At 71.6% G+C, this 56,420-nt stretch carries 55 protein-coding genes (2 of these 55 cut by a window edge); 29 read left to right on the top strand and 26 right to left on the bottom strand.

From position 1 onward, the window contains the following. Positions 1-2,036, bottom strand: partial view of a SpvB/TcaC N-terminal domain-containing protein gene (locus tag VA596_RS06330; RefSeq protein ID WP_323324375.1) — the 5' portion only. The gene continues 1,144 nt to the left of window position 1, outside the view; only the first 2,036 of its 3,180 coding nucleotides appear in the window; it begins with the start codon at positions 2,034-2,036; the stop codon falls past the left edge of the window. Between the two features lie 214 nt (positions 2,037-2,250). Between VA596_RS06330 and VA596_RS06325 the strand changes: the two genes are divergently transcribed. The 6 genes from VA596_RS06325 (at position 2,251) to VA596_RS06300 (ending at position 9,369) form a co-directional block, all read left to right on the top strand. Next, a complete protein-coding gene (locus VA596_RS06325) occupies positions 2,251-3,885 on the top strand; it encodes a S8 family serine peptidase (RefSeq protein ID WP_323324374.1) in 1,635 nt (544 codons plus the stop codon). Next, complete coding sequence (locus tag VA596_RS06320; protein WP_400550325.1) at positions 3,882-4,457, top strand: RNA polymerase sigma factor; 576 nt, start codon at positions 3,882-3,884, stop codon at positions 4,455-4,457. Before VA596_RS06325 ends, VA596_RS06320 begins: the two co-directional genes overlap by 4 nt. Further along, complete coding sequence (locus tag VA596_RS06315; RefSeq protein WP_323324372.1) at positions 4,454-4,939, top strand: hypothetical protein; 486 nt, start codon at positions 4,454-4,456, stop codon at positions 4,937-4,939. The genes VA596_RS06320 and VA596_RS06315 overlap by 4 nt, the downstream gene beginning before the upstream one ends. A 616-nt stretch (positions 4,940-5,555) precedes the next feature. Next, positions 5,556-8,111 carry a CHAT domain-containing protein gene (locus VA596_RS06310; RefSeq protein WP_323324371.1) on the top strand — a complete coding sequence of 852 codons (2,556 nt, stop codon included), beginning with the start codon at positions 5,556-5,558 and terminating at the stop codon, positions 8,109-8,111. Between the two features lie 137 nt (positions 8,112-8,248). Continuing rightward, positions 8,249-8,743 (top strand): DUF4232 domain-containing protein, encoded by a 495-nt coding sequence (locus VA596_RS06305; protein ID WP_323324370.1) that lies wholly within the window; start codon positions 8,249-8,251, stop codon positions 8,741-8,743. Positions 8,744-8,778: 35 nt separating this feature from the next. Further along, entirely contained in the window at positions 8,779-9,369 is a 591-nt protein-coding gene (locus tag VA596_RS06300; RefSeq protein WP_323324369.1) for a DUF4232 domain-containing protein, read from the top strand. A 393-nt stretch (positions 9,370-9,762) separates the two neighbouring features. Here the strand turns inward: VA596_RS06300 and VA596_RS06295 are convergent, their stop codons facing one another. Both VA596_RS06295 and VA596_RS06290 read right to left on the bottom strand, forming a co-directional pair. Then, a complete protein-coding gene (locus tag VA596_RS06295; protein WP_323324368.1) occupies positions 9,763-10,344 on the bottom strand; it encodes a dihydrofolate reductase family protein in 582 nt (193 codons plus the stop codon). Between the two features lie 25 nt (positions 10,345-10,369). Next, positions 10,370-11,353: a small ribosomal subunit Rsm22 family protein gene (locus tag VA596_RS06290; RefSeq protein WP_323324367.1), complete on the bottom strand. Its 984-nt coding sequence runs from the start codon at positions 11,351-11,353 to the stop codon at positions 10,370-10,372. A gap of 146 nt (positions 11,354-11,499) precedes the next feature. Here VA596_RS06290 and VA596_RS06285 point away from each other — a divergent pair, with 146 nt between their 5' ends. Genes VA596_RS06285 through VA596_RS06275 form a run of 3 tightly spaced genes read left to right on the top strand, consistent with a single transcriptional unit; the run spans position 11,500 to position 13,575 of the window. Then, entirely contained in the window at positions 11,500-11,922 is a 423-nt protein-coding gene (locus VA596_RS06285; RefSeq protein WP_323324366.1) for a YciI family protein, read from the top strand. 3 nt (positions 11,923-11,925) lie between these two features. Then, the gene (locus VA596_RS06280) at positions 11,926-12,270 is read left to right on the top strand and encodes a YciI family protein (protein ID WP_323324365.1); all 345 of its coding nucleotides are present in this window, start codon (positions 11,926-11,928) and stop codon (positions 12,268-12,270) included. Between the two features lie 39 nt (positions 12,271-12,309). Next, complete coding sequence (locus tag VA596_RS06275) at positions 12,310-13,575, top strand: RNA polymerase sigma factor (RefSeq protein ID WP_323324364.1); 1,266 nt, start codon at positions 12,310-12,312, stop codon at positions 13,573-13,575. 120 nt (positions 13,576-13,695) lie between these two features. Here VA596_RS06275 and VA596_RS06270 read toward each other — a convergent pair whose 3' ends face one another. Genes VA596_RS06270 through VA596_RS06260 form a run of 3 tightly spaced genes read right to left on the bottom strand, consistent with a single transcriptional unit; the run spans position 13,696 to position 16,732 of the window. Then, positions 13,696-14,247, bottom strand: a complete 552-nt coding sequence (locus tag VA596_RS06270) for an HD domain-containing protein (protein WP_323324363.1) — start codon at positions 14,245-14,247, stop codon at positions 13,696-13,698. A gap of 9 nt (positions 14,248-14,256) precedes the next feature. Beyond that, positions 14,257-15,948: an L-lactate permease gene (locus VA596_RS06265; RefSeq protein WP_323324362.1), complete on the bottom strand. Its 1,692-nt coding sequence runs from the start codon at positions 15,946-15,948 to the stop codon at positions 14,257-14,259. 1 nt (position 15,949) lies between these two features. Further along, on the bottom strand, positions 15,950-16,732 hold the full coding sequence (locus tag VA596_RS06260; protein ID WP_323324361.1) for an IclR family transcriptional regulator: 783 nt from the start codon (positions 16,730-16,732) through the stop codon (positions 15,950-15,952). A gap of 338 nt (positions 16,733-17,070) precedes the next feature. Between VA596_RS06260 and VA596_RS06255 the strand changes: the two genes are divergently transcribed. From VA596_RS06255 to VA596_RS06230, 6 genes are all read left to right on the top strand, one after another. Continuing rightward, complete coding sequence (locus VA596_RS06255) at positions 17,071-18,300, top strand: Mur ligase family protein (protein ID WP_323324360.1); 1,230 nt, start codon at positions 17,071-17,073, stop codon at positions 18,298-18,300. Beyond that, on the top strand, positions 18,293-19,015 hold the full coding sequence (locus VA596_RS06250; protein WP_323324359.1) for a type 1 glutamine amidotransferase: 723 nt from the start codon (positions 18,293-18,295) through the stop codon (positions 19,013-19,015). The genes VA596_RS06255 and VA596_RS06250 overlap by 8 nt, the downstream gene beginning before the upstream one ends. Before the next feature lie 251 nt (positions 19,016-19,266). Beyond that, a complete protein-coding gene (locus VA596_RS06245) occupies positions 19,267-20,661 on the top strand; it encodes a sensor histidine kinase (protein ID WP_323324358.1) in 1,395 nt (464 codons plus the stop codon). Between the two features lies 1 nt (position 20,662). Further along, positions 20,663-21,337, top strand: coding sequence for a response regulator transcription factor (locus VA596_RS06240; RefSeq protein ID WP_323324357.1), 675 nt, complete (start codon positions 20,663-20,665; stop codon positions 21,335-21,337). 252 nt (positions 21,338-21,589) lie between these two features. Beyond that, entirely contained in the window at positions 21,590-22,102 is a 513-nt protein-coding gene (locus VA596_RS06235) for a GvpL/GvpF family gas vesicle protein (protein ID WP_323324356.1), read from the top strand. A gap of 80 nt (positions 22,103-22,182) precedes the next feature. Next, positions 22,183-23,253: an NHL repeat-containing protein gene (locus VA596_RS06230; RefSeq protein WP_323324355.1), complete on the top strand. Its 1,071-nt coding sequence runs from the start codon at positions 22,183-22,185 to the stop codon at positions 23,251-23,253. Here VA596_RS06230 and VA596_RS06225 read toward each other — a convergent pair. Genes VA596_RS06225 through VA596_RS06215 form a run of 3 tightly spaced genes read right to left on the bottom strand, consistent with a single transcriptional unit; the run spans position 23,250 to position 24,804 of the window. Next, positions 23,250-23,651: a CoA-binding protein gene (locus tag VA596_RS06225; RefSeq protein WP_323324354.1), complete on the bottom strand. Its 402-nt coding sequence runs from the start codon at positions 23,649-23,651 to the stop codon at positions 23,250-23,252. The genes VA596_RS06230 and VA596_RS06225 overlap by 4 nt on opposite strands. A gap of 23 nt (positions 23,652-23,674) precedes the next feature. After that, the gene (locus VA596_RS06220) at positions 23,675-24,244 is read right to left on the bottom strand and encodes a hypothetical protein (protein ID WP_323324353.1); all 570 of its coding nucleotides are present in this window, start codon (positions 24,242-24,244) and stop codon (positions 23,675-23,677) included. A gap of 56 nt (positions 24,245-24,300) precedes the next feature. Then, positions 24,301-24,804: a VOC family protein gene (locus VA596_RS06215; protein WP_323324352.1), complete on the bottom strand. Its 504-nt coding sequence runs from the start codon at positions 24,802-24,804 to the stop codon at positions 24,301-24,303. Between the two features lie 140 nt (positions 24,805-24,944). Between VA596_RS06215 and VA596_RS06210 the strand changes: the two genes are divergently transcribed. Together VA596_RS06210 and VA596_RS06205 are read left to right on the top strand one after the other, a co-directional pair. Further along, entirely contained in the window at positions 24,945-25,742 is a 798-nt protein-coding gene (locus VA596_RS06210; RefSeq protein ID WP_323324351.1) for a 2-keto-4-pentenoate hydratase, read from the top strand. Beyond that, positions 25,739-26,494, top strand: a complete 756-nt coding sequence (locus VA596_RS06205; RefSeq protein ID WP_323324350.1) for a 2-keto-4-pentenoate hydratase — start codon at positions 25,739-25,741, stop codon at positions 26,492-26,494. Before VA596_RS06210 ends, VA596_RS06205 begins: the two co-directional genes overlap by 4 nt. A gap of 329 nt (positions 26,495-26,823) precedes the next feature. Here VA596_RS06205 and VA596_RS06200 read toward each other — a convergent pair whose 3' ends face one another. The 4 genes from VA596_RS06200 to VA596_RS06185 form a co-directional block, all read right to left on the bottom strand. After that, positions 26,824-27,699 carry an alpha/beta fold hydrolase gene (locus tag VA596_RS06200; protein ID WP_323324349.1) on the bottom strand — a complete coding sequence of 292 codons (876 nt, stop codon included), beginning with the start codon at positions 27,697-27,699 and terminating at the stop codon, positions 26,824-26,826. Continuing rightward, positions 27,699-29,174 (bottom strand): WS/DGAT/MGAT family O-acyltransferase, encoded by a 1,476-nt coding sequence (locus VA596_RS06195; RefSeq protein WP_323324347.1) that lies wholly within the window; start codon positions 29,172-29,174, stop codon positions 27,699-27,701. Before VA596_RS06195 ends, VA596_RS06200 begins: the two co-directional genes overlap by 1 nt. A gap of 61 nt (positions 29,175-29,235) precedes the next feature. Then, positions 29,236-31,119, bottom strand: a complete 1,884-nt coding sequence (locus tag VA596_RS06190; protein WP_323325675.1) for an ABC transporter ATP-binding protein — start codon at positions 31,117-31,119, stop codon at positions 29,236-29,238. 329 nt (positions 31,120-31,448) lie between these two features. Further along, entirely contained in the window at positions 31,449-31,916 is a 468-nt protein-coding gene (locus VA596_RS06185) for a DUF1579 family protein (RefSeq protein WP_323324346.1), read from the bottom strand. 82 nt (positions 31,917-31,998) lie between these two features. On the opposite strand from VA596_RS06185, the gene VA596_RS06180 reads away from it, so the two are divergent. Next, entirely contained in the window at positions 31,999-32,409 is a 411-nt protein-coding gene (locus VA596_RS06180; protein ID WP_458364001.1) for a MarR family winged helix-turn-helix transcriptional regulator, read from the top strand. 224 nt (positions 32,410-32,633) lie between these two features. Here VA596_RS06180 and VA596_RS06175 read toward each other — a convergent pair whose 3' ends face one another. After that, on the bottom strand, positions 32,634-33,203 hold the full coding sequence (locus tag VA596_RS06175) for a TetR/AcrR family transcriptional regulator (protein ID WP_323324344.1): 570 nt from the start codon (positions 33,201-33,203) through the stop codon (positions 32,634-32,636). 93 nt (positions 33,204-33,296) lie between these two features. Between VA596_RS06175 and VA596_RS06170 the strand changes: the two genes are divergently transcribed. The 7 genes from VA596_RS06170 (at position 33,297) to VA596_RS06140 (ending at position 42,777) form a co-directional block, all read left to right on the top strand. Then, positions 33,297-35,723 carry a beta-glucosidase H gene (locus VA596_RS06170; protein WP_323324343.1) on the top strand — a complete coding sequence of 809 codons (2,427 nt, stop codon included), beginning with the start codon at positions 33,297-33,299 and terminating at the stop codon, positions 35,721-35,723. A 154-nt stretch (positions 35,724-35,877) separates the two neighbouring features. After that, positions 35,878-36,768 (top strand): GNAT family N-acetyltransferase, encoded by an 891-nt coding sequence (locus VA596_RS06165; RefSeq protein WP_323324342.1) that lies wholly within the window; start codon positions 35,878-35,880, stop codon positions 36,766-36,768. 88 nt (positions 36,769-36,856) lie between these two features. Beyond that, the gene (locus VA596_RS06160; protein ID WP_323324341.1) at positions 36,857-37,294 is read left to right on the top strand and encodes a hypothetical protein; all 438 of its coding nucleotides are present in this window, start codon (positions 36,857-36,859) and stop codon (positions 37,292-37,294) included. Between the two features lie 31 nt (positions 37,295-37,325). Continuing rightward, a complete protein-coding gene (gene boxC, locus VA596_RS06155; protein ID WP_323324340.1) occupies positions 37,326-38,945 on the top strand; it encodes a 2,3-epoxybenzoyl-CoA dihydrolase in 1,620 nt (539 codons plus the stop codon). A 5-nt stretch (positions 38,946-38,950) separates the two neighbouring features. Beyond that, a complete protein-coding gene (gene boxB, locus VA596_RS06150; protein ID WP_323324339.1) occupies positions 38,951-40,372 on the top strand; it encodes a benzoyl-CoA 2,3-epoxidase subunit BoxB in 1,422 nt (473 codons plus the stop codon). Between the two features lie 9 nt (positions 40,373-40,381). Beyond that, positions 40,382-41,926, top strand: a complete 1,545-nt coding sequence (locus VA596_RS06145) for a benzoate-CoA ligase family protein (RefSeq protein WP_323324338.1) — start codon at positions 40,382-40,384, stop codon at positions 41,924-41,926. Further along, entirely contained in the window at positions 41,923-42,777 is an 855-nt protein-coding gene (locus VA596_RS06140; protein ID WP_323324337.1) for an amidohydrolase family protein, read from the top strand. Before VA596_RS06145 ends, VA596_RS06140 begins: the two co-directional genes overlap by 4 nt. Before the next feature lie 73 nt (positions 42,778-42,850). Here VA596_RS06140 and VA596_RS06135 read toward each other — a convergent pair whose 3' ends face one another. The 3 genes from VA596_RS06135 to VA596_RS06125 form a co-directional block, all read right to left on the bottom strand. Beyond that, positions 42,851-43,231 carry a VOC family protein gene (locus VA596_RS06135; protein WP_323324336.1) on the bottom strand — a complete coding sequence of 127 codons (381 nt, stop codon included), beginning with the start codon at positions 43,229-43,231 and terminating at the stop codon, positions 42,851-42,853. A gap of 101 nt (positions 43,232-43,332) precedes the next feature. After that, positions 43,333-43,722, bottom strand: coding sequence for a carboxymuconolactone decarboxylase family protein (locus tag VA596_RS06130; protein WP_323324335.1), 390 nt, complete (start codon positions 43,720-43,722; stop codon positions 43,333-43,335). Continuing rightward, positions 43,722-44,468: a dienelactone hydrolase family protein gene (locus VA596_RS06125; protein ID WP_323324334.1), complete on the bottom strand. Its 747-nt coding sequence runs from the start codon at positions 44,466-44,468 to the stop codon at positions 43,722-43,724. Before VA596_RS06125 ends, VA596_RS06130 begins: the two co-directional genes overlap by 1 nt. A 152-nt stretch (positions 44,469-44,620) precedes the next feature. On the opposite strand from VA596_RS06125, the gene VA596_RS06120 reads away from it, so the two are divergent. Further along, the gene (locus VA596_RS06120) at positions 44,621-45,487 is read left to right on the top strand and encodes a helix-turn-helix transcriptional regulator (RefSeq protein WP_323324333.1); all 867 of its coding nucleotides are present in this window, start codon (positions 44,621-44,623) and stop codon (positions 45,485-45,487) included. A 51-nt stretch (positions 45,488-45,538) separates the two neighbouring features. Here the strand turns inward: VA596_RS06120 and VA596_RS06115 are convergent, their stop codons facing one another. The 9 genes from VA596_RS06115 to VA596_RS06075 are packed head-to-tail and all read right to left on the bottom strand — an operon-like array spanning position 45,539 to position 53,741. Then, positions 45,539-45,952 carry a nuclear transport factor 2 family protein gene (locus VA596_RS06115; RefSeq protein ID WP_323324332.1) on the bottom strand — a complete coding sequence of 138 codons (414 nt, stop codon included), beginning with the start codon at positions 45,950-45,952 and terminating at the stop codon, positions 45,539-45,541. 11 nt (positions 45,953-45,963) lie between these two features. Beyond that, the gene (locus VA596_RS06110; protein ID WP_323324331.1) at positions 45,964-47,520 is read right to left on the bottom strand and encodes an FAD-dependent monooxygenase; all 1,557 of its coding nucleotides are present in this window, start codon (positions 47,518-47,520) and stop codon (positions 45,964-45,966) included. Between the two features lie 17 nt (positions 47,521-47,537). After that, entirely contained in the window at positions 47,538-49,082 is a 1,545-nt protein-coding gene (locus tag VA596_RS06105) for an MFS transporter (RefSeq protein WP_323324330.1), read from the bottom strand. A 23-nt stretch (positions 49,083-49,105) separates the two neighbouring features. Beyond that, the gene (locus tag VA596_RS06100) at positions 49,106-50,047 is read right to left on the bottom strand and encodes an NADP-dependent oxidoreductase (RefSeq protein ID WP_323324329.1); all 942 of its coding nucleotides are present in this window, start codon (positions 50,045-50,047) and stop codon (positions 49,106-49,108) included. Beyond that, entirely contained in the window at positions 50,044-50,757 is a 714-nt protein-coding gene (locus VA596_RS06095) for an HAD family hydrolase (RefSeq protein WP_323324328.1), read from the bottom strand. Before VA596_RS06095 ends, VA596_RS06100 begins: the two co-directional genes overlap by 4 nt. Further along, positions 50,754-50,999, bottom strand: coding sequence for an acyl carrier protein (locus VA596_RS06090; RefSeq protein ID WP_323324327.1), 246 nt, complete (start codon positions 50,997-50,999; stop codon positions 50,754-50,756). The genes VA596_RS06095 and VA596_RS06090 overlap by 4 nt, the downstream gene beginning before the upstream one ends. 15 nt (positions 51,000-51,014) lie before the next feature. Further along, positions 51,015-52,007 (bottom strand): beta-ketoacyl-ACP synthase III, encoded by a 993-nt coding sequence (locus VA596_RS06085; RefSeq protein ID WP_323324326.1) that lies wholly within the window; start codon positions 52,005-52,007, stop codon positions 51,015-51,017. A gap of 8 nt (positions 52,008-52,015) precedes the next feature. Then, positions 52,016-52,735 (bottom strand): AAA family ATPase, encoded by a 720-nt coding sequence (locus VA596_RS06080; protein WP_323324325.1) that lies wholly within the window; start codon positions 52,733-52,735, stop codon positions 52,016-52,018. 16 nt (positions 52,736-52,751) lie between these two features. Continuing rightward, positions 52,752-53,741: an AvrD family protein gene (locus VA596_RS06075; RefSeq protein ID WP_323324324.1), complete on the bottom strand. Its 990-nt coding sequence runs from the start codon at positions 53,739-53,741 to the stop codon at positions 52,752-52,754. A 274-nt stretch (positions 53,742-54,015) separates the two neighbouring features. Between VA596_RS06075 and VA596_RS06070 the strand changes: the two genes are divergently transcribed. The 3 genes from VA596_RS06070 to VA596_RS06060 form a co-directional block, all read left to right on the top strand. Beyond that, positions 54,016-54,444, top strand: a complete 429-nt coding sequence (locus tag VA596_RS06070; RefSeq protein WP_323324323.1) for a hotdog fold thioesterase — start codon at positions 54,016-54,018, stop codon at positions 54,442-54,444. A 168-nt stretch (positions 54,445-54,612) separates the two neighbouring features. Beyond that, entirely contained in the window at positions 54,613-55,776 is a 1,164-nt protein-coding gene (locus VA596_RS06065; protein WP_323324322.1) for an MFS transporter, read from the top strand. Positions 55,777-55,985: 209 nt separating this feature from the next. Then, a protein-coding gene (locus VA596_RS06060; RefSeq protein ID WP_323324321.1) for a helix-turn-helix transcriptional regulator crosses the window boundary here: on the top strand, positions 55,986-56,420 show its start. Its footprint extends 438 nt past the window's final position; the window shows 435 of its 873 coding nt (coding positions 1-435); the start codon lies at positions 55,986-55,988; the stop codon falls past the right edge of the window.

Genomic DNA, 56,420 nt, shown 5'->3' with positions numbered 1-56,420 from the left:
ACGTCGCCGAGCAGTTCGGTGTGCCGCCGCTGCAGCAGCCGCCCGGCGCCGTCGCGCACCTCGACCGTCGTGAGCACCTCCGCCTCGCCGGACACCGCGCGCTGCTCGGTGGTGACCCGCACCGGCCCGTGGTGGTCGTAGCGGTGGCGCAGCGTCGGCAGGTCCGCCGTGTCTCCCGGCCGCACGACGGTTTCCGGGCGGCCCAGCGGATCGTGGGTCACGGTGGTCACCGCGCCCGCCGGGTCGGTCACCTCGCAGACCCGCGCCGTCCGGACGTCGTACCGCGTCGCGGTGACGTTCCCGACCGGATCGGTGGCCACCTCGGGGAAGCAGCGGTCGTCGGAGTAGCGCACCTCGTGGGTGTCGCCGCGCGAGCCGGTGGTCGTGGTGCGCAGCCCGGTGACGTTGTCGGCCCGCCGGTGGAACGTCGTGACCCACCAGCCCGCCTCCCCCGCGCGGCGGTGGTAGCCGTGGCGGACCAGGTCCGGCGGGACCGGGCCGTAGACGTCGGCGACGAGCTCGTCGGTGAGCACCAGCTCCTCCCGCGCGGTCAGCAGGCCCTGCGAGCCCGCGCTCCCGTCCGGGCCCTCGTCGTAGCGGAACAGCTTGTCCGACAGCACTTTTCCGTCGCCGTCCAGTTCGCGGACCCGCGCGGGCAGCGCGGCGAACCGGTGGTCGGGATCGGTCGCGTACGTCGTGCGCGTCTCGCGCACCGAGGTCTCGTGGCCGGGCCGCTCGGTCGTCTCCACCACCCGGACCGGGTTGCCGGCGGCGTCCAGGTCCGACTCCGTCGTGGTGACCGAGACGGGTTTCTCCTGCCGCTCGAACACCGTCGTCACCGATCGGGTCCACTGTGGACGCTTGGCGTGCTCGACCCGGCGGTACGGGCGGACGGCGTCGGGCGAGTCGTCGAGGCCGTAGGTCTCCTCCTGCCGCAGGAAGCCGTCGTCGCCGAACCAGCGCACGGTCCGCAGGGTGGGCGCGTGCTCGTCGCCGAGCTCGTCCTGCACGACCCGGCCGAACCCCGTGAAGGCGTCACCGAAGCGTCGCTCGTGGTACTCGAACTCCGTCGTGCCGGCGAGCCCGGTCGCCGACTCGCGGAGCACGACCCGGCGGACCACCGGGACCGTCTCGACGGTCGTGTACTCGATCGCGGTGCGCAGGCCGATGCCGTTGTCGATCTCGCTCAGCCGCCCCGCGCCCGGCGCGAGGGAGTAGTACGGCACCGGCTCGTCCTCGGCGTCGAGCAGCAGCACGCCGGCGTTGATGCTCGTGCGGGCCCGGGCCGGGAGCTGGACCCGTGGCGCGGCCGGTGTTTCCGAACGGGCGTAGGCGAGACGCAGCACCGGCGCGGCCGCCTCGGCCCCGCGCGCGTCGTACCCGGTCAGCGCGACCGACGTCAGCACGGACGCGCCGTCGTCGACGTCGTAACCGAGGGTCCAGCGGCGGACGAGCGGGCGCGCGGCGGCCGGCAGCCGCAGCTCGATCCGGGAGCAGCGCAACGCCGTCGTCACGCGCCCCAGCTGCAGGACGTCGGGCCGCGGCTCGTAGGCGAAGTCCACTTCGTAGGGCCCGTAGGAGATCCGCGCGAGGTAGGCCTGCCCGCTGTGGTGCGCCCAGCCGAACGCCGCGCTGTTGCCGAGGGCGTCCTCGGTCCGTTCGAGGTGCCAGGCGTGGCTGCCGGACCGGCCGCCGTCCGACGTGCCGAGGAAGTGCCGGGTGCCCGAGCGCGCGGTGAGCACGAAGCCCTCGCCCCGGCGGGCCAGCCGGCCGCTGGTCCGGCTCTGCGTCCCGCTGTCGTCCAGCCGGACGTTCGGCAGCGGCACCGCGAACCCCGCGCCGAACGGGCCGTTCGGCGCGCCGGTGACGTAGCGCAGGGCCAGCGACGGCGCGATCCCGCCCGGACCGGGCGGCAGGTCGAGCGGAACCGTGAAACTCCCGCCGCCGGTCGCGGGTTCCGGTGTGAAGGACCCGCCCAGCCCGCGGATCCGCGCGGGCCGGGCCGCCTCCTGGAGGCTCGGCCGGAGCAGAGTCATGGCGTTCTCCCCGAATGCCTGGCGACGCTGGTGCGCCACCGGTTACTTCCGGGGTCCAAGTGGGTGAGTGGAGGACGCCAGATACGTCCTCACCCGTTTGCCGTCGGAGTTATGCATTCGTGATGTCCGTGCCGTATCCCGGTTGCGGCTGCCCGGTCTTTCCCGAGTAACCACGTTGTGATCAATGGCGGGGGCAAGCGAGAGGGTGGACCCGATGGTGGTCAGGTTCGTGAGGGACGAGGGCTCCGGCACGGCGAAGGAGGACGTCGGCACGCTCAACGAGCTCCCGGCGCCGCCGAGGCAGTTGCTCGACCGGCACGGCGCGCGGGTGCTCGACCCGGCGACGTCGACCGCGGTGCCGGGCCGGCCGGCCCCGCGCACGACCGTGTACCGGCCCGGGGTGTTCCTCCTCCCGAACCGGTACTTGCGCGACCAGGAGACCCTGGCCTCGATCAACCGCGTGCTCGCCCGCATCGGCATCTACGCCGAGCCGGCCGACCGCGGCGACTACCAGGAGACGACCCGCGCCCGGGAGCTCGAAGACCTGCCGGTGCGAGCGCTGCTGAAGGTGCGCGAGGACTCCGACCCGGCGGTCGTCGACTGCTGGAAGGCCGTCCAGCTGCTGCGCGGGGCCGCGGCGGGCGAGAAGCCGGAGATCGACCCCGAGATCGTCTCGAACATCTCCGTCGAGCACCTGCTGTTCACCACGCCGGTGTTCGGCGGGGTGCCGTGGGAGACCAGCGGCCTCGGCGGCACGCCCTGGGAGACCAGCGGGTTCGGCGCGGGCAGCTCGTACGGGCGCACCCGCGGCGCCAACCGGATCCCGGTCACGCTGTCGGCGGCCCCGCCCCACCGCAGCGCCAAGCCCGCCCACCGGCGTCCGGTCATCGCCGTACTCGACACCGGCATCGGCCCGCACCCGTGGTTCGGGCTGGCCGACCGCAGCGGCCCGCCGCCCGCCGGTGCCGGGCTGCGCGTCGCGCCGGACATCCAGGCGGCAATCCTGCAGGCGGAGATCGACTCGGGCACGACCGTGCCGACGCAGCTGCTCAACGACTACTGGGACGCGCCGACGACCGGCCAGCCGCTGATCGGGGACGTCGACACCGACACCGGGCACGGCCTGTTCATCGCCGGCATCATCCGGCAGGCCTGCCCCGAAGCCGACACGCTCGCGATCCGCGTCGTGCACAGCGACGGCGTCGCGTACGAAGGCGACGTCCTGCTCGCGCTGCACCTGCTGGCCGACCGCGTGCGGACCGCGCAGGCGAACAACCGGCCCGAGGACATGGTCGACATCGTCTCGCTGTCACTGGGCTACTACGAGGAAAACCCGGTCGACGTCGCCTTCACCGGCCAGTTCGCCACGGCCATCGCCGACCTGATCGGTCTCGGCGTGCTCGTCGTGGCGGCCGCGGGCAACGACGCCACCACCCGCCGCTTCTACCCGGCCGCCTTCGCCGACCAGCCGCTCGGCCCGCAGTGCGGCCCGCAGGTGATCAGCGTCGGCGCGCTCAACCCCGACCGCACCGCCAGCAAGGCGCTGTTCTCCAACGAAGGCCCGTGGGTCCGCTGCTGGGCGACCGGCGCGGGGGTCGTCAGCACCTACCCGGACGACGTCCGCGGCACCGCCTCCGCCGACCACGAAGTGCCGGACCAGGGCCGGAACTCGTTCGACCCGGACGACTACAGCGCCGGCTTCGCGGTGTGGGACGGCACGTCGTTCGCCGCGCCGCTCGCCGCCGCGGAGATCGGGAAGGCCCTGCTCAAGACGGCCGCCGACGAGCTGGCGACGGTCGAGCGCGACACCGTCGTCAAGCGGGCTTGGACCGCGCTGGGCGCACTGTGAACGTGGCCAAGACGGACCACGGACGGGTCGCCGTCCTGTTCGGCGCCGCGCGGGACGGGGACCGCGCGGCGCTGGACGAACTCGTCGCCCTGCTCACGCCGCTGCTCTGGCAGGTGGCGCGGGACCAGGGGCTGGACGTCGACCAGGCGTCGGACGTCGTGCAGACGGCGTGGCTGCGGCTGCTCGGCTCGTTCGCGGAGATCCGCTCGCCGGTGGCGCTCACCGGCTGGCTGATCACCGTCACCAAGAGGGAAGCCTGGCGTACTGGGGAAAAACGCCAGATCGAACGGCCGCTCGCGGAGCTTCCGGAGCGGCTCGCCGAAGCGTCACCGGCACCCGAGGAGGGGGTGCTGCGCGACGACCAGCGCGCGCGGTTGTGGCGCGCGGTCGACAAACTGCCCGAACGCTGCCGCAGCCTGCTGCGGATCGTCGCGTTCGTGCACCGGCCGGACTACGCCGAAGTGGGCGCCCGGCTGGGAATGCCGAGGGGGAGTATCGGCCCGACCAGGGGACGTTGCCTCGCGCGCCTGCGCGAGCAGCTACTCGCCAACGGCGAAGGAGATTGGCTGTGACCACCGTCGAACCAGCAGGCGCCAACGAGCCCTTGGACGAGCTCGATCTCCGGCTGCTGGCCGGGGTGCGCGAACTGTGGGAAGACGCCGACCCGATGCCCCCCACGCTGGTGGACCAGATCCGGTTCGCGATCCAGCTGGAGGACGTCGACCTGGAAGTGATGCGGATCCGGGAACAGGAGGGGCTCGTCGTCGCCCGCAGCGCGGCCGAGCAGGGAAGGCTCATCACCTTCGACAGCGAAAGCCTGACGATCATGGTGAACGTGAGCCCCGAACGGGCGGGCACGATCCGCCTGGACGGCTGGCTCACCCCACCGGCCGAGCACCCGATCGAGGTCCGCACCTGCGACGGCCCGCTGACGACGACCTCCGACGCCGAAGGCCGCTTCGCGGTCAGCGGCGTACCGCACGGCATGGTGCAGGTCTTGGTGCGCACGCTCGGCCGCTCGAGGACGGTGAGCACGCCGGCCATCGAGTTGTGAGCGGGGTTTGGCCGCCCGGCGGGCTTTTCGTGTCGGCTCAGCGGTTCGGGGACGGCTGGTTCGGCATGCTCGGGTGGGCTGTGATCCGAGCGGCCGGGTGTGGGAGCCCGCCTTCGGCCGGGGGTGGCTTCGTAGGCCGGGCACCTTGTTCGTTTGGCGGGCTTTCGCGCCGAGCGGCGGTCTCAGCCTTTCGAGCGGCTGACTCGGTGTCTTCGGCAGCGATTGGGTTGTGACCCGCTTCCGGCCGGAGGCAGCCTCGTGTCGGCCGTTCCGGGCACTCCGTTCGCCTGGTCGGCTTTCGCGACGGCTCGGCCTTCGGAGCGGCCGACTCGGCGTCCGCGGAGGAAGGTGCGGGAGGGTGCGTGACCCCGCCTTTCGGCCGGGAGTGGTGTCGTGGGCCGGGCACTCCGTTCGCCCGGCGGGCTTTTCGTGCCGGCTCGGCGATTCGGGAGCGGCAGTCGGCCTTCGGAGCGGCTGGCTCGGCGTCGTCGGGGCGTCCTCGGCGCGGGGTACGATCCGAGCGGCCGGGTGCGCTCGAGGTGGGTGAGCACGGTCATCGAGTGGTGACCCGCTCTTCTCGGCCGAGGGGAACGGTTCCCGGCCGAAAGGGCTGCCTGTGCGCGCCGAGGTCGCCTCGCCGAGGGTCGAGGACCGGGTGCGCGACCTGCACAAGCGTGCGGTCGCGGCGACCAACGACGGCCAGCCGGTGGTCGGCGGGCGCCTGATTCGCGCCGCCGCGCGGCTGCTCGGGCTGCCCGCGAAGACGCCGCCGCCGGACTGGCCCGGGTGGACGGACCTCGCGACGCGCGTTCTCGGCACGTACGCGGCCGTCGAAACCGCGCTGGGCAACAGCACGCGCGGGCTCGCTCTGCTCGACGAAGCCGACGTCCTCGTGTCGGACGCCGGGCGCGGGATCCTGCGCCAGCAACGGGGTCTGGTGTTCATCCTGATCGGCCGGATGGACGAGGCCCTCGACTGCTTCGACGAGGCGATCCCGCAGCTGCGGCAGGCGGGCGAGTTCGTCGTGCTCGCCCGGACGCTGCTCAACCGCGCGATGCTGCACCAGTACGCCGGGCGCGTCCGGCTCGCGCTCGCCGACCTCGACCAGTGCGAGCAGATCGGCGCCGGGCAGGCGTCGCAAGAGGGCCTGGCCCGGATCTTCGCGAAGGCGGCGCACGGCCGCGGCCAGGCGCGCGTGCTGACCGGCGACATCCCCGGCGCGCTGCGCGACTTCGACGCGGCGAGCGGGTTCTACGCCGAGCAGAGCGTCGGGATGCTGCCGGTGCTGGCCGTCGACAAGGCGCGGGCGCTGCTCGCCGCCGGGCTGCCCAACGAGGCCGCGGCCGAGCTCGACGCCGCGCTGGAACAGTTCCCGCAGCTGCGGATGAACCAGGAGCACGCCGAGGCCGAGCTGACCCGTGCGCTGGCCGCGCTGGCGAGCGGTGAGACGTCGACCGCGCGCGGCTGGGCGGTGCGCGCGGAGCGTCGATTTCGTCGAAGGGGCAACGAAACCTGGGCGGCGGTGGCGCAGCTGACGGTGCTGCGCGCGGACTTCGCGGCCGGGCGCCGGATCGCCCGCGTCGCCGCCGACGCGACGGCACTGGCCGATCGCCTGACCGCGCTGGGCCTGCGCAACGACGCCGAGATCGCCGCGTTGCTGGGCGCCCGGGCCCGGATCGCGCTGGGTGATCTCGACGGCGCCCGGGCCGGCATCGCCTCGCGGGACCGGCGCACCGCGCCGCTGGAGAACCGCCTCTTCCGGCGGCTGGCGCTGGCCGAACTGGGCGCCGCGAGCGGCCATCGGCGCGTCACGTTCGCGAACGCGCGGGCCGGGCTCACCCAGCTGCAGCGCCACCGCAGCCGCTTCGGCAGCGTCGACCTGAAGACCGGGACGACGTCGCTGGGCAAGGAACTCGCGGACGCCGGCCTCGCCGCCGCGCTCGCCCAGCGCTCGCCGGGGGTGGTGTTCCGGTGGCTCGACCGCTCGCGAGCGCAGGCGTTCCGGTTCCGGCCGGTCCGCCCGCCCGCGCACCCGGAGACCCTCGACGCCGTCGCCGAGCTGCGGTACCTCTCGATGCAGATCCGCGCGGGCGAGCTGTCCGGGAAGCCGGACTCGCAGGCCGTGAAGCGGTGCGCCGCGCTGGAACGCGAGATCCGCGCGCGGGGCTGGCAGGCCGAGGGCACCGACGAGGACCACCCGGAGGCGAAGCTCGGCGAGGTCGGGGACGAGCTCGCGGCGACCGGCAGCGCGATGGTCTGCTTCCTCGCCGACCACGGTTCGCTGTGCGCGCAGGTGATCGCGGACCACCGGGTCGCGCTGATCGAGCTGGGCCCGGCGTCGGCGGTCGCGGAGCCGGTCGCGCGGCTGCACAGCGACCTCGACGCGTTGTGCGGCAGGCAGTTGCCGCCGCAGCTGGACCAGGTCATCCGCCGGTCGGTGCGCACCCAGGTCACCGCGCTCGACGCGATCCTGCTGAAGCCGCTGGCCGCGCGGCTGGGCGACCTCGACGTCGTCGTGGTGCCGACCGGTGCGCTGTCCGCGATCCCGTGGGGGCTGCTGCCGACGTTGCGCGGGCGCCCGGTGACGGTGACGCCGTCGTCGTCGGCCTGGCTCGATGCCGGACGCCGTCCCCGCCGCGCGTGCGGGGCGCCGCTGCTGGTCGCGGGCTCGGACCTGACCCACGCCGACGCCGAGGTGTCGCGCCTGGCGTCGCTCTACCCGGAGGCCGAGGTGCTGACCGGCCCGGACGCGACGGTCGCGGCGACGCTCAAGGCGTTCGACGGCTGCCGCCTCGCGCACTTCGCCGCGCACGGTCACCACGAGCAGGAGAACGTGCTGTTCTCCCGGCTCAACCTGGCCGACGGGCCGCTGATGGCCTACGACGTCCAGCAGCTGTCGACGGCCCCCGAGCAGGTGGTGCTGTCGTCGTGCGACGTCGGCCAGACGGTGGTCCGCGCGGGCGACGAGGTCCTCGGCTTCACGGCGGCGCTGCTCTACGGCGGCAGCCGCACGGTGGTCTCGAGCGTCGCCCGCGTCGACGACCGCACGGCGGGTGGCGTGATGCTGGCCTACCACCGGGCCCTGTCGTCGGGCACGCCCCCGGCGCGCGCCCTGGCGGACGCCGCCCAGGCCGAGCCGCTGATGCCGTTCGTGTGCTTCGGCCGCAGCTGACGCTCTGTTCCTTTCGACGTCTCACCCGGTCCGGGGTTGCTTTCGGGTGATCGACCCCATCGCGACGCATCCTCGGTGATCACTTGGGCATCTTCCTCATGAGTCCGAAAGTTGTTGCCGGAACGAGGGAGAGCACCATGAAGCGCACTGTTACCGCGATCGCCGTCGGTGGCCTGGTGGCCGGGGGCCTGGTCCTGGCGGCCGGCGCCGCGAACGCGATGCCGAGCGACACCCCGTGCGGGGCGTCCGACGTGCACGTGACCGTCGCGCCGGACCCGTCGAACGCGTCCGGGCACGAGGCCTACGTCCTCACCTACACCGCGACCTCGCCGACCACGAACTGCAAGCTCCAGGGCGCGCCGACGGCGCTGGCCTTCATCGCCGACGGGCAGCGGCTGCCGATCGCCACCACCGTGGACGGCGCCGAGCAGCTCCCGGTGAACCTGCGTGACGGCCACCCGGCCGTGTCGCGGATCGTCCAGCGCTCGGCCGAGGCACCGTCGCCGGTCACGCCGACGACCGTCACGTTCGACCTGCCGACCGGCCCGTACGGCCAGCCGGTGAGCGTCGACTGGCCCGCCGGTGCGCCGGTCAAGGGTGACTCGGTGCAGCTCACGCCGGTCAGCAGCTGAACCTTTCCGACGTTCGAGGCACAGGGAGGAATGTCATGAAGCGCATCTTGATGGGGATCGGGGCCGCGGCGGGGATGGCCGCGTTGACGGCTTGCGGCGCGGCGGGGGCCGCGACGCAGACGCCGTCCGGGGCGGGCACGGCCGGGGGAGCCGGGGCCGCGGCGCCGGCGGCAGCCGCGTCCACCGCGACGCCGCGCTGCACCACCGCGGACCTGGCCGTCTCGCTGGGCAAGCCGGTCGAGAAGACCGACGCGAAGGGCCAGTTCGACGTGCCGCTGACCTACCGCAACACCTCGGACCACACGTGCGGCCTGTACGGCGTCCCGGGCGTCGACCTGGTCGGCCCGGACGACGCGACGTTCGGCCCGGTCTACCACCTGCCGCGCGAGAACAACGGCGTGAAGTACAACGAGGTCCCGGCGGGCACCACGGCGTCGGCGACGATCACGGTCCTGACGCCGTCCGAGGGCGGCGCGTCCTGGACGCCCACGTCGCTCAAGACCATCCCGCCGGGCCAGACCCAGGCGCTGACGGCGGCCTGGCCGGCCGACCTCCCGGTCCTGCGCCAGGACGCGGCGACCCACCCCGGCACCTACGTCAACGGCATCCTGGCCGACCCGGCCTGACACTGGTCCGTACGGCCCATTCGTCACTCGATAGGGTGATGCACGGGAGCGCGCGTCATTCCTGACGCGAGGTGCCCTCTCTTAGATCGCGGCGGTAACCGGCCGGCACGCCCCCCGACTGGCCGGTTACCGCTGCGGTGTTTCCTACTCACGGTGGACCGCACATTCGCCAGACCCGCGACGGCGTCCCGGTGCCGCTGCCGGGCCTCGCGGAGCCGATGGACGCGGCCGGCGTCGACACGATCCCGGGGATGAACGCGCTCGCGCTGGCGATGCTCCCGGTGAGCGCGGACCTCGATCCCGAAAGTTCCGGTCGGCGCACACGCGGCCGACGGTCCTCGCGCCGCGGCACGGCGGCCCGCTGCCGGCGTTCCTGCGGACGGTCCGGATGCCCTAGTTCTGGTTCAGCACCCGGAACGTCAGGTGGGTCGCGTTCGGCGTCGGCGTCACCGCGGTGCGCTCCAGCCGGACGTGCTCGCCGATCGGGCCGTCGAACAGCCGCACGCCGGCGCCGAAGAGCAGCGGGACCACGTGCAGGCGCAGTTCGTCGACGAGGCCGGCCGCCAGGAACTGCCGCATCGTCGTGCCGCCGCCCATGACCAGCACGTTCTCCTCGCCCGCCGCGGCCTTCGCCTGCCGCAGGGCGGATTCCGGGCCGTCGGTGACGAACGTGAACGTCGTCGGGCCCTTCACCACCGGTTCCGACGGCCGGTGCGTGACGACGAAACACGGCTTCTTGAACGTGCCGTCCTCGCCCCAAGGGTCGACGCCGACGTCGAACATCGACCGGCCCAGCACGAACGCGCCGGTGCCGTCGAACAGCTTCGCGCCGATGGCGCCCTCTTCGTCGGTGCCGCCGAACAGCCACTCGTGCAGCAGGTCGCCGTACTTGCCGAGCCGGTGCTCGGTGCTGGTGTCCGGACCGGCCACGACACCGTCCGCCGACATGCTGATCTCCGCGATGACCCGTCCCATGGCCGGACACGATGCCACGGCGGGATCAGTTCGTCGACCAGCCGTCGCCCCACTCGGCGTCGCGCGCGGCGCGGTAGCGCGGGCCCTGCTTCTTCGAGACGGCGACGCCGCCCTTCAGGCCGTCGGTGGCCGTGCACAGGTCGAGCGCGACCCAGCCCTTGTGCTTCTTCGGGTGCCGGACGATCCGCGCGTCCGGCCGCTGCGGCGGGAACCGCCCGGCGACGACGTAGGCGAACTTCTCGTCCTCGAACCCGAGCGTGGCCGCCTTCAGCCGGCGGTGCAGGGGCGAGCGCGGGAGCCGCGCGGCGAAGTGGCACCAGTCCGCGCCCGCCACGATCGGGCACTCGGCGTCGTGCGGGCAGGGGGCGACGACGTGCAGGCCGAGCTCGATCAGCCGGGTGCGCGCGGCCCGGATCCGCTCGTAGCCGGCGGGCGTGCCGGGCTCGATCAGCGCGACGGCCCCGGCCTTCGCGGCGAGCCACCGCACGACGTCTTCGCGGCTCGCGGCGGGCAGTTCGCCGAGCACGTACGACAGTGTCACCAGGTCGGCTTCGGGCGCGGGCCCCGCCGGGTCGACGAGCCCGCGGCGCCACTCGGCGTCCCTGACGACGTCGCGCCGGGCGCCGGCCGCGAGCCGCTTCCCGAGCCCGATCGCCCCGGCGACCTGCTCGACGACGGTGCACCGGGTGAGCGACGGCCAGACGTCGGCGGCGGCCCAGACCGCGGCGCCGGTGCCCCCGCCGACGTCGACCTGAGTCCGCGGCTCGAAGCCGGGAGCGCGCGAAGCGGCTTCGGCGAGCACAGCGTGTACGGCGGCGTAGGTCGCGGGCATGCGGTAGCCCGCGTAGGCCGCGACGTCGACGTCGGAGGTGAGAATCGGCGAATCGGCCGAGTCACCCTGGCGGTAACGCGTGCTGAGCCGGTCGACGGACTGCGTGAGCCGCGGCAGGGGGTGCCTGGCCAGCTCGTCGTCGAGCGCGGAGGAGAGATCGTCGGGGAGTACCGCCACGACCGGTGATTCTCCCCTGTCCGGTTTGCCCGCCCGGATCCGGCCTGAGCTGCTAGTTTTCCGGCGCGGAAGTTTTTTGGCCGACGCTGTCGATCCGGGGCGGGGCCGTTCGACGCGTGGGCAACAGCGAACAGAGGGAGTACGCGATGCGGTTCATGGTGATCGTCAAGACGACCGGGGCGACCGAGGGCAAAGCGCCCAGCGCCGAGCTGCTGGCCGAGATGGCCCAGTTCAACGAAGAGATGGTCAAGGCGGGCATCCTGCTGGCCGGCGAGGGCCTGTCGCCCAGCTCGGAAGGCGCCCGGGTCGTCTTCGACGGCAAGGAGACCCCCCAGGTCGTCGACGGTCCGTTCGCCGAGTCGAAGGAGCTCGTCGGCGGGTTCTGGATCCTCCAGTGCCGCGACCGCGACGAGGTCATCGAGTGGATCAAGCGGATGCCGAACCCCCACGGCGAACAGGGCCAGGTCGAGATCCGGCGCATCGCGGAGTCGTCCGACTTCGAGAACATGACCCCCGAGGTCGCCGAGATCGAGGCGCAGCTGCGGGCGAAGTCCGGCGGGGAGGCGTGAGCCGTGCGGTTCCTGGTGATGGTCAAGGGTGACGACCCGGATGCGACTTCGGGTCCGAGCGCCGTCCTCCTCGAAGAGATGGCGAAGTTCAACGAGCGGCTCCTGGCCGAGGACCGGATCGTGCTGGTCGAAGGCCTCACCAGCAGCGCGGACGGCGTACGGATCCTGTTCGACGGTGACGCGGAACCGAAGCTCATCGACGGGCCCTTCGCGGAGTCGAAGGAGCTGGTCGCCGGGTTCTGGGTGCTCAACGGCGAGTCGCTCGAGGACGTCGTCGAGCTGATGAAGCAGGCACCGAACCCGGAGGAGAGCGGCGGCGTGCTGGAGATCCGCCGGATCGCCGAGTAGTGGGTTGCACCGCGCCTGAACACCCTGTCTGATGGCCGGGTGACGGTAGCGGACACCCGGAGCACGGTAGAAGCGGTTTGGCGGATCGAGTCGGCGCGGCTCATCGCGGGCCTGGCCCGGATGGCCCGCGGCGACGTGGGGCTCGCGGAGGAGCTGGCGCAGGACGCGCTCGTCGCGGCCCTGGAGCAGTGGCCGGAGTCCGGGGTGCCCCGCAACCCCGGCGCGTGGCTGATGACCATCGCGAAGCGCCGGGCCGTCGACCAGTTCCGCCGCAACGAGCGGTACGCGGAGAAGCTCGAAGAGGTCGGCCGCGACCAGCAGCTCGGCGAGGGCGTGCTGCCGGACTTCGACGCGGCCCTCGACGACCACATCGAAGACGACCTGCTGCGGCTGCTGTTCGTCGCGTGCCACCCGGTGCTGAACACCCAGGCGCGCGTGGCGCTGACGCTGCGGATGCTCAGCAGCCTGACGACCGACGAGATCGCGCGCGCCTTCCTCGTCCGCGAATCGACGATCGCGCAGCGGATCGTCCGGGCGAAGAAGGCCCTGGCGGCGGCGAAGGTCCCGTTCGAGGTCCCCGAAGGCGACGAGCGGCTCGCCCGGCTGTCGTCCGTGCTCGAGGTGATCTACCTCGTGTTCAACGAGGGTTACTCGGCCACCCGCGGCGACGACTGGATGCGCCCGGCGCTGTGCGAAGAGGCGATGCGGCTCGGCCGGGTGCTCGCCGGGCTGATGCCGGGCGAGTCCGAGATCCACGGGCTGGTCGCGTTGATGGAGCTGCAGGCGTCCCGCTCGAAGGCCCGCATCGGCCCGAACGGCGAGCCGGTGCTGCTGCTGGACCAGGACCGCGCCCGCTGGGACCGGCTGCTGATCCAGCACGGTCTCGCGGCGCTGACGCTGTCCGAGCAGATCGCGGAGGGCGCGTACGGCTCGTACTCGGCCCAGGCGGCGATCGCGGCCTGCCACGCCCGCGCGCGCACGGCCGCGGAGACGGACTGGACGCGCATCGCGGCGCTCTACGAAGGATTGGGCAAGCTCCAGCCGTCCCCGGTGATCGAGCTGAACCGCGGGGTCGCGGTGGCCATGGCGTACGGCCCGGAGGCGGGCCTGGCGATCGTCGACGCCGTCGCCGACGAGGCAGCGCTGAAGGACTACCACCTGCTGCCGAGCGTCCGAGGCGACCTGCTGCAGAAACTGGGCCGGCTGGAGGAGGCGGAGCGGGAGTTCCGCCGCGCAGCGGAGATGACGGAGAACGCCCGGGAACGCGCATTGCTGCTGGACCGCGCTACCGCGGTGGGCCGCTGACCCGCCCTGGTCGCGGGCCACCTGTGGTTCTGCGCCGGCCGGTTGCTGATCGGCGAGGTGACCGGCAGCTCGGTTCAAGCGGGTCTGTCACCGTGGCCGTGCCGCCGTGGGCGATCGCGGCTAGCGGTCCCGCCAAGAAAGCGGTGACAACGTCAAAGCCGCCTCCGCGACCTTCCTCGCCGTCTCCGTGGTGAGCCCCTTCCGCGCCGACTCGATCCACTCGTCGACCCGCTGGACCCCGACGTCCCGGTACTCCAGCGCCTGCAGCAGCATCTCCAGCTTGTCCGCGTCCTTGGCGCACAACGCTTCCGCCGACGACCGAGTCTCGTACTCGTCCACGGCCGAACGCACCAACGAGCGAGAAAGCACAGGTAGATCCGCCGTCTGGTCCGCGGTGATCTCCCGCGGTGCCGGCTTCCGCAGGTACGGCGCAGCCGAGTGCGGCAGGTCGCCCGTCCGGGTCTCCTGCGTGTCGTGCCACAGGGCCAGGAACGCCGCCCGTTCCGGGGACGCTCCTTCCTCCGCCGCGATCAGCGCGGCCAGCTGGGCCGTCCGCAGGCTGTGCTCGCCGACCGACTCCGGGTCGCGGACGCCCGCCTGCCACCACCCCGACCGCCGGATGCGTTTCAGCACCCCGAGTTCGTAACCGAAGGACGCCAGGGAGTCGCTCATGGACCCAGCCTAGGGCGACGGGATCATCGCCGTCAGGATCGTCGCCTGCAGGAGGGATATCACGCCCACCACCGCGGTCAGCGCGAACGACCACAGGAACGTCTGCCGCAGCAGGGAGCCTTCCTTGCCGGTCTGCCCGATCGCCGTCGCGCCGATCGAGAGGTTCTGTGGGGAGATCATCTTGCCCATCACGCCGCCGGAGGTGTTCGTCGCGCCGGCCAGGATCGGGTCGATGTGCAGCTGCTGGGCCGAAATCACCTGCATCGGGCCGAACAGGCTGTTCGTCGACGCGTCCGAGCCGGTCAGGAACACGCCCAGCCAGCCGATGTACGCCGAGAACAGCGGGAACACCGCGCCGGTCGTGGCCAGGGCGAGGCCGAGGGTCTGCGTCGCGCCCGAGTAGTTCATGACGAACGCGATCGCGAGGATCATGAAAATCGTGGCCAGCGCCCAGCGCATCTGGTGCAGCGTCTTGCGGTACGTCGAAAGCAGCAGGCCCGGCCGGCCGCCCATCACGAACCCGGCGATCACCGCCGCGACCAGCGCGACCGTGCCGGGTGAGAACAGGAAGTCCACGGTGAACGTCGCCGCGTACGGCGCGTTCTTCGCGGTGATCGGCGGGTGCTGGATCACGTGGTTGTGCAGCCCGGGCCAGGCGAAGATCCAGTCGGCCTTGTGCAGCAGCTTCGTCAGGTCCAGCCACACCGGCAGGTTCTTGAAGATCGTCCCGATCCGGGACAGGAAGATCGCCGCGATCAGGATGATGTACGGCGTCCACGCGTGGAGCGCACCCCGCGAAGCCTTGGCCGCGCCCAGGTTCGAAGACACCGGCACGGCCTCTTCGCCGTCGAAACGCCACACCGAAGCGGGCTGCCAGAAGCGGGTCAGGATCCACAGCGCGGCCATCGCGGTGAGCGCGGCGAGGACGTCGACCAGGCTGGCGCTGATGTAGTTCGACGCCACGAACTGCATGGCCGCGAACGCGAGCCCCGCGGTCAGCACGGCCGGCCACACCTCGACCATCCGCCTGAAGCCCGCCAGCACGACGACCAGGAACGCCGGGATGATCAGCGCCAGCACCGGAACCTGGCGCCCGACCATCGCCGAGAACGCGTCCGTCGCCTGCTCCGGTTTCAGGTGCATGATCGGCGCGGTCAGCCGGCCCAGCACGATCAGCGGGTTGCCGAGGCCGCCGAACGCCACCGGCGCGGTGTTCGCCAGCAGCGCCAGCACGACGGCCTTCACCGGCGGGAAGCCGAGCGCGGCCATCATCGCCGCGGTGATCGCGATCGGCGAGCCGCCGCCCGCGACACCTTCCAGGAGCGCACCGAAGCCGAACGCGATCAGCAGCGCCTGCAGCCGCCGGTCCTCGCTGAACCCGGCGAGCACGCGCTTGATCGCGTCGAACCGGCCGGTCGCGACCGTGACGTTGTGGAAGTACACCGCGTGGAACGCGATCCAGGCCACCGACCAGACGCCGAACACCACGCCCATCGCCGCCGAGTCGAACGCCAGCCCGGCCGGCATCCCGTACAGCAGCAGGGCGACGCCCAGCGCGGTGAGCAGCGCGAGCGCCGCCGAAAGGTGCGCCGACAGGCGGACCACCCCGAGCGCCACCAGCAGCACGATGATCGGGAGCGCCGCGAGCAGCGCGGACACCCACAGCCCGCCCGCCGGCTGGTAGTCCTGGATCCAGGTCACGTCAGCTCCTTTGCCCTCGCACGTACCCGAGCCTCAGTGACAGGGCGGCGGCGGTCCCGGCCACGGAGGCACCCAGTTCGTCGAGCCGGCGCAGCACCCGCGGTGCCGGCCCGGCGATGCTGATGGCGGCGATCGGCCGTCCCGAGTGGTCGCGGACGGCGGCGGCGACACAGCCGACGTCCGGCTCGTTCTCGACCTCGTCGACGGCCCAGCCGCGGCGGCTGGTCTTCGCGAGCTCGTCGAGCAGCCGGTACGGGTCGATGATCGTCTTGAGCGTCAGGGAGTCCAGCTTCATCCGGCGGACGCGCTCGGCGCGGTCGGGTTCCGGCAGCGCGGCGAGCCAAGCCTTGCCCAGCGACGTCGCGTGCTGCGGGCGCCGCGTGCCGAGGCGGCAGGCGAGGGTGACGGCGCTGGCGCTGCGTTCGGTGGCGACGTAGACCATGGTGTCGTTGTCGGGCACGGCGAGGTAGGTCGTCTCGCCGGAGCGTTCCGCGAGCGACGCGAGGTACCGCGGCGCGCACCGGTGCAGGTCGGTGGCGGCCATCGCGCGGGCGCCGAGCTCGACCAGCCGCGTCCCGAGCCGCACCCGGCCGGTGACCTGATCGGCTTCGAGGTATTCGAGGTTCTTCAGGGTCCCGACGATGCGGTAGGCGGCACTGCGGGAAAGCCCCAGTTGCCGCGCGATCGCGTTGGTGGAAATCTCCTGGTGCCGCCCGACGTGCTCCAGCACCGCGAGCCCGCGCTCGAGGGTTCCGCTCTGTTCCAGCCCGCGCTCCGGTCCCACGTTGTCCTCCGTTGGACGTTCCGTTCCCGCTCAGTGGCACGTATTTCCGCTGGGCGGGTTTGGACGGTAACACCTCCGATGTATGCGCGGAAGATCTTGGAATAACTCGCAATACTGCGGATTGTTAGGTCGGCTAATTGGTACAACCTCCGATGGTTAGGTTTCCTACCTAAGGCGGTTGTGGTCGGGGTCACGTCACGCTAGGCAGTGGTCCGCATTCATATCCGTGAACATTCGGCCGAACGAGTGGACAATTCCGAGTGACCATTGGTCACGCGCGCGAGAGCGGCGTCACGCACTCAGGAAACTCACAGCGCCTTCCGGGCACCGTCTGGTCCATGAGCGTCCGAAGCCCGTTGCGCACCCGCGCGTCCGTGGCCGCCGGGCGGCTGACCGCGTGGCTGTCCCGCAGCTCGGGGCTCGGCCGCGGCGGCATGATCGGCGGCCGCGTCACCCTGGCGCTCGACCCGCGGGCGCTGCGGCAGCTCGGCCGGGAACGCACCGTCGTGCTCGTCACCGGCACCAACGGCAAGACGACGACGTCGCTCATGCTCTCCCGCGCGCTCGAAGCGCTGGCCGAAGTCGCCTCGAACAGCGACGGCGCGAACATGCCCGACGGCGTCCTCGCCGCGCTCACCGCCCGCCCGGACGCGCCGTACGCCGTCCTCGAAGTCGACGAGACCTACGTTCCCCAGGTCGCGGACCAGGTCCGGCCCGCGGTGCTGGTGCTGCTCAACCTCAGCCGCGACCAGCTCGACCGGGTCGGCGAGGTCCGCGCGATGGAGCGCGACCTGCGTGCCGCGATCGCCGGGCTGCCGGGCACGCTCGTCGTCGCCAACTGCGACGACGTCCTCGTGACGTCGGCCGCGAGCGCCGCCGCCAAGCCGGTCTGGGTGAGCACGGGCCGCCGCTGGACCGGCGACGCGACGGCGTGCCCGCGCTGCGAAGGCCTGATCGTCGAGCGGGACCGGCACTGGAGCTGCGCCTGCGGCCTGGCCCGGCCGGAGCCCAGCTGGGCCCTCGAAGGTGACCTCGTCCGCACGCCCGGCGGCCGTCAGATCGACCTCGACCTGCGGCTGCCCGGGGACGCGAACCGCGGGAACGCCGCCCTCGCGCTGGCCGCGGCGCACCGGCTCGGCGTGCCGCCGCACGCCGCCGCCGCCCGGCTGCGGACGATCACCGACATCGGCGGCCGCTACCGCACCGTCCGCCGGTCGCGGCATTCCGTGCGGCTGATGCTGGCGAAGAACCCGGCCGGCTGGGTGGAAACGCTGCGGGTGCTGGACGAGGACACGCCGGTGGTCGTCGCGGTGAACGCCCAGGAGGCCGACGGCCGCGACCTGTCCTGGCTCTGGGACGTCCACTTCGAACGGCTGCGCGGCCGCCAGGTCGTCGTCACCGGCGAGCGCTGCGCCGACCTGGCCGTCCGGCTCTGTTACGCCGAAGTGGCGCACTGGGCCGAGCCGGACCCGGTCGCCGCGATCGACACGCTGCCGCCCGGCGCCGTCGAGCTGGTCGCCAACTACACCGCGTTCCGCGACCTGGTCGGCAGGCTGCCCGGTGGCTGACTCGACCATCCACATCGGACTGTTGCTGCCCGAGGTCCTCGGCACCTACGGCGACTCCGGTAACGCGCAGGTGCTGTGCAAACGGCTGCAGTGGCGCGGGTTCGACGCCGAGGTCGTGCCGGTCGGGCTCGGCGAGCCGGTGCCGTCCACTTTGGACCTCTACCTGCTGGGCGGCGGTGAGGACGGCGCGCAGGTGCTGGCCGCCGCGCACCTGCGGAAGTACCCCGGCCTGCGCGGCGCGGTCGCGCGCGGCGCCGTGGTGTTCGGCGTCTGCGCCGGGCTGCAGGTGCTCGGCACCCGCTTCCGCGGCCTCGACGGCGTCGACCACGACGGCCTCGGCCTGCTCGACGTCACCACCGAACCCGGCGAGCGGCGGTCGGTCGCCGAGCTGGTCACGACGTCGTCCCCGCTGCTGGGCAACACGCCGCTGACCGGCTTCGAGAACCACCTCGGCGTGAGCAAGCTGGGCGCCGACAGCGTGCCGTTGGGCCAGGTCGTGCGCGGCACCGGAAACGGCGACGGCACCGAGGGTGCGGTGACCGACCGGGTGATCGGCACGTACCTGCACGGCCCGGCGCTGGCCCGCAACCCGGCGCTCGCGGACCTGCTGCTGGCCTGGACGGCCGGCCACCCGCTGCCCGAGTTGCCGGTGCCGGAAGTCGACCGGCTGCGCGTGGAACGGCTCACCGCCACACGCCGCCGCCGGACGTCGTGACCCGCGCACCCCGCGCCGCGGACGCCACCTCGCTCGCCGCTGTTGGCCACCCGCCAGCGCCCCAATGTGGCGTTCGGTGCGTTGGACGCACCGAACGCCACATTGGGTGCTCCATCCATGCCCCCGCCGTCGCCCTCAACGGAGGCGCTTCGCGCGCCGCTGCGTCCATTCAACGCACCCAACGCCACGTTGGGGCGCTCGGGGCGCGCCGCAGCCGGGCTTCGCGGCCGCGTGGTGGTTACGCTGAGTTGGTGAAAGTGGGCAAGGTGATCGCCGCGACCGGTGTCCGGATGCGCACCACCGCGGTGGCGGTGTTCGCGCTCGCGCTGGCCATCGCGGCGGCGCTCGCCATCGTCGTGGTGCTGCTCGAAGAGTCGCTCGACCGCAGCGTCACCGAGAGTGCCCGCAGCACCGGCCGCCAGGTCGCGATCCAGCTCGTCCGCGAAGGCGCGCGGGACCTCAGCGCGAGCGACGTCGCGAGCACCGGCGACACCGAAGCCGTGACGCAGGTGCTGAACGCCCAGGGCCGGCCGATCGCGAGCGACCCGGCGATCGTCGGGCACCCGCCGCTGACGTCCGAGCGCCCGGCCGTCGGGCACGAGACCATCGAAACCCTCCCGCTCGGTCTCAACGGCGACGGCGCCGACTACCGCGTCGTGTCGCAGCAGGTGAACGGGCCGGGCGGGCCGTACACGGTGATCTCCGCGCGCTCGCTGGAGCCGGTGACCGAGGCGTCGACGCGGCTGACGCTGCTGCTCGGGCTGATCGCCGTGCCGCTGCTGGCCATCTCCGGCCTCGCCGTCTACCGCGCGGTCGGCTCCGCGCTGCGGCCGGTCGAGCGGATGCGCCGGACCGTCGCCGAGATCTCGACGCGCGACCTCGCCGCCCGCGTCCCGCTGCCGCCGGGCGGTGACGAGGTGCACCGGCTGGCCGTGACGCTCAACGAAATGCTCGGCAGGCTCGCGTCCGCGCAGGCGGCGCAACGCCGGTTCGTCGCGGACGCCAGCCACGAGCTGCGGTCGCCGCTTTCGACGATCAGCACCGCGCTCGACGTCTCCGGGCGGCACCCGGAGAGCACCGAGGAGCTGGTGCCGGTGATCGCCCGCGAGACCGCGCGGCTACGGGAGCTGGTCGACGACCTGCTCATGCTGGCCCGCACCGACGACGCCACCGACCGGCCGTCGCGCACCGAGGTCGACCTGGACGACATCGTCCGTGCGGAAGCCGAACGCGTGCGCGGCGAATGCGCGCTCGACGTGGAGGTCCGGGCGGGGCCGGCGAAGGTCTACGGCAGTGAGGCCCAGCTGCGCCGGGCCGTGCGCAACCTCGTCGACAACGCGCGCGGCCACGCGCGGGACCGGATCCGCGTCGCCAGCTCGGTGCACGGCGACCTCGCGGTCGTCGAGGTGAGCGACGACGGGCCCGGCGTCGAAGAGGCCGACCGCGACCGGATCTTCGAACGGTTCGTCCGGCTGGACGCGTCCCGTCAGCGCGGGCACGGCGGCACCGGCCTCGGCCTGCCGATCGTGGCGGGCATCGCGGCCCGCCACGGCGGCCGGGCGCACTACGCCGCGTCCGACGAGCCGGGCGCGCGGTTCGTGATCGAGCTGCCCGTCATCGCCGTCCCGGCCGAGGAGGAGGACTGACGTGCGCCTGCTGATCGTCGAGGACGAGCGCGAGTTCGCGGAGACGCTCCGGCGCGGGCTGGTGGCCGAGGGCTTCACCGTCGACGTCGCGCACACCGGCCGGGACGGCCTGTGGTCGGCGACCGAGCACGAGTACGACGTCGTCGTGCTCGACATCATGCTGCCCGAGCTGTCCGGCTACGAGGTGCTCAAACGCCTGCGGGCGGCGGAGAACTGGACGCCGGTGCTGATGCTGACGGCGAAGGACGGCGAGTACGACGAGGCCGACGCGTTCGACCTCGGCGCCGACGACTACCTGTCGAAGCCGTTCTCGTTCGTCGTGCTCATCGCCCGGCTGCGGGCCCTGCTCCGGCGGGGCGCCCCGGCCCGCCCGGCCGTGCTGGAGGCGGGCGACCTGCGGCTCGACCCGTCGGCCCGGACCGTCCACAGGGGACAGAAGCGGATCGAGCTGACCGCGCGCGAGTTCGGGCTGCTGGAGTTCCTGCTGCGCCGGGCGGGGGCGGCGCTGACGAAGAACGAGATCCTCGGCCACGTCTGGGACGCGCACTACGACGGCGACGAGAACGTCGTCGAGGTCTACATCGGTTACCTCCGCCGCAAGATCGACGTCCCGTTCGGCACCCACACCATCGAGACGGTCCGCGGTGTCGGCTACCGGCTGGCCGGGGGAAATTAGCGGGAATCACCGCTTCGGCGCAATTCACGCGCATTTGCGCCGTACGGGCGTGTGCGCGTTCGGCTGTGCGGCGCTCCGCGTTGCCGCGGACCGGTCAACCGGTTGCGTCGAACCGGTGAAAAACCACGGTGTGAACGGCGTTGGGGCCGCGGCGCCGACGTTGCTACGGTGACGGGCCGGCCGGCGAAGAAGCCGATTTCCGCAGTTTCGCCGCGGTACCGAAAGCAATTGTCGGACGAGAAACGGAGAACCGTGGCGCTGCAGTTGTTCGGTGTGGTCCGGGCCGGTCATCCGAGGGTTTCGCGCGCGGTGCGGTGGGAGGACATCGCGATGGTCGTCGGCGAGGCACCCGCCGACCCGGCGGACCCGGCCGCGCACCTGGCCGTGGTTTCGTCGCTCGTCGAGGGCGGGCCAGTGCTGCCCGCGCCGTTCGACGCGGTCGCGGAGGACGAGGAAGCCGTCCGCCGTGAGGTGCTCGCGCCGGCCGCCGACGAGTACCGCGCCGACCTCGCGCGTCTCGACGGCCTCGCCGAGGTGCACGTCTGCCTGCGGTTCGGCGACCCCGGCTCGGCGATCGGCCTGCTCGCGGAGGTGGCGGAGCGGGCCCGCGACTCGGTGTCGCTGCCGGCCGGCGAGCACGCCGACGAGCGCTGGGCGTTCCTGGTCGGCCTCGGCGACCTGCTCGTCGTCCGGGAGGCGGTCGCCGGGCACGGTGCCGCCTGGCTCGGGCCGCTGCCCGCGTACAGCTTCGTCGGCCGGCGGTGAGCGACGGCGGAACAGTTGCTGAACACTCCTTTCGCCGCTGGCCACCAAGGCCCTTCGTCGGTGATCCTGACGCCGTGGCCATGAGCGGGACCCTCACCGCGAGCGCCTCCTCGGTGGAGGCCGGTGAGCAGATCACCTTGACCTACTCGACGACTTCGGCGAACCCGAAGAACCGGGTCGGTCTCTATCCGGATCCGGTGGACCGGAACCACCTCGGCTCGGCGGCGCTCTGGGCGTACACCCCGGCGGCGAGCGGCACGGCCGTCTTCGCCACCGAGGGCCTCGGCGCCGGGAACTTCGTCGCGTTCTTCCTAGCGGACGACGGTTGCGCGTGGCTCGCCGACCCGGTGAGGTTCACCGTCCGGCGGACTTCGCTGCCCGAGTACCGCAGCGCGTTTGGGCGCGGCGGCTCCGGGCCGGGGCAGTTCGCCGGCCCGGCCGGGATCACCGTCGACCAGCGCGGGCAGCTGTGGGTGGCCGACACCGGCAACGACCGCGTCCAGGCGTTCACCCGGGACGGCAAGCTCGTGCGCGTGCTGGCCGGGCGGCTGAAGGCACCGGAGGCCGTCGCGGTCGACGCGGCGGGCAACGTCTACGTCGCCGACACCGGCAACCACCGCGTGGCGCAGTACTCGTGGTGGGGCGGGTTCGTCCGGGAGTTCGGCGCCGGCAAGCTCGACAACCCGCGCGGGATCGCCCTCGACTCGGCCGGGCGCCTGCTCGTCGCCGACACCGGGCACCAGCGGGTCGCCCGGTTCGACACCCGCACCGGCGCGGCGCTGACCGACATCACCGAGAAGGTCAGCTCGCCGCAGGGCATCACCGGCGACGGCGCGGGCGGCGCGTGGATCGTCCAAAACGGACGCGACGTCGCTGTCGTGCGGTACAACGCCGACGGCAGGGCGATCGGGTCCCTCGAATTCGGGCCGAGCAGCCCGGCGGACGTCGCCGTGACGGCGTCCGGCGACGCCTACGTGACCATGCCGGACCACGGCCGGGTCACGCAGTTCGGCGTCACCGGCTCGTGCCGCGTGGAGTTCGGCTCGGACGCGCTCGGCGCCCCGCTCGGGGTGGCCGTCGACACGGCCGGCGGGATCTGGGTCGCGGACGCCGGTCACCACCGGGTGGTCGGGTTCGGCGTCGCGGCCTAGTTCTTGGAGATCGCGGCCGTCGCGCGGACCACCGCGGTGCAGCGGTTCTGGACGAACTCGAGCCCGCCTTCCTCGGCGATGCGGCGCGCTTCGGCGGACGTGATGCCCTGCTGCAGCCACAGCGCCTTGGCGCCGATCTCGACGGCTTCGCGGGCGATGCCCGGTGCCTCGGGCGACGGGCGGAAGACGTCGACCAGGTCGACCGGCTCCGGGATGTCCTTCAGCGACCGGTAGACCTTCTCGCCGAGCAGCTCGGTGGCGCTCGGGTGGACCGGGATGATCCGGAAGCCGTGCGCCTGCAGCACCGCCGGGACGCCGTGCGCGGCCTTGGCCGGGTCACGGCTCAGGCCGACGACCGCGATGGTCTTCGCGTTCGCCAGGATCTCTTCAGCGTTCATACCGGTGGAACGCGCTCCCGGCGTCAAAGCTTCCAGAGCCGCAGGCCGCGGACGCGGTGGACCGGCCAGAGCACGTGCCACGGCTTCCGGTGGGCGAACGTCGTGGCGCAGGTCAGGATGTTGCGGGCGGATGTCGTCGAGACTTCGTGCCGGTCGGGCCACGCGTCGCCCTTCGCGCCGACGGCGATGCGGAACACCGTGAGCAGGCCACGGCCCTGCAGGTCGTACTTGGCGCCGGTGTCGCCGGAGTCCGGGGCCAGCTCGAGGATCTCGGCCCCGAAGGCGCGCGCGATCCCGGACGCTTCGACGGGCACCGCGCCGACGCTGCGCGTGATCGCCTTGCCGTGCAGGCGCCGCGCGTACCGGGCGAGCAGCAGCCGTTCCCACAGCGGCAGGACCCGGCGGTGCGCCAGCAACGCGGCGCACTCCTCGTGCCCGATGGTGAAGATGCTCGCGAGGTCGTCGTAGCTGCCGTTCGGCTCGGGCTCGTTCAGGTGCAGCCGCACTTCGAACCGGGTGCGCGCGGTGAGCTCGTCGAGGTGCTCACGGCGATCGAGCCGCGCCTTCGCGCGGGAAAGCGACCAATCGGCCATCGGACCTCCAGACGTCGCGGTCAGGTTAGATCGCCCGCGACGCCCGGACCACGCTTTCAGCCGATCTTCTCGCCGTACATCTCGCCCAGCGGGTCGGAGATCAGCTCGACGCGGGCACCGTCCGGGTCGGACAGGTAGATGGACGTCCTGCTCTCGAGCAGGTACGGCACGCCGGCCTCGTCGAGCTGGTCCTTGATGACGCTCCACCGGTCGGGCGTCACGGACAGCGCCAGGTGGTGCAGGCCGCCGAGGACCTCCGCGTACGGGCCGAGGTCGAGGCCGGGCAGGTCGAAGAACGCGACGGCGTTGCCGTTGCCGACGTCGAAGAAGAAGTGGCTGGAGCCGGGGTAGTCGCGGTTCTCGATCAGCTCGGTGAGCGGGAAGCCGAGGATGTCCTGGTAGAACCCGATCGTCCGCTCGACGTCGCTGGAGATCAGCGCGGTGTGGTGGATGCCGCGGCCGTTCGTCGCGGGCCGTTCGGCGGCCGGGTGCAGGTGGCGCTCGCGCAGCTCGTCACGGATCTCGGCGAGCTTGGTGACCTCGGCCTGGGTCGGTGCCATGTCCCTCACGTCCCTTCCTGGTGGTGCCTGCGACGCTACGCTCGATTTATCTCGCGCGCAAGAGGTTATCTGGCGAGAGTTCCGCTGGGTGGAACATGCGGGCTTGTGCCGGCTCGGGTGCGCGGGCAGAGTTCCCCGCTGTGGACGCCAGCAGAGTGCAGGAGGCCGCCGCCGTTCTGGCCGGGGCCTACTCGACGCGCGAGCCGATCGAGCCGCTGATCAAGACCTTCCCGGAGGCGACCGTCGAGGACGCCTACCGGATCCAGCAGGAGCAGGTGCGGCACTGGACCGCCGCCGGTGACGCCGTCCGCGGGCACAAGGTCGGCCTGGCGTCGGCGGCGATGCAGCGGCAGATGGGCGTCGACCAGCCCGACTACGGCCACCTGACCGGCAGCATGTTCCACCTCGAGCACCAGCCGATCCCGACGTCGGCGTTCCTGCAGCCGCGGATCGAGCCGGAGATCGCGTTCGTGCTCGGGTCGGCGCTGCGCGGCCCCGGCGTCACGGTCGCGGACGCGGTGCGGGCGGTGGACTTCGTGCTGCCGTCGCTGGAGATCGTCGACTCGCGGATCCAGGACTGGAAGATCACGCTGTTCGACACGATCGCGGACAACGCGTCGTCCGGCGGGGTGGTGCTGGGCAGCAGCCCGACGGCGCTGGGTTCGGTGGACCTGCGGCTGGCCGGCTGCGTGCTCTACCAGAACGGGTCGGTCGCGGCGACCGGCGCGGGCGGCGCGGTGCTCGGGTCGCCGTTGAACTCGCTGGTGTGGCTGGCGAACACGGTGGGGCCGCTGGGGGTCACGCTGGAACCCGGGCACGTCGTGCTGCCGGGCTCGATGACCCGCGCGATCCCGGTGTCGCCGGGTGACACGGTCGTCGCCACCATCGCCGGCATCGGCAGCGTCACCGCGGTGTTTTCCCCTTCGGAGGAGTCATGAACGTCCGCGAAGCGGCGGCTGCTCTGCTGGCCACGGACTCCGAGCGCGCGCCGCTTTCGGATGACTGGCCGGACCTCGACGTCGACACGGCGTACGCGATCCAGGACGAGGCGCTGCGGCAGCGCCGGGCCCGCGGCGAGACGCTGATCGGCGTCAAGCTGGGCCTGACGTCCCGGGCCAAGCAGCAGCGGATGGGCATCGACTCGCCGTTGCTGGCCTGGCTGACCGACGCGATGGTGCTGCCCGCCGGGGTGCCGGTGCCGTCTTTGATCCACCCGCGCGCGGAGCCGGAGCTGGTCTTCGTACTGGGTCGACGCCTGGCCGGCCCCGGCGTCACGGCGGCGACGGCGCTGGCCGCCGTCGACCGCGTGTACGGCGGGATGGAGATCATCGACAGCCGCTTCACGGACTACCGCTTCACCCTCCCGGACGCGGTCGCGGACAACGGCTCGTCGGCCCACTTCACCCTGGGCCCAGTCGGCCTCCCTGCGTCTTCCCTGGACCTCTCCCTGGAAGCGGCGCTGCTGGAGGTCGACGGCCAGATCGTCGACACGGCGACGGGCGCCGCGGTCCAAGGCCACCCGGCAGAGGCCCTGGCCCTGGCGGCGAACGCCTTGGGCGCCCGCGGCCTGGCGTTAGAACCAGGCTGGCTGGTCCTAACAGGCGGCATGACGGACGCAGTCCCGCTCCGCCCCGGCTCCCGAGTAGCCGCCCACTTCTCCCACCTGGGCTCGGTAACCCTCTCGGCCTAACCCCGTGTCGACCCCCCAATCACAAGTGATGCCCCTCCAATCACGGGTGATGCCTCTCCAATCACGAGTGATGCCTCCCCAATCACGCGAAACACGCGTCCAATCACGCGAGTTACGCGCCTGATCACGCGAGTCACGCGACCCGGACCGGCGAACTCGCGTACCTGGCCGGACGACACGCGTACCTACATGGACGACACGCGTATCTGTATGGACGACACGCGTACTTGAGTGGACGACACGGCGGCACCGTCCAGCAGCCAGCGTGTCGTCCGGCCAGGTACGCGTGTCGTCTGTCTGGGTACGCGTGTTGTCCGGCTGGGTACGTGTCAGGTGGTTACTTTGGCGTGGTCGGCGACTCGGGTGATGCCCTCGACCACCCTTGGCCAGACCGGGCGGGGCAGGTCGTGGCCCATGCCGGGGACGACGTCGAGGTCCGCGCCCGGGATCGCGCGGGCTGTGGCGCGGCCGCCGGAGACGTGGACCAGCGGGTCCTGCGCGCCGTGCACCACCAGGGCCGGCAGCCGCAGCTTGCGCAGCCTCGGCGAACGGTCGCGGTCGGCCATGATGGCCGCGAGCTGGCGGACCGTGCCGCCCGGGTGGACGCCGCGGTCGAACGTCCGCTCGGCCCGCTCCCGCATCCGGGGCTCGTCGAACGGGTAGCCCGGCGAGCCGATCACGCGGAACGTCCGGACCGCCAGCTCGACGTACTCGGCGCGGTCGCGCGGCCGGGCCGCGAGCAGCATCGACATCGCCTTCGGGCTCGGGCGCCCGACCAGCCTGCTCCCGGTGGTCGACATGATCGACGTCAGCGAAAGCACCCGCGACGGGTACCGGATCGCCAGCGTCTGCGCGATCATCCCGCCCATCGACGCGCCGGCGACGTGCGCCGCCGGGATGCCCAGCGCGTCCAGCAGCCCGGCGGCGTCGGCGGCCATGTCGGCCAGCGAGTACGGCGCGCTGCGCAGCAGGTACGCCTGCGCGAGGTTGGCCTGGCCGTGCATCCGGCTCGACCGCCCGGCGTCCCGGTTGTCGAACCGGATCACGTAAAACCCTTGTGCGGCAAGGGATTCGCAGAACTCCTCGTCCCACCAGATCATCGGCGCGCCGAGGCCCATCACGAGCAGCAGGGGCCGCCCGCCGGCGTCGCCGAACGTCTCGTGGCACAGGCTGATGCCGTTGACCTCCGTGACGCGCTCCGCCATCAGGCCTCCCGGGTGTGCTCCGCGGCGAGTTTGGTGAGCTCGGCCAGCGCGTCGTGCAGGTGGTCGATCAGGTCCCAGACGTCCGGGATCAGCTCGCGGCAGGCGACGAGCCCGAAGTCGAGCTTGCCGTCGTAGGACATCACGGTGATGTTCAGTCCGCCACTCGCGTCGGTGATCGCGGACACCGGGTAGTTCGCGAGCAGCCGCGCGCCGGCCAGGTAGAGCGGCACCTGCGCACCCGGGACGTTCGACACGACGAGGTTGACGACCGGCGTGGTGGCGCCGAGGTACTTCATGGTGGCGCGGGCCGCGAGCCCGCCGAGCGCGGCCGGCAGCATGCCGCTGAAGTCGACGAGCCACGACGCCGGCAGCGGCTGGTAACGCTGTTTCGCGGCGACCATCGCGCTGGTGACCTCGGCCAGCCGCGCGCCGGGGTCGGCGAGGTGCGTCGGCAGTGGCGCCAGCATGACCGACACCTGGTTCCCGGCGTCCTTCGCCTGCTCGGGCGTCCGCACCGACAGCGGGACGAGCGTCACGAGCGGCTGGTCGGGCAGCGCGTCGTGGTCGACGAGCCACCGGCGCATGACGGTCGCGCACAGCGCCATGACGACGTCGTTGACCGTGACGCCGAAGGTGTTCTTGACCCGCTTGACCTCGTCGAGCGGCAGCGAGCCGTAGGCGAAGCGGCGGTGCGCGCTGATCGGCCCGTTGAACGGGGTGTCCGGCGCGACCAGCCGCGGCCGGTCGGCTTCGTGGCGTCCGGAGCCCTGCCGGGTGACGCGGTTGAGCACGCTGCCGGCCTTCGCGAGCAGCCCGACGCCGGGGTAGCGGGCGAGCCCGGGCACCTCGTCGATGTGCTGGAGCAGCTTCGGCACCTGCATCGCGGCCTTGACCGGGTGCAGCGCGAGCCGTTTCACGCCGTTGAGCGCGAGTTCGACGGGCGTCGGCAGGGGCTCTTCCGACGGCGCTTCCGGCGGCTCGACCGGGCGCGGCTCGGCGGTGACGTCCATGAGCACACCGATCAGCTCGGCCCCGGAGACGCCGTCGATCGCGCTGTGGTGCACCTTCGTGTAGACCGCGACGTTGCCGTCACGCAGGCCCTGCACCAGGTAGGCCTCCCACAGCGGTCGCCGCCGGTCGAGCGGCCGCGCGGTCAGCCGCGAGATCTGCTCGGCGAGCTGGCGTTCGTCGCCCGGAGCGGGCAGCGCGATCTCGCGGACGTGGTACTCGAGGTCGAACTCGGGATCGTCGATCCAGTACGGGTGGTCCAGCCCGAGCGGCACCGGCAGCAGCCGCCACCGCAGCGGCTTGGCCAGGTGCAGCCGCGAGCCGATGAGCTCCCGCAGGTCGTCGACGGTGACGGTCCCGTTCGGCGCAGTGGCCGGATCGAGGATCGACAGGCCCCCGACGTGCCCGGTGGTCGTGGTCGACTCGGCGTTGAGGAACTGCACGTCCAGGGCGGTGAGCTGGCGCATCGGGCCTCCTCGGGGAGCTCGGCAGGCCAGTCTGCCCGGCGGGGTGGCGGGCGTAAATCCGCTAGGAGGGTGCGGGGGTGGCCGAGCCGTTGCGGTACGCGCGGGCCTGGATCTCGTACAGCTCGTGGTAGATCCCGCCGGCGCGGATCAGCTGGTCGTGGGTGCCCTCCTCGATGAGCCTGCCCTTCTCCAGGACCAGGATGCGGTCCGCGGACTTGATGTTGGCCAGCCGGTGGGTGACCAGGACCGTCGTGCGCCGGCCGCGGTGCGACGTGCTCGCGTGCTGGAGGCCCGCGAACACCCTGGCCTCCGCCCGGGCGTCAAGGGCCGCCGTCGGTTCGTCGGCCACCAGGACCGACGCGTCGCGGTAGATGCCGCGGGCGATGCCCATGCGCTGCCACTGGCCGCCGGACAGGTCGTGACCCTCGTCGAACTTCTTCGACAGCACGGTGTTCTCCCGCCGGGGCAGCGACTCGATCACCTCGTCGGCGCCCGAGTAGCCCACCGCTTCGCGCCACGCCAGGCGTTCCGGGTCGGGCCGGCCGAGGCGGCCGACGGTGATGTTGTTCGCCGCCGTCATCGGCCACTCCGCCGGCTCCTGCGCGATCACCGCGATGTTCGCATGCACCGACTCCGGGTCGGCCCGCGCGAGGTCGACGTCGTCCCAGTGCACCGTGCCTTCGTCCGGCGGGTAGAGGCCGGTCAGCAGCTTGCCGAGGGTGGTCTTGCCCGAGCCGTTCTCGCCGACGAGCGCGATCACCTCGCCGCGCCGGATCGTCAGGGAAATGTCGCGCAGCGCCGGGTTCTTCTGGCCCGGGTAGGTGAACGTGACGCCCTCGAGCCGGATCTCGGCCGGGTCGGCGGGCGCCGTCACGGCCGTGGGCGGCGGCCGCAGCCGCGCCGACTCCACCAGCAGCTGGTTGTAGAACCCGATGTAGAACGAGTCCTCGTACAGGGAGTTGACCGCGCGCATGGTGTTGGACAGCGACGCCGACGCCGTGCGCATCGCCAGCACCGCGGTGCCGGCCAGCGCCAGCTCCATCCCGCCGGAGTAGAGCAGCCAGCCGAGCACCAGGTACGCGACGGCGGTGCCGAGGCCGGCCGCGGCGCGCCCGGTGGTCCGCACCAGGTTGCTGCGGTGCGCGAGCCGGACCTCCTCGCGTGTCAGGCTGCGCGAGATGCGCCGGTACTCGCCGAGCAGCGGCTCCTGGAGCGTGAGCGCGTGGCGTTCGAGGGCCATCGAGCGCCAGGTGGCGACCTCCTCCACGATCGACTTGCGGATGTTGCGCCCGACCGTGTCGAGGAAGTGCCGGTAGTTCAGCTTGGCGACGCGCGCCGCGGACCAGCCGTCGGCGGCCGCCGCGAGCAGCAGGACCGGCGCCAGCCACGGGTTGAGCAGCCCGGCCGTGAGCATCGCCGCCGCGAGCGAGATCGCCGACGACGTCAGGTCCGCCACCCGGCGCAGGCTGGTCTCGATGGCCCGGACGCCGAACCGCGCGCCCTGGCGGGCCAGCTCGCGGAAGTCCGCGTCCTCGAACGCGATCAGCCCGACGCGCACGACCGCCGACGTCACCGCGTCGTCCGCCGCCGCGGTGACCCGGGGCCGCAGCGCGCCTTCGACCGCCGCGACGGCGGCGTCGAGCAACGCACGCGCCGCGTACGAACCGGTGACGACGGCGATGGCGGGCAGCGACTGCAGGACCCGCTCCGGGGTCGGGCCCTGTTCGAGCAGCGCGGTGAAGACGTTCGCGGTGGCGAGCAGCCCGAACGCGGTGACGCAGCCGGAAACGACGTGCACCAGCCCGGCCAGCAGGGTCAGCCGCGGCGACGTCCGCCACGCCAGCCGCAGCACGACGGCGATCGCGGCGGGCAGCGCGCGCACGGCCCGGCCGAACCCGGCGTCGGCCACGCGTTCGTCGACCCGCGCCCATTCGGGCATCTTCATGTTCTCGACCCCGATCAGCGGGGGCGAGGCCGTGTCCTGGGTGGTTCCGGCGGATCTGCGCACGGTTCAGGTGTACTCCGGGGGTACGACAATTTTCGTGGCCCGGTGGGGCACGAGACGGTATCGGCGTTAGGCCGTTCGGGTGAAAGTAATCGTTTTCTCTGGGCCTCCGGCGGCTTCGCGGACACACTCGCTGCATAACCCGAAAGCGCAAGGCCGGATAAGTAATAATTGTTGTTTAATTGGCCCGCCGCCTTGCGGATGTGGTGGCAGAGACCGGAAACAGGTGACGTCCTCGTGCCAGGGGGGAGGGACGTCACCTGTTTCCACTACCCGTTCTTTCGGAGGTATCGGGCGCGCAGGAATGGGCTGAATTCGTCGTCGTCGCCCAGCTTCACGTCGATTTCGTGAGTCAGGGTGCCGCCGTCCGGGGTGAGCCGGTGCCGGGCCACCCCGCGGGCGGTCTTCTTGGTCAGGACGAGCGTCGCGCCGTCCCAGTCGCCGCGGGCGGGGGATGCGGGCGGGAAGCCGTAGCTGTCGAAGCCGTACCAGAGCGTCTCGCCGGTCTGCGGGTCGGCGGTGAAGATGTTGTGGCCCAGGAACTCCGTGCCGTCTTCGCGGTGCTGGCGGTACTGCTGGACCAGTGCGAAACCGTTGAGCGCCAGGCGGTATTCGCAGTCGGCGCGCGCGGTCGAGGCCGGCGCCCACGGCGAGGCGGCGAGTTCTTCGGTGCCGGCCCAGTCGCCGACGAAGGCCTTCAAGGCGTCGTGCGCGGGGCCGAGGGTGGGCATGTCCATGGTCGTCTCCAATTCGACAGGTGCCTGTCGATATGCGAGGCTAGCACGCATGCGGTCCGCCAGAGCTGAGACGTTCACCCGGGTGATCGACGCGGTCTTCGCGTGCAACGGCGGCTTCCTTGCCGCGGGCGACGCGCTGACGGCCCCGGTCGGCCTGACGGCGGCGCAGTGGCAGGTACTGGGCTTCCTGGAGGACGGCGCCGCAACAGCCGCGGAGGTCGCGCGGCGCCGTGGACTGCGCCGGCAGAGCGTGCAGGAGACGGTGAACCGCCTGCTGCGCAACGGAATGCTGGAGCGAATGCCGAACCCGGCCGATGCCCGGGCGCCGCTGTTGTCTTTGACCTCGCAGGCCAGGTCGGCGATGGGTGCTCTTGGGGTGGCGCAGGTTGAGTGGGCGGAGGAGTTGGCGGCGGAGGTGTCGGAGGGGGATTTGGAGGTTACGTTGCGGACTTTGCGGCGGTTGCGGGAGTTGGCGGTGCGGCCGCGGTTGTGAGGGGGTCGGGCGGGCTGCGCTGGGGGTGTGGCTCGCCCGGCCGGGTTGCGTGGGAGGGCGGCTGCGCGGGCCGGCGGTGCGGTCGCCGTCTTGGGCCGGTTCTGTTGTTGGCGCCGGGACAGCGCCCCAATGTGGCGTTCGGTGCGTTGGACGCACCGAACGCCACATTGGGTGCGTTGGACGCACCCAACGCCACATTGGGGCGTAAGAGGCCCGGCAGACGGCTAGTCCGGTTTGATGCCCAGCAGGGTCAGGAACGTGCGGAAGCCTGCTGACATGTCGACTTGCTCTGGGTCCAGTAGCCACTGCAGTTGCAGGCCGTCCAGGACGGCTATGGCCAACGGGGCTAGTTGTTCCGGGGTGGAGCCTGGGGGTAGCTCGTCGCGGTGGCGCTCGAGCATCTCCGTCATTCCGGCGCGTACTCGGGCGTAGCGGTCGTGGAAGTACTTCCTTGCCGGGTGGTCTTCCGTGACGCTGTCCGCCGCCAGGACCGTGTACGTCTGGACTATGCCCTTGCGGGTTGCGTTGTAGTCGACCAGGTCCGCCAGCTGGTTGACCGTCATGGCCGAGGAGTCGCGGCCGAAGTGGAGCAGGTCCCACTCGTCGCGGGTTTCCAGGACCGCGGTCAGCAGGTCTTCCTTCGTCGGGAAGTAGTGCATCAAGCCCTGCTGGGTCAGGCCCACCCGGTCGGCCACCGCGGCCAGGGACGTGCCTCGATAGCCGCGCTCGGCTATCACGTCGAAGGCGGCACGGACGATGCTCGTGCGGCGGTCGGCGCCCCTGGCCCGGGTCATGATCCCGAGCCTACGGGACAACCCGTCACGGAAGCGTAACGTTCGCTACTCGGCGCCAGGTAGGGTGACGGCAGGACCTCCGGAAGGGGCAGCATGAGCTTCGACGTCGACGCGCTGCTGGACAAGCTCGACCTGGACGCCAAGGTGCGCCTGCTCGCCGGCCAGGACGTCTGGACCCTGCCCGCTCGGCCGGAGATCGGGCTCTCCTCCCTCGTCCTCTCCGACGGCCCGGTCGGTGTCCGCGGGGTGCGCTGGAGCCCGGACGACCCGTCCGTCACGCTGCCCAGCCCGACGGCGCTCGCCGCCGCCTGGGATCCGCGCTTGGCCGTGCGGGCCGGGCGGCTGCTCGCGCAGGAAGCCCGCCGCAAGGGGGTGCACGTGCTCCTCGCCCCCACGGTCAACCTCCAGCGCTCACCGCTGGGCGGCCGGCACTTCGAGTGCTACTCCGAAGATCCCCTCCTCACCGGGATGGTCGGCGCCGGCTACGTCACCGGCGTGCAGGACGGCGGGGTCGGCGTCACGGTCAAGCACTTCGTCGCCAACGACTCCGAGACCGAACGCTTCACCGCCGACGTCCACCTCGGGGAACGCGCACTGCGCGAGCTCTACCTCGCGCCCTTCGAACTCATCGTCCGGCGGGCGAAGCCGTGGGGGATCATGGCCGCCTACAACAGCGTCAACGGCATCACGATGACCCAGCACGCCGAACTGCTCAACGGCGTGCTGCGCGACGAATGGGGTTTCGACGGCTTCGTCGTCTCCGACTGGCTGGCCGCGCGCGACACCGTCGCCTCGGCGAACGGCGGGCTCGACGTCGCGATGCCCGGCCCGCGCACGGTGTTCGGTGACCAGCTCGCCGAAGCGGTGCGAGGCGGCGAAGTCGACCCGGACGTCGTCGACGACATGGTCCGCCGCGTGCTCCTCCTGGCCCACCGGACCGGCGCGCTCGACGGCGGAACACCCCCAGAACAATCCACTATGGACGGTGACGCGGTCGCGCGCGAGATCGCGCACCGGTCTTTCGTGTTGCTCAGCAACCAGATCGGCTTGCTCCCGCTCAAGCAGCCGCCCAGCATCGCCCTGATCGGCGCGCTCGCCGCCGACCCCAAGATCCTCGGCGGTGGCAGCGCCACCGTGTTCCCCGACCACGTCGTCTCCCCTCTCGACGGCCTCCGCAAGGCCCTTCCCGCGGGCACCGAACTCACCTACGCCATCGGTGCCGATCCGCGAACGACGCTACCGCCGGCCACCGACAATTTCCGGCTCCGAGCCACCGCGAAAGCCGCGGATGGCACCCGATTGGCTGAATTTCCGTTGCGAGAGGCGAGAATCGACTGGATCGGTGAGCTGCCGGCCGGCCTCGACCTGGCCACGCTCGCAAGCGTCGAGATCGAAGGCACCTTCCTCCCGGAAGCCACCGGCACGCACACCTTCGGCCTCACCGGCCCCGGCGACCTCCGCCTCGTCGTCGGCGGGCAAACCCTCTTCGACGGCGTCAACCTGCCCGAGGGCGGTGACGTCTTCACGTCGATCATGCAGGTCATCGAGCAGCGGCGGGACGTCGAACTCACCGCGGGCGAGCCGGTCGACGTCAGCCTGACGTACTGGGTCCCGTCCGAGATGGCGGAGTTCGCGCGCGGCACCTTCGCCTGGGTGATCTTCGCGCTCGGGCACCGCGGCCCGGTACTCGACCCGGACGCCGCGCTCGACGAAGCCGTTGCCCTGGCCGGGAAATCCGAGGTCGCGGTCGTCGTGGTCGGCACCACCGCCGAGGTCGAGAGCGAGGGGTTCGACCGGACTTCCCTGGCCCTGCCCGGACGTCAGGACGAACTCGTGCGGCGGGTCGCGGAGGCCAACCCGAACACCGTCGTCGTGGTCAACGCCGGCTCGCCGGTCGAGCTGCCGTGGCGTGACGACGTCGCCGCGGTGCTGCTCACCTGGTTCCCCGGCCAGGCCGGCGGCGACGCGCTCGCCGACGTCCTCTTCGGACACGAGGAGCCGGGCGGCCGCCTCCCGACGACCTGGCCGGCGAAGCTCGAAGACGCGCCCGTCACCCGCGTGACCCCCGAAGAAGGCGTGCTGCCGTACGACGAAGGCGTCTACATCGGCTACAGCGCCTGGGCCCGCACCGACCGGCAGCCCGCCTACTGGTTCGGTCACGGCCACGGCTACACGACCTGGGTGTACGACGAACTCGACGTCTTTCCCGACGACGAAGGCGGCGCGAAGGTGCGAGTCCGCGTGCGCAACACAGGCAAACGCCGGGGTCGCGAAGTCGTCCAGCTCTACCTGGTCCCGACCGAACGCGGCGACCGGCCGCACCGCTGGCTGGCCGGGTTCGCGAGCGTCGAAGCCGGCCCGGGCGAGGTGGCGGACGCCGAGATCACCATCGCGCCGCGCTCGGTTTCGGTCTGGCGCGACGGCTGGCAGCACATCGCCGGCGAGTACGTCCTCGAGGCTTCGCACTCCTACGCCGAGCCCCGGCTGAGCACGCGGACCGTGCTCCAGAAAATCCGTTGACGCACCCGAAGGCGGCCCGTAGCTTCACTCGCGCACCCTTGACCGGCGAAAGGAGGTGGGTCCGATGATCACGCAACCGATCACGCGCTCCCACCTCGCCTCGAGGGTGTCCATTTCGTAAGCCGGGAGCGCGTGCTTTCCCGGAAGGACTTCCATGACCGATCTGGTCGTGCGCCCGCTCGAAGCGGGCGAAGAAGCACTGTTCACGTCCCTGCCCGACCGCGGCCTCGTGGGCCGCGCTCTGCTCGGCAAGGACTACCACGAAGCCGACTACCAGTCCGGCCGGACGTGGGTCGCCCTGCGCGACGACGTCGTCGTGGCGCGGGCCGCCTGGTGGTCGGGGCCGGACGACGAAGAGCCGATCGCGCTCGACTGGTTCGACTTCACCGACCTCGACGCCGCCGTGCACCTGCTGACGACGGCGCCGTTCCGGGTGGAGTACTCGCTGACCACGCCACCCGCGTGGGAGGACGACCCGGACGTCGCGCACGAGGTGAACGTCCGCATCGAAGCGGCCGAGAAGGCGGGCTACCGCAAGCTCGTCGAGCGCTACCGGTACAGCTGGACGCCGGCGAACGGCCTGCCGGAGCGGCCGGGACGGCTCGAGTTCCGGCCCGAGCCGGACGACGACGTCATCCTGGACGTCTTCCGCAAGGTCAACGCCGACAGCCTCGACGCACACGTCCGCCGGACGGTGGCCGAGCACGGCGTCGAGGCGGCCGCGCAGGAGGACCTCGACATCATGCGGTGGATGCCCGCGCCGCGTGAGTGGTGGCGGCTCGCGTACACACGCGAAGGCGACTTGGTCGGCTTCGCGTTGCCGAGCCGCAACTACTACGACCCGGTGATCGGCTACATCGCCGTGGTACCGGAGCAGCGGGGGCACGGCTACGCGTACGACCTGCTGGCCGAGGCCACGCACGACCTCGTCGGGTACGGCGCCGACCGGATCGTCGCGGCCACCGACGTCCCGAACGTGCCGATGGCGAAGGCCTTCGCCAAGGCGGGTTACCCAGTGACGCAGCACCGCATCGACCTGGTCTGAGGGCCCGCGGCGGCCGTGTCTTGCCTGGCACGGCCGCCGCGCGGTACCGTCGCTAGAGCGATCTATCTAGTCGATCTGGGGGCCTGCGATGGACGTTCTGAAGGACAAGGGGCTGACACCGCTCCGCGTGATCCTCGGCTTTTCGCTGCTCAGCACGACGCTGCACTACGCGCACAACACGATCCGGGTCGCGGACTACCCGCAGCTGCCCGGCGTCCCGGCGACGGTGGCGGGCATCGTCGTCGCCTTCGGCTGGGTGCTCTTCACGACGTTCGGCTTCCTCGGCTACCGCGCGTACACCCAAGGCCGCTACCCGCGGGCGCTCGCGTTCCTGTTGGTCTACTCGCTGGCCGGAATGATCACTCTGGGTCACTTCCTGACGGGCGTGCCGCAGATTCCGGGGTTCTGGTTCGCGACGATTTTCACCGACGCCACGGCCGGGATCGCGCTCTGGGTGTTCCTGATCTGGGCCTGGACCACGCTCAACCGGGTGATTGTGCGAGATCAAGTTTCTACACAACGTTGACGTTCGCAGATTTCGTGTAGACAATCGGTCGGTGACCACCACCACACCGGTGACCTTCGACCGCCGTCCGGACGAGTACCGCCATTGGCGGCTCAGCTTCGACGGGGAGGTGGCCTGGCTCGAGCTGGACGTCGACGAGCAGGGCGGGCTGGTCCCGGGGTACGAGCTCAAGCTCAACTCCTACGACCTGGGTGTCGACATCGAGCTGTACGACGCCACCCAGCGGCTGCGGTTCGAGCACCCCGAGGTCCGCGTGGTCGTCGTGACCAGCGCGAAGGACAAGGTCTTCTGCGCCGGCGCGAACATCCGGATGCTGGCCGCGTCCGAGCACCACTGGAAGGTGAACTTCTGCAAGTTCACCAACGAGACCCGCAACGGCATGGAGGACGCGACCGAGCACTCCGGCCAGACCTACGTCGCCGCGGTCAACGGCACCTGCGCCGGCGGTGGTTACGAGATCGCGCTGGCCTGCGAAAAGATCCTGCTGATCGACGACAACTCCTCGACGGTCGCGCTCCCGGAGGTGCCCCTGCTGGGCGTGCTGCCCGGCACCGGCGGGCTGACCCGGGTGGTCGACAAGCGGCGCGTCCGGCGCGACCTCGCCGACGTCTTCGCGACGCGCTCGGACGGTGTGAAGGGCAAGACGGCCGTCGACTGGCGGCTCGTCGACGAGTTGGTGCCGCGCCAGGGATTCCGCGAGACCGTGGAGCAGCGGGCGCGAGAGATCGCGCAGGAGTCCGGCCGGACGGGTGAGGGCGGCATCGAGCTGACCCCGCTCGAACACCGGTACGTCGACGTCGAGGTCGAGGGCGACCAGGTCACCCTCACCGTCAAGGGCCCCGTGAACGACCCCGGTGACCTGCACGAAGAGGGTGCGAGCGGCTGGTTCCTCGCGATGACCCGCGAGCTGGACGACGCCATCCTGCGGCTGCGCACCAACGAGGTCGAAGCCGGCACGTGGATCCTGCGGACCCAGGGCGACCCGGAGAAGGTGCTCGCCCACGAGCAGGCCGTCCTCGGCGGGAAGGACTGGCTGGCCAACGAGATCACGCACTACTTCAAGCGCACGCTCAAGCGCCTCGACGTCACCAGCCGCAGCCTGATCGCGCTCATCGAACCCGGCAGCTGCTTCGCCGGCGCGCTGCTGGAGGTCGCGCTGGCCGCGGACCGGCAGTACATCCTCGACGGGCCGCCGATCGACGACGAAGACAGCGACGCACGCGCGACGATCCGGCTGTCCGAAGCCAACTTCGGCGCGTTCCCGATGGGCAACGGCCTGACCCGCCTGCAGACGCGGTTCTACGGCGACGAAGACCACCTCACCTGGCTCGCGCGCGAAAAGGACCACGAGCTCAGCGCCGCGGAAGCCGTCGAACTCGGCCTGGTCACCGACGCGCCGGACGACCTCGACTGGGAGGACGAGATTCGGATCGCCTTGGAGGGCCGGGCGTCGCTGAGCCCGGACGCGCTCACCGGCATGGAGGCCAACCACCGGTTCGTCGGCCCGGAGACCATCGAGACCAAGATCTTCGGCCGCTTGGCGGCTTGGCAGAACTGGATTTTCACCCGGCCGAACGCATCCGGACCGGAAGGCGCGCTGCGCCGATACGGTACTGGTCAGAAGGCCGTCTTCGACAGGAAGCGGGTCTAGCGCTGATGCCCGAGAAAATCGACTACGACGCCAAGATCCCCAACAACGTCAGCCTCGCCGACGACCGGCGGCTGCAGCGCGCGCTGGAGGGCTGGCAGCCGAAGTTCATGCACTGGTGGGGCGAGATGGGCCCGACGCTCGAAACCCAGGGCGTCTACCTGCGGACCGCGATCAGCGTGGGCCGCGAGGGCTGGGCGCACTTCGACCACGTGAACGTGCCGGACTACCGCTGGGGCATCTTCCTCGCCGAGCGCGACCCCGACCGGCGGATCGCCTTCGGCGAGCACAAGGGTGAGCCGGTGTGGCAGCAGGTGCCCGGCGAGTACCGCGCCGACCTGCAGCGGCTGATCGTCATCCAGGGGGACACCGAACCGGCGTCCGTCGAGCAGCAGAAGCTCCTCGGGCTGACCGCGCCCAGCCTCTACGACCTGCGGAACCTGTTCCAGGTCAACGTCGAAGAGGGCCGTCACCTGTGGGCGATGGTGTACCTGCTGCACGCCTACTTCGGCCGCGAAGGCCGTGACGAGGCCGAAGGGCTGCTGCTGCGCAACTCCGGCAGCCCCGACGCGCCGCGCATCCTCGGCGCGTTCAACGAGGAAACCGCCGACTGGCTGGCCTTCTACATGTTCACCTACTTCACCGACCGCGACGGGAAGTACCAGCTCGGCACGCTCAAGGAGAGCTCCTTCGACCCGCTCTCGCGCACCTGCGAGTTCATGCTGAAGGAGGAGGCGCACCACATGTTCGTCGGCACCACGGGTGTCGACCGCGTGGTCATGCGCAGCGCCGAGCTGGTCCGCGAGCACGACACGCGCGACATCGGGCCGCACGGCGGCATCCCGCTGGAGCTGATCCAGCGTTACATCAACTTCCACTACACCGTTTCGCTCGACCTGTTCGGCAGCGAGACGTCGACCAACGCGGCGAACTACTACACCGCCGGGCTCAAGGGCCGCTGGCAGGAGACCCGCCGCAAGGACGACCACAAGCTGACCGAGGACGCCCGCACGCTGGACAAACCGGCGGGCGACGGCACCTGGACGTCCGAGGAGCTGCAGGCGATCCTGCTGCTGAACCTCGACCTGCGCAGCGAGTACACCGCCGACTGCGAGACCGGCGTCAAGCGCTGGAACAAGATCCTCACCGAGGCCGGGATCGACTTCACGTTCCGGTTGCCGCACCCTGGTTTCAACCGGGAAGTGGGCATAAACTCCGGCCACCACGTCACTCCCGACGGGACGATCGTCGACGAGGCGACGTGGCTGGCCGGCAAGAACAAGTGGCTGCCCACGACCGAGGACCTCGCGTTCGTCCGCTCGCTCATGCACCCGGTGTACGAGCGGGGGAAGATCGCGAGCTGGGTGGCGCCGCCGCGGCAGGGCATCAACGGGAAGCCCTTCGACTACGAGTACGTGTACCTCACGTAGGAGGCCTGGGTGGCGACAGGGTTCAACGCGGCCGAGTACCTGCTCTCGGCCGGGCAGCCGGACACGACGGCGGTCGTGTCGCCCCGGCGTTCGCTCACCTACGCCGAGCTGGCGGCGGAGTCCCGCCGGGTCGCGGCCGGGCTCACCGAGCTGGGGGTGCGTCCCGAAGAGCGGGTCATGTTCTGCATGGTCGACGACGTCGAGCTGCTCACCGGCATCCTCGGCGCGATGCTCGCGGGCGCGGTGGCGGTGCCGGTCTCGACCATGGTCACCGGCCTGGAGCTGGGCAAGATGCTCGCCGACTCACGGTCGCGGCTGCTGTGCGTCTCGGGTGAGTTCGCCGAGCAGGCCGTGACCGCGGTGAGCCTCGCCCCCGAGGTCACCGACGTCCTGCTCGACCGCGCCGAGGCGAGCGGGTTCGCCGTCCGGACGCACAAGTGGTCTTCGTTGGGTGGCACCTTCCGAAGTGGACGGACGTGGGAGGACTCGCCCGCGTTGTGGCTGTACACATCGGGCACGACCGGCCAGCCGAAGGGCGCGATGCACCGGCACGCGAGCATCCGGGCCGTCTGCGAGACCTACGGCCGTGACGTGCTGGGCACCGTCGCGACCGACCGGTTCCTGTCCGTGCCGAAGCTCTTCTTCGCCTACGGACTGGGGAACTCGGCCTTCTTCCCGCTCGCCGCGGGCGGGACGACGCTGCTGGAGCCGTCCCGGCCGACCCCGGCGTTGTTCGCCCGGCGCGCCCGTGAAGAAGCACCAACGTTGTTCTTCGCCGTGCCGACGTTCTACGCGGCGCTGCTCGCCAGCGACGTCCCGGACGACTCCTTCGCCTCGGTCCGGTACGCCGTTTCGGCCGGCGAGCCGCTGCCCGCGTCCCTGTTCGAGCGGTTCCGCACGCGCTTCGGCCTGGAGATCCTCGACGGCATCGGCTCGACCGAAGCGTTGCACATCTTCCTGTCGAACAAGCCCGGTGCGGTCCGGCCCGGCAGCACCGGCGTCCCCGTGCCGGGGTACGCCGTGCAGATCCGCGACGAGGCCGGCGCGGTGATCGACGCCGTCGGCAAGCCCGGTGAGCTGTTCGTTTCCGGGCCCTCGACGGCGACCGGCTACTGGGCCCGCTACGACGCGACGAAGCTTGTGTTCCAGGGTGAGTGGCTGCGCACGGGCGACAGCTACGTGCTCAACGAGGACGGCACCTACAGCTGCCTCGGCCGCTTCGGGGACATGCTGAAGGCGGGCGGGATCTGGGTGTCACCGTCCGAAGTGGAGGAACGGCTGCGGATGCACCCGGCGGTGGCCGAGGTCGCGGTGGTCGCCGCGCCGGACGCCGACGGCCTCGACAAGCCCGTGGCGTGCGTGGTGGCCGCCCCCGGCGTTACGGTGGACGCGGAAGAGCTGATCGAGTTCTGCCGCGAAGGGCTCGCGGCGTTCAAGCGTCCCCGAGGGGTGGTCGAGCTGGCCGAGCTGCCGAAGACGGCGACCGGGAAGATCCGCCGCAACGTGATCCGCGAGCAGGTCCGCGACGTGCTGCGGGTGGTGCCCAGCCCGTGATCGACGGGCACTTCGTGGTCGACGCGCACGTCCACACCCCGCGCCTGCCGACGCTCAAGCCCGCGTGGCTGCAGTGGGCGCACGACTTCGCCGGGACGTACCCGTGGCGTTCGGTGTACGCCGAGGACGGGTCCGTGATCCCGTCGGCGATGGACGACCTGATGTCGCAGGAGGGTGTCGACCGGGTCCTGCTGTTCTGCGAGTACAGCCCGCGCGCGACCGGGATCCAGTCCATCGAGGACAACCTGCCGCTCGTCGAGTACAACCCGGAGCGGTTCCGGCTCGTCGCGAACGTCAACCCGTACCTGCACCACCCGGCGGCGGCCGAGGTCGCCCGCCAGCTGGATCTGGGTGCGGTGGCGTTGAAGATCCACCCGGTGCACGGCGCGTTCTCGCCGGCGGACAAGGAGCTGTACCCGGTCTACCAGCTGTGCCTCGAGCGCGGGGTGCCGGTGATCCTCCACTCCGGAACGTCGAACTTTCCCGGTTCTCGCACCAGTTTCGGGAATCCCGAGCTGCTGTCCGACGTCGTCGAGGACTTCCCGGCGCTGCAGTTCGTGTTCGCCCACGGCGGCCGCGGCTGGTGGTACGACGTGGCGGCGTTCCTCGCCCTGGCCCGCGACAACGTCTGGCTGGACCTGGCGGGCCTGCCGCCGAAGAAGCTGCCGGAGTACTACCAGCGGTTCGACCTGGCCCGGCTGGCCGGCAAGTTCGTCTTCGGGACGGACTGGCCGGGGGTGCCGTCGGTGGCGAAGAACGTCCGGTCGCTGGTTGAGCTGGGGTGGCCGGAGGACGTGCTCACCGGGGTGCTGTCGGGCAACGCGATCAAGCTGATGCCCTCGCTGGCTTGACCACGGGGAGTGCCGGTGCGGCTCACGTCGGCCCCGACGTGGGCCGCACCGGCGTCCCCATGGCCCCCAGAGGTCAGCCCAAGACCTGGTGCATGCAGAGGACGTTGCCTTCGGAGTCGGTGAACCACGCCGCTCGCTCGGCGCCCAGGTCGGCGATGTGGCCGACCGTCTTCAGGCCGTCGACGTCGAAGTCCTGGAACCGGACGCCGCGGCTTTCCAGGGCCGCGATCTCGGCGGGCAGGTCGTCGACCTCGAAGCTCAGCGCCGTGCTCTCGCTCTGCGCGCCGGCCGGTGACGGCCGCAGGCCGATGACGCCCGCGCCCGCCGCGAAGTAGCGGGTGCCGTCCTCGCTCGCGCCCGTCGGTTTCAGGCCGAGGGCGTCGGCGTAGAAGTGGCCGGCGCGGTCGCTGTCGGTCACCGGGAGCATCGTCGTGATGGTCGAATCGGTCAGCATCGACTCATCGTGCGCCCGCCGGAGGGCTCTGACCAGCACGTCTTTTTCAACGCGAGGAACGGGGCCTCCCGCGCGGAGGGGGCGCGCGGGAGGCCCCTGGCTCACTCGACGGGCAGCAGCCCGCGCTCGGCGAAGACGCCCTTGACGGTGAGCATCGCGTTGAACACGCGCGGGTTGCCCGCGAAGGCGAGCAGGTGGATCACGGTTTCGACGATCTCCGACGGCTTCAGGCCGACGTCGAGCGCCGCGTTGGTGTGGAACCGCAGCTGGCGCTCGGTGTCACCCAACGTGACCAAAGCGGCGATGGTGACCAGCTGCCGCTGCGGCAGGTCGAGCCCAGGGCGGGTGTAGAGGTCGCCGAAGGCGAACTCGCCGACGAGGGTCGCCAGGTCGGGCGCGACGTCGGCGAGCGGGCCGGTGATGTTGGCGATGTCGCCGCCCATCTCGGCCAACCGCGCCGCGCCGCGCTCGAACCGCGCCGACCGCTCCATCAGGCCGGGACCTTCGCGCTGTGCGTCTCGATGAAGGTGATCATGCGGCTCCAGGCGTCGTCGCACGCCTCCTGCCACTCGTCGTAGGTCGCGTCGAAGAAGGAGTGCGGGGCACCCTCGTAGACGTGCATGTCGTACGTCTTGCCGGCCGCGTCCAGGTTCTTGGCGAAGGTCTCGAACTCCTCCGGCGTCGTCGCGACGTCGGCGCCGGCGAGCAGCAGCAGGAGCGGCGCGGAGATGTCGTCGACGACGTCGTTGACCAGCTTCGGCAGGCCGTAGAACCCGATCACGCCGGTGACGCCGAGGTCGCTCGCGGACAGCCGCCAGGACTGGCCGCCACCGAAGCAGAAGCCGACGGTGAAGACCGGTCCGGTGTTGAAGTTCGTGAGGTGCTCGGCGGCGGCCTTGACGTCGGCGGCGACCTCGTCCGGCTGCACCGAGGGCAGGTACTGCTTCCACTCGAACTCGTCGTCACGCACCCCGACACCCGCGGTGCGGCCGTAGTAGTCGATGGCCGCGGTGGTGAACCCCGCCTGGGCGAAGCGGTTCGCCAGCGCCTGGTAGTACGGGTGGGTGCCGCGGATGTCCGGCAGGATGACGATGTTGACGCCGTTGGGCTCGGCCGGGATCGCGTGGAACGCGGAGAACACCGTGCCGTCCGCGGAGGTGAGCTCGAGCGCACCGTCCTGGGCGACCTCGCCGGGGTTCGCCAGAGCGGGCGGGCGGCTGTCCGTGCTGTGACACATCTTGTGTCCACCTTTCGGGTTCCGGTTGGCTGCTGAAGCCAGTCTGGGGGCGCGCGAGACCCCCGGCCAGATCCCGGTCCGACCCCCGGACGGGCAGTACTGGTACTGGCAGGACCACGCTGACCGGCGGGTTCGTGCGGCACACTGGCCGTATGAGCGAGCAGAACGAGCTGGGCCGGTTCCTCAAGTCGCGACGGGCCCGGATCGATCCCGGCCAGTCCGGCATCGAGGCCAACGCCCGCCGTCGCGTCGCCGGGCTGCGCCGGGAGGAGGTCGCCTCGCTCGCCGGGATCAGCGTCGAGTACTACGTCCGGCTCGAGCAGGGGCGGGCGTCCCGGCCGTCGGAGGCGGTGCTCGACGCCATCGGCCGCGCGCTGCAGCTGGACGCCGACGAGCGCCGCTACCTCGACGGCCTGGCCCGCCCCCGGCCGTCGATGCGCTCGCCGCGGCCCGAGCGGGTCCGCACCGAGCTGACGCAGCTGCTGGGCATGATGGACCGCGTGCCGGCGATGGTCATCAACCACCGCATGGACGTGCTGGCCTGGAACCGCCTGGCCGCCCAGCTGTTCTTCGACTTCGAGTCCGTGACGCCGCGCGAACGGAACCTCGCGCGCTTCGGATTCCTCGACGCGGACAGCAAGGAGCGGTTCATCGACTGGCAGGACGTCGCGCGCGCGACCGTCGGGACCCTGCGCCTGGCGACCAGCCACCACGACGACGACGAGGTCCTCGCGACGCTGCTCGGCGAGCTGATGATGAAGAGCGAGCAGTTCCGGACGTTGTGGGCCGGGCGGGACGTCAAGCAGCGGACGCACGGCAGCAAGCGGTTCCGGCACCCGGTCGTCGGCGAGCTGACCCTGCGGTTCGAGAACTTCGACCTGCCGGGCGAGACCGGGCAGCGGCTGGTGGCGTTCAGCCCGGAGCCGGCCAGCCCGGCGGCCTCGGCGCTGGAGCTGCTGGCGATGTGGACCGGCCCGTCGCCGGAACGTGCGGAGCCGGTGAAGTCCGAAGAAGCCTGATACAGCAACGAAAAGGGCCCCCGGCACGCGCCGGGGGCCCTTTCTCGTAGGTCAGCGCCAGGCGAGTTCGGCGCGGTGGCTGTCCTCGAACATGTGGTACCGGAAGATCAGTCCGTTGTGGACACGGACGTGCAGGGCGAACGAGCTCCGGAACACCTTGTCCGTGCGGTGGATCCGGTGCGCGAACGCGCCCAGCACCACGCCGTCATCGCCGTCGACGAGGATCTTCGCGACGTCGAACTGCTCCGTGGTGACGTCTTCGAGCGAGATCCGGAGGAACTCGTCGACCGCGGCCAGGGAGGATCGGTTACCTGCCCAGGGCACGACGTCCTCGGCGCCGGCCACGGCGAAGTCGACGTCCGGGGCGAACAGCTCCAGCAGGCCCGGCCGGTCGCCGCCGCCGAAGCGGGTGAAGAACTCGCCGATCGTCGCGGCGGTGTCGCGGACGGTGGTGGGGGTGGACACAGGGGATCTCCTTAGCGGGTCGGAAGGATGCTCGTGAGGTGGGTGCGCACGGCCGCCGGGTCGACGGCGGCCACGTAGTGGTCGGGCCGCACCAGGGCGAGCGTGAAACCCTTGGGGTGCCACAGCTTCTCGCCCGCGGACGCCGCCGGCGCGAAGTCCTCGGTCAGCGTGCCGTCGGCGTGCACCACGCGCAGGGTGAGCAGCTCGCGGTGCTCGGCCAGCAGGGCGCGGGCCGTCGCCTGCGTGATCGGGTCCGTCCCGTGGGCCAGCAGGGTGTACCGGTCGGTCGGGACGAGCGCGCGCAGCGGCGCCGTCGTGTTCTCGAAGCGGACCGGGTCGTTCGGCAGCAGGTGTCCACTGAGGACCTTCGTCTTCCGGGTGCGCTTCTCGACCGGGCCGGCCACCGCGGTCCCGGCCGGGTAGTGGTTGGTCAGCCCGGCCAGCCACGGCGAGTAGTACCGGTCGAACAGCCCGAACCGGCCGGCGAGCCCGGCCGCGATGTCGCGGCTCGTGGTCTGCCAGCGCTTCTTGAACATCCACGCCTTGGTCTGCGCCTGCGCCTGCTTGACGACCGCCGAGGCGACGGACGCCCGTTCCTTGCCGTAGCTGTCAAAGAGCTGCGGGGAGGCGAGCCCGCGGTGGACCAGGGCCAGCTTCCAGGCCAGGTTGTGCGCGTCGGTGACACCGGTGTTGAGGCCCTGCCCGCCGGCCGGACTGTGCACGTGCGCCGAGTCCCCGGCCAGGAAGACCCGGCCCACCTGGAACTTCTCCGCGTGCCGGGCGTGGATGCTGAACGTCGTCAGCCAGTCGATGTCGTGCAGCCGCAGGCCGCCGGGGCCCCGGTTGTCGAGGTACTCCTGCAGCACGGCCGGGGTCAGGTCCTCAGGGCGCATGCCCGGCGGGCCGGCGGTGAACACCCGGAACCGTCCGTTGTAGAGCGGGATGAGCACCATGACCCCGCGCGACGAGCAGTAGTAGTGCACCGCGTCGCGTTGCAGGTCTCCCTCGATCGAGCTGTCCGCCAGGATGAACAGGTTTTCGTAGGTGCTGCCCTGGAATTCGACGCCGACGAGCTTGCGGACGGTGCTGGTCGCGCCGTCCGTGCCCAGCACGTAGGAGAAGCGGGTCAGCTCCTCACGGCCGTCCGGCCCGGCGAGGGTGACCTCGACGCCGTCGCCGTCCTGGCGCAGGCCGGTGAGCGCGGTCTCCCACTCGGTGCTGCCGCCGGCGTCGGCGAGTGCCTTGCGCAGCAGCGTCTCGACGTCCGGCTGGGTGATCACCGACGGCTTGGTCTCGGCGCCGAAGGCGATGCGGCAGATCTGCTTGCTCTCGGAGTAGTAGCGGAACGAGTCGACGGGCAGCCCGTAGGTCTCGATGTGCTCACCGCCACCGAGCAGGCGGAACACCTCCAGGGTGCGCGGCCACACCATCAGGGCCTTGGTGAGCGGGCTGGGTTCGCCGGCCTTGTCGATGAGCCGCACCGGCACGTCGCGCCGGGCGAGCTCGGCCGCCGCGGTGAGCCCGACCGGGCCCCCGCCGACGATCAGGACCGGCAGTTTCTCTGCCATGGTTCACTCCTCGTGAGTCAGGAAGTGGCGGGTGCCAGTTCATCCACAGTGGACGTACGCTCGCGCAGCATCCAGGCGATGGCCGGTGCGCCGAGCGCGCAGACCGCGGCCAGCAGCCACAGCACGGTGTGGAACGCGGAAGTGTAGGAGCCGGACACGAACTCGGTGAACGCCGCCTGCTGCCCGGCGGGCACCGTCGTGGCGAGATCGGCGATCCCGCCTTGGGCGGCCTTGTCGGCGACAGCGGCCGCGTCCCCCGCGGCCGGGTACGCGCCGATGCCGCCGGCCAGGCCGTTCTGGGTCAGGCTCACCAGCAGCGAGCCCATCCCGGCGATGGCGACGGCCTCCCCGGTGAGGCGCATGGTGTTGAACATCCCCGCGGCCATCCCGGCCCGCGACGCGTCGACGGTGCTGATGGCCGCGCCGTCCAGCAGGCCGAACGAGATCCCGACGCCGGTGCCGATCACGAGCAGCGGGCCGAGCAGCGTGCCGACGCTCGACGTCCGGTCGATCGTGGTGAGCCACGCGGCCCCGGCGGCGACGAGCAGCAGGCTGACGCCGAGCAGCACCCGCGGCGGCACGGTCTTGCTCACGGTGCCGGCCACCACCGGGAACACCAGCACGGGCACGGTGAGCAGCAGCATGGTGAGCCCGGCCTGCTGCGCGCTCATCCCGTTGACGCCGATGAAGAACGACGGCAGGAACACCAGCAGGCAGACGAACCCGAACGCGAGCAGCACCGGCATCAGACAGACGGCCACGAACTTCGGCTGCCGGAACAGGCCGAGGTCGAACATCGGCCGCGCCTGGCGGTGTTCGACGACCACGAACGCGACGAGCAGCACGGCGAACGCGGCGTAGAGCACCAGCACCGCGGGCGCGGCCCAGCCCAGCTGCGGGCCTTCGACCAGGGCGAGGGTCAGCGCGAACAGGCTGCCGCTGAACGTCGTGGTGCCGAGCCAGTCGACGCCCGAGGCGTCCGGGTTCCGCGACTCGGCGAGCTTCGGCAGCGTGAGGAGCACGGCCGCGGCGATCAGCGCGTGCGCGAAGAACACCGCGCGCCAGCCCCAGAGGTCGACCAGGATGCCGGACGTCGACGGGCCGAGCGCCAGGCCGAGGCCGAACGACGAGCCGAGCCAGCCGAACGCCTTCATCCGGGCGGGGCCTTCGAAGGTCTGCGCCAGCATCGCGGACGCGGCGGTCAGCACCATCGCGGCCGCGACCCCCGCGGCACCGCGCAGAACGTCCACCGCGACGATGTCCGAGACCGAGCCGGCGGCCGCGGTGCAGGCGAGGAAACCGACCAGGCCGATGGTGAACATCCGCTTGCGGCCCAGCAGGTCGGCGAGCGCGCCGGAGGCGAGCATCACGCTCGCGAAGGTGAGGTTGTAGGCGTTGACGATCCACTGGAGACTGACCAGGGAGACGCCGAGGTCGGTGCTGATCGCGGGCAGCGCGATCGACGTCCCGGTCAGGGACGCCGGTAGCAGTCCACAGGCGACACACACGGCGACGAGCGTGATCGCCGGGCTCGCGCGCCGTGCGGACAACGGGGTTGACACGTCGGAACTCCTTCGCGGGTTGGCTATTCGGAGACGTGCAGGACGATCTTTCCGGTGGTGCGCCCGGTTTCCCCGAGCTCGTGGGCCTTGGCGGCGTCCGCCAGCGGCAGCACGTGGTCGAGGTGGACGCTCAGTTCGCCGCGCTCCACCAGGCGGCTCAGCTCGGCCAGGCCGGCGGAGTCCGGCTCCACGAGGAACCCGGTGATGCGGACCCCGCGCGCGGCGGCGGCCGCGGCGAGCTCGGCGGTGACCTGGCCGATGGTGAGGATCAGCAGGCCGCCCGGCCGGAGCGTGCCGAGCAGGCCGAGCGTGTGCTCCCCGCCGAGCAGGTCGAGCACGACGTCCTGGTCGCGCACGGCTTCGCGGACGTCGACGGCGGTGTAGTCGACGGCCTCGTCGACGCCCACCGAAGCGAGGAACTCGTGCTTGGCGGCGCGCGCGGTGCCGGTGACGACGGCACCGCGCGCGTGCGCGATCTGCGCCGCCAGGTGCCCCACCCCGCCGGCGGCCGCGGTGATCAGCACGCGGTCGCCCGCGCCGATCCCGGCGACGTCGACCAGGGTCTGCCAGGCGGTCAGGCCGGCCATCGGCAGCCCGGCCGCCTCGGGGAAGCTCAGCGACGCGGGCTTGCGCGCGAACTGGCGGGCGGGCGCGGTGACGTACTCGCCGTACCCACCGGCCTGGCGCGGGAACCACAGCAGGCCGAACACCTCGTCGCCGGGCTGGAACCGCGTCACGCGCGGCCCGGCCTCGACGACGCCGGCGACGTCCCAGCCCTGCACGAACGGGGGCGCGCCGAGCGCACCGCTCGGGAACACTCCGCCGCGGATCTTCCAGTCCACCGGGTTGACCCCGGCGGCGCGCACCCGTACCAGCACCTCGGTCGGGACCGGCGCCGGTCTGTCCACTTCGGACAGGACGAGCACGTCCGGGTCGCCGGCGGCGGTGGTCTGCACGGCCTTCATGGGGTTCCTGCTTTCACGGGTTGCGGGAGGGTGAGCGGCGGCCGGTCGGCCGCCGCGAAGGCGGGGATCCGCCGCCAGCCGAGCCGCGCGGCCCGCTCGGTCAGGTCCGGGTCGTCGCCGACGACGACCGGGCAGCCGGTGAGCTCGAGCACCGCCCGGTCGGAAGCGTCGTCGCCGTAGGAGAAGCAGTCGGCCAGGTCGATCCCGTGCTCGGCGGCGACCGCCGCGGCGGCCACCGCCTTGCGCGGGCCGACCATCGGGTCGGCGACCCGGCCGGTGTAGCGGCCTTCGCCGACCTCCGGTTCGGTGCACACGACGACGTCCGCGCCGGTGAGCCGGGCGATCGGGGCGAGGCACGGCGCGAACGAGCCGGACAGCAGCACGACCAGGTCGCCACCGGCCGCGTGGGCGTGCAGCATGGTGAGCACGCGCGGGTCGAACAGCCCGCCGAGCGCGCGTTCCAGGTCGAACCAGCGCCGGCCGCCGGTGGCCAGGTCGGCCACCGAGCGCCCGGCGAAGACCCCGTAGAACGCCCGGTTGGCCTCGACGCGGGACGCGCCCGCCGCCTTCCGCCGGTCCAGGTCCGCCATGGCGTCCACATAGGACTCCGGCTGACCGCGCACCGCGCAGTCGTAGGCGAGGAACCGGAACAGGCTGGTGACGGTCAGGAGCGTCCCGTCGACGTCGAAGAAGGCCGCTCGCCGGGTCATCGGACCGCGGCGGTCTTCTCGTCGAGATACGCGAGGGCCTCGCGCACGGTCAGGTCGTGGTGCAGGTCGCCCTCGGGGACGACCGCGCCGTACTCGCGCTGCACCCAGAGCGCGACCTCCATCAGGTGCAGGGAGTCGAGGCCGATCTCCTCCAGCGTGCGGTCCGGGGCCAGCTCGGTGACGGGCAGCTCGGCCTTGTCGGCGAGCAGCTGGACGAGACGGGCGTTGACGGTGGTTTCCATGTGTTCCCCAGTTGTCTAGTTGCGTGGGAGGTCGGGCCACTCGAGCGTCACCGCGCCCCAGCTGGCCCCGCCGCCGAACGCGGTGAGCAGGACGCGGTCGCCCGCGGTGATCAGGCCGGCGCTCGCGGCGTCGTCGAGCGCGAGCGGGATGGACGCGGCGGCGGTGTTGCCGTACTTCGCGAGGTTGACGAAGGCCCGCTCCGCGGGCAGGCCGAGCTCGTCGGCGACCGCGCGCAGGATGCGGACGTTCGCCTGGTGCCCGACGAGCCAGTCGACGTCGGCGGGGCCCCAGCCGGTGCGGGCCAGCGCCGTCCGCGACGACGACGCCATCCGCAGGACGGCGTTGGTGAACACCGTCCTGCCCTGCATCTTCATGAAGTGGTCGCCCGCGTCGGCGGACGTCTTCTGCCGCGAGCCGCCGGCCGGGACGATGATCAGGTCGGCCAGCGCGCCGTCGCTGCCGAGGTCGAAACCGAGCAGTGCGCCGCGCTGCGACTCGTCGCCGGCTTCGAGCACCACCGCGCCGGCGCCGTCGCCGAAGATCGGCGCGGTGGTGCGGTCGTCCGGGTCGATGATCGTGGTGAACGCCTCGGCGCCGATCACCAGGACGCGGTCCGCGGTGCCGAGCGCGATCAGCCCGGCCGCCGTGGCCAGCGCGTACAGGAACCCCGAGCAGACCGCGGCGACGTCGTAGGCCGGTACGGTGCCCAGCCCGAGCCGGTCGGCCACGGTCGGCCCGGTGGCCGGGCAGGTGTGGTCCGGGGTCGTGGTGGCCAGCACCAGCGCGTCGACGGTGTCCACCCCGGCGGACTTCAGCGCCCGCCGTCCGGCTTCGGTGGCCAGGTCGCTGGTCGCGGTGCCGGGCTCGACCACGCGGCGCTCGCGGATGCCGGTGCGCGAGGTGATCCACTGGTCGGACGTGTCCATCCGGGCGGCCAGCATCGCGTTGGTGACGACCCGGTCCGGCACGGTGGAGCCGAGTCCGGTGAGCACCGCGGCCCGGTTCATCGCGCCCTTCACGAGACGGCCGACACGGCCCAGGCCCGGTCGGACTCGATCGTCATGTCGACCGCCTGGTACTCCTGGCGGGCGCGCTCGATGGCCTCTTCGACCGTCATGACCGGTGCGAAGCCGAACAGGTCGACGATCTTGTTGAGCCGCTCCGGCAGCGTGCCGCCGACGACGTGACGCGGGATGCCCAGCTCGTCGATCGCCCCCGCGATGCCCTCGTCGGCCAGCCGGCGGAACCGCTCGTTGACCGGGCGGTGGCCGTCCTTGGCCAGCTCCAGCTCGTTGGGCAGGTGCACGAACGCGTCGTAGGTCTCGCGGACGTGGTCCTTGATCGCCGAGCCGAGCTGCGTCATGACCGCGTCGAAGAACTCCATGTCGGGCGTGCGCTCGACGGTCTCGACGTCGGACAGGTGCACCGAGTCGTTCGGGTTGATGCCGACGATCACCCGCACCGCGCCGTACAGCCACTCCTGCAGCGACGAGCCGTCGGAGACGAACCCCTTGGTCAGGTGGCTCTCGTGCACGCAGCGCTCGACGTGCCGGCGCACGATGAGCTGGATCAGCTCGGCGCCGGAGCACTCCTCGAGCGTCTTGCCGGGCACCGCGATCGGGAGCAGCTCGCGCATCGTGCGGGCCCGGGTGCGCGGGATGTCGACGTAGTGCGCCAGCGCGTAGGAGGTGAGGGTCTTGCCGGAGGAGTAGGTGCCGGAAATGGCGAGTTTCATGAGATCTCCTGGGGTTTCAGCTGCCGTGGGGCAGCGCGTGGGTGACGCCGCAGGTGAACGCGACGCCGGCGAACTCGGTGAGGATGTCGGCGGTGCGCCAGACCCCTTCGTTCATCTCGACGAGCCGGGTGTTCGCCAGCCGGGTGTGTAGCGGCAGGCCCGGCCGGAACGTCCGATGTGGACTGACGCTCGTCAGCGTGGTGGTGCGCATCCAGAGGGTGTTGCTGTCACGGCGGTGCATGCCGTCCAGCTCGTAGAGCAGGATCTGGGCCAGCTGCAGGCCGGTGGCGAAGGCGTCGACCATGGTGGGTGCCGGGATGTACGCGGCTTCGGCGCCCTGCGTGGTGTTCGCGTCGGTCAGGTCGACGTTCGCGGTCGCGATGAGGTCGCCGAGGTCCAGCTCCAGGTCGTCGATCCGGTGCGCGCCGCGGGTGAAACCCGAGCCGTAGTACCGGTTCTTGGCCGGGCCGAGCAGCGTGTCGAGGCTGGGCAGCAGGTCGTGACCCGGGTGGGCCGCGCCGCCGGGGTGCTCGATCTCGCAGCGCACCCGCATCGCGCCGACCCGGCAGTCCACAACGGACACCGCGGGCAGCGCCGTGCCGGCCCCGGTGCCGGTCAGCCGCCCGTCCAGCGGCAGCTCGGTGAGGTCCTCCTCCGGCGCACGGCCGGCGCGGATCCGGACCCGGCGGACCCACAGCGTCCGGTGGGCCGCGGGATCGAGGCGGAACGTCCGCACCACGCAGGCCTCGGCGAGCTGGACGCCGAGCAGGATCGCGTCGATCGTGCTCAGGTGCGGGCGCAGGTCCGTGTCGGCGAGCTTCTTGGACCAGTCGGCGGGGTAGGTGAGCCCGGCGGTCGTGGTGACGTCGGCGTCGTGCTCGCTCCGCACGTCGGCGACGACCGGGCCGAAGTGGTAACCGACCCGGCGGTAACCGGCGGAGAAGAAGCGCTTGGCGCCCGGACCCAAATAGTCGTCGACGGCGTGGCGCAAGGAGGTTTCGGGCATGTTTCATCCGATCGAAAGTGTGCGGCGAAAGGAGGAAGAGACAGCGTGGCCGGATGGGTGAACCGACATCGACGGCGGCTGGATGTCAAAAACCTAACAAGCCCGGCAGCCTCCCTGCCAGCGTCGATTTGTACGCATACCGGTATGCGGGTACTGCCACCACCACTGTGATCTGGCCTACAGGAACCGGCGGACCGCACCGGGAACCGGCTTAGCCTGAAAAACGTCGGAGCGCTTGCCGAATCATTTTCGTGGTCATTTACGGAGGACATCCATGGACGCCGAATTTTCCGGACGCGCGATTCTCGTCGGCGACCAGGCCGAGCAGTTGATCGCGAAACTCGGCATCGTGATCGGCGAATGCCGCCCCGGCCTGGTCGTCGGCACGATGCCGGTGTCCGGGAACCGCCAGCCGGTCGGGATCATGCACGGCGGCGCGAACGCCGCGTTCGCCGAGACGCTCGGCTCGTTCGCAGCCTGGCAGCACGCCGGCCCGGACGGCCAGGCGGTCGGGCTGGACCTGTCGTGCACGCACCACCGGTGGGTCGCCTCGGGCACGGTGCGAGGTGTGGCGAAGCCCTTGCACGAGGGAAGATCGAGTGCCACCTACGAGATCGTCATCACCGACGACGCCGGCCGCCGCACGTGCACGGCCCGCCTGACCTGCGCCATCAGCCGCCGGGCGCGGCCCGCGTCGCGCTGAGGGTGGTAGTCCCGGTACCGGTACCGGCGGTCCGGGGGAAGAACGTGGTCTGGCTCGCGCCGGGCGGTCGCTGGGACCCTCGGGGGCGAACCCGCGACGTCCGGAGGTCCGCCAGCCGTGGCCACGTCAAGCTCGCCCGCCCGTGTCACGCTGCTTCCCGGTGCGGGCATGCCGAAGCTGATGGTCACGCTGTTCTCGGTGGCCGCCGGGCTCGCGGTGGCCAACATCTACTACGTCCAGCCGCTGATCACCGCCATCGCCGACGAGTTCCACCGCGGCAGCGGCGAGACCTCGCTGATCGTCACCGTGACGACCTTCGGCTACGCCGCCGGGCTCGTGTTCGTGGTGCCGCTGGCCGACATCGTGGACCGCCGGAAGCTGATCGTCACGCTGCTGTCGATCGTCGCGGTGATCCAGGCGGTGTCGGCCGCGGCGCCGTCGATCACCGTGCTGACCGTGGTTTCCGGCCTGGTCGCGGCCAGTGCGGTGGTCGCGCCGATCATGGTCGCGTTCGCCGCGACGCTCGCCGCGCCCGCCGAACGCGGCGGGGTCACCGGGCGGGTGATGAGCGGCGTGCTGGTCGGCGTCCTGCTGGCCCGCACCGGCGGTGGCTTGGTCGCGCAGTGGGCAGGCAGCTGGCGCGCGGTCTACGTCGCCGCCGCCGTGCTGATGGTCGTGCTCGCGCTGCTGCTGCACCGGAAGCTGCCGACGGTCCCGGTCGGCGCCCGGCTCGGCTACGGGGGGCTGCTGCGCTCGGTCGTGGCCATCGTGCGCGAAGAACCGGTGCTGCGCCTGCGCTGCCTCTACGGCTTCCTGAGCTTCGCCGGGTTCAGCGCGTTCTGGGCGACGACGGCGTTCCTGCTGGCCGGCCCGCCCTACCACTACGGCGAGGCCGTGATCGGGTTGTTCGGCTTGCTCGGGGCGGTCGGCGCGTACGCCGCGCGCGTCGCGGGCAGGTTCGTCGACCGCGGCTGGGAGCGGTGGTCGACCGGGGCGCTGCTGCTGGCCGTGCTGCTCGCCTGGGGCCTGATGGCGATCGACGGCGGCGGTGCCCTGCTCCCGCTGATGGCCGGGGTCGTCGTGCTGGACCTGGGCGTGCAGGGGGTGCAGGTCGCGAACCTGAGCACCATCTACGCCCTGCGCCCGGAAGCGCGCAGCCGGATCACGATGGCCTACACCGGCACCTATTTCCTCGGTGGCGCGGTGGGTTCCGCGGTTTCCGGTGCGGCTTACGCGGCGGGCGGCTGGCTCGCGGTGTGCGCGGCGGGCGCCGTATTCGCCGTGCTCGCGCTGGCGATCTGGGCCGTGCAGACTTTGTGTCGCGCGCGTTAACTCCTTTAACGGCACGCGACGCCGGGGTCGCCCTTTCGTGCGCCCGATATTCGACAAGAAGATCATCTACCGGTTGTCGGCTGAGGACTATTCTGAATTATCCGATCGCCTGAATGGGGTCGATCAATTGACGCGCTACTTCCGGTGTGCGCACGGCTACGGGTTGCGCTTTTCCTTGACTTGTGTATTGACCGACTTAGTATGGAAGCATGGGTAAAACTGGGGGCTATAGCAGAAATCGAGTGGAACTGGGGCATTTTCTTCGAACCAAAAGATCGAGTCTCGCGCCGGCGGATATCGGCCTGTCCGTTTCGTCCGGTAAGCGGCGGACGCCCGGCCTGCGCCGGGAGGAGGTCGCGGTGGTGGCCGGGATCGGGACGTCCTGGTACGCCTGGCTCGAGCAGGGTCGCGACATCAACGTCTCGGAAAACGTCGCCCGGGCGATCGGCCGGGCGCTGCGGCTGGACCACTCCGAGTTCCGGTACCTGTACCAGCTGCTGGGGATCAGCTTGGGGCAGGACGCCGGGCTCGGCGTGGAACCGCTGGGCCTGGACGCCGGTCAGGTGGTCGACGAATGGCTGCCGAACCCGGCGCTGGTGGTCGACGAACTGTGGAACCTGATCGACTTCAACGCCTCGGCGCGG

Origin of the sequence: Amycolatopsis heterodermiae (genome assembly GCF_034929455.1) — a bacterium.
Classification (GTDB): domain Bacteria; phylum Actinomycetota; class Actinomycetes; order Mycobacteriales; family Pseudonocardiaceae; genus Amycolatopsis; species Amycolatopsis heterodermiae.
This window is presented reverse-complemented; position numbering and strand designations above follow the sequence as displayed.

Excerpts from the sequence above, each read along its gene's own strand:
- VA596_RS06325 (WP_323324374.1), top strand. The coding sequence starts at position 2,251 with ATGGTGGTCAGGTTCGTGAGGGACGAGGGCTCCGGCACGGCGAAGGAG.
- VA596_RS06305 (WP_323324370.1), top strand. The coding sequence starts at position 8,249 with ATGAAGCGCACTGTTACCGCGATCGCCGTCGGTGGCCTGGTGGCCGGG.
- VA596_RS06300 (WP_323324369.1), top strand. The coding sequence starts at position 8,779 with ATGAAGCGCATCTTGATGGGGATCGGGGCCGCGGCGGGGATGGCCGCG.
- VA596_RS06295 (WP_323324368.1), bottom strand. The coding sequence starts at position 10,344 with ATGGGACGGGTCATCGCGGAGATCAGCATGTCGGCGGACGGTGTCGTG.
- VA596_RS06285 (WP_323324366.1), top strand. The coding sequence starts at position 11,500 with ATGCGGTTCATGGTGATCGTCAAGACGACCGGGGCGACCGAGGGCAAA.
- VA596_RS06270 (WP_323324363.1), bottom strand. The coding sequence starts at position 14,247 with ATGAGCGACTCCCTGGCGTCCTTCGGTTACGAACTCGGGGTGCTGAAA.
- VA596_RS06255 (WP_323324360.1), top strand. The coding sequence starts at position 17,071 with ATGAGCGTCCGAAGCCCGTTGCGCACCCGCGCGTCCGTGGCCGCCGGG.
- VA596_RS06230 (WP_323324355.1), top strand. The coding sequence starts at position 22,183 with ATGAGCGGGACCCTCACCGCGAGCGCCTCCTCGGTGGAGGCCGGTGAG.
- VA596_RS06225 (WP_323324354.1), bottom strand. The coding sequence starts at position 23,651 with ATGAACGCTGAAGAGATCCTGGCGAACGCGAAGACCATCGCGGTCGTC.
- VA596_RS06220 (WP_323324353.1), bottom strand. The coding sequence starts at position 24,244 with ATGGCCGATTGGTCGCTTTCCCGCGCGAAGGCGCGGCTCGATCGCCGT.
- VA596_RS06215 (WP_323324352.1), bottom strand. The coding sequence starts at position 24,804 with ATGGCACCGACCCAGGCCGAGGTCACCAAGCTCGCCGAGATCCGTGAC.
- VA596_RS06205 (WP_323324350.1), top strand. The coding sequence starts at position 25,739 with ATGAACGTCCGCGAAGCGGCGGCTGCTCTGCTGGCCACGGACTCCGAG.
- VA596_RS06200 (WP_323324349.1), bottom strand. The coding sequence starts at position 27,699 with ATGGCGGAGCGCGTCACGGAGGTCAACGGCATCAGCCTGTGCCACGAG.
- VA596_RS06195 (WP_323324347.1), bottom strand. The coding sequence starts at position 29,174 with ATGCGCCAGCTCACCGCCCTGGACGTGCAGTTCCTCAACGCCGAGTCG.
- VA596_RS06190 (WP_323325675.1), bottom strand. The coding sequence starts at position 31,119 with ATGAAGATGCCCGAATGGGCGCGGGTCGACGAACGCGTGGCCGACGCC.
- VA596_RS06185 (WP_323324346.1), bottom strand. The coding sequence starts at position 31,916 with ATGGACATGCCCACCCTCGGCCCCGCGCACGACGCCTTGAAGGCCTTC.
- VA596_RS06175 (WP_323324344.1), bottom strand. The coding sequence starts at position 33,203 with ATGACCCGGGCCAGGGGCGCCGACCGCCGCACGAGCATCGTCCGTGCC.
- VA596_RS06170 (WP_323324343.1), top strand. The coding sequence starts at position 33,297 with ATGAGCTTCGACGTCGACGCGCTGCTGGACAAGCTCGACCTGGACGCC.
- VA596_RS06165 (WP_323324342.1), top strand. The coding sequence starts at position 35,878 with ATGACCGATCTGGTCGTGCGCCCGCTCGAAGCGGGCGAAGAAGCACTG.
- VA596_RS06160 (WP_323324341.1), top strand. The coding sequence starts at position 36,857 with ATGGACGTTCTGAAGGACAAGGGGCTGACACCGCTCCGCGTGATCCTC.
- boxB (WP_323324339.1), top strand. The coding sequence starts at position 38,951 with ATGCCCGAGAAAATCGACTACGACGCCAAGATCCCCAACAACGTCAGC.
- VA596_RS06135 (WP_323324336.1), bottom strand. The coding sequence starts at position 43,231 with ATGCTGACCGATTCGACCATCACGACGATGCTCCCGGTGACCGACAGC.
- VA596_RS06130 (WP_323324335.1), bottom strand. The coding sequence starts at position 43,722 with ATGGAGCGGTCGGCGCGGTTCGAGCGCGGCGCGGCGCGGTTGGCCGAG.
- VA596_RS06125 (WP_323324334.1), bottom strand. The coding sequence starts at position 44,468 with ATGTGTCACAGCACGGACAGCCGCCCGCCCGCTCTGGCGAACCCCGGC.
- VA596_RS06120 (WP_323324333.1), top strand. The coding sequence starts at position 44,621 with ATGAGCGAGCAGAACGAGCTGGGCCGGTTCCTCAAGTCGCGACGGGCC.
- VA596_RS06110 (WP_323324331.1), bottom strand. The coding sequence starts at position 47,520 with ATGGCAGAGAAACTGCCGGTCCTGATCGTCGGCGGGGGCCCGGTCGGG.
- VA596_RS06100 (WP_323324329.1), bottom strand. The coding sequence starts at position 50,047 with ATGAAGGCCGTGCAGACCACCGCCGCCGGCGACCCGGACGTGCTCGTC.
- VA596_RS06095 (WP_323324328.1), bottom strand. The coding sequence starts at position 50,757 with ATGACCCGGCGAGCGGCCTTCTTCGACGTCGACGGGACGCTCCTGACC.
- VA596_RS06090 (WP_323324327.1), bottom strand. The coding sequence starts at position 50,999 with ATGGAAACCACCGTCAACGCCCGTCTCGTCCAGCTGCTCGCCGACAAG.
- VA596_RS06085 (WP_323324326.1), bottom strand. The coding sequence starts at position 52,007 with ATGAACCGGGCCGCGGTGCTCACCGGACTCGGCTCCACCGTGCCGGAC.
- VA596_RS06080 (WP_323324325.1), bottom strand. The coding sequence starts at position 52,735 with ATGAAACTCGCCATTTCCGGCACCTACTCCTCCGGCAAGACCCTCACC.
- VA596_RS06075 (WP_323324324.1), bottom strand. The coding sequence starts at position 53,741 with ATGCCCGAAACCTCCTTGCGCCACGCCGTCGACGACTATTTGGGTCCG.
- VA596_RS06070 (WP_323324323.1), top strand. The coding sequence starts at position 54,016 with ATGGACGCCGAATTTTCCGGACGCGCGATTCTCGTCGGCGACCAGGCC.
- VA596_RS06065 (WP_323324322.1), top strand. The coding sequence starts at position 54,613 with ATGCCGAAGCTGATGGTCACGCTGTTCTCGGTGGCCGCCGGGCTCGCG.